The organism is Streptomyces sp. NPDC056222 (assembly GCF_042264065.1).
Taxonomy (GTDB): Bacteria; Actinomycetota; Actinomycetes; order Streptomycetales; family Streptomycetaceae; genus Streptomyces.
In genome coordinates, this window is the sequence record NZ_JBHJTL010000040.1 from 11,699 (window position 1) to 68,548 (window position 56,850).

Below are 56,850 nucleotides of genomic sequence, written 5' to 3' on the forward strand. Positions count from 1 at the left end.
CGCCGCCGACCCCCGGCCGGCCCTGGTTTCGCCCCCGCGGGACCCACGCGGTGGGCCGGGTAACCCTTTCGTGACCCGGGCCCACGTGCGTGTTCCGCCGGCTCGCGACCGGCTCGCGACTAGCTCACGACGCGCGGCAGGCGCAGGCTCAGCAGGATCGTCAGGACCACCGCCGCCAGCTGGACCAGCAGGGTCACGGTCAGCGCCGTGCCCATCGACCCGGAGGCCGCGAGCGACAGGAACAGCGAGCCGAGCGTGGCCACGCCCAGGGCCAGGGCCGACTGCTGGGCGGTCACCATGACGCCGCTGCCCACGCCCGCCCGGTCCGCCGGGACCTCGGAGAGGACGACCCGGAACAGGACCGGCAGCTGCAGGCCCTGCCCGAAGCCCGCCACCGCCATGCCCGGCAGGAGGCTCCAGGCCGACAGGTCCGGCCAGGAGTGCCAGGCCGTCAGGGCGAGCAGACCGATCCCGAGGGCCTGCAGAAGGCCGCCCGCCGTGATGATCCGGGTGCCCCAGCGGCGTACCAGACGCGGTCCCGCGAGCGAGGCCCCGAAGAAGGCCACCGCCATCGGCACCAGCGCCAGACCCGAGACCACCGCTCCCATGCCGAGGCCCTGCTGGAGCGCCACCGCGATCACGAACATGAAGCCGCCGAAGCCGATCGAGAACGGCAGGACCAGCGCCAGGCCCCGGCGCAGCGAGACGAGCCCCAGCAGGCTCGGCGGCACCAGCGGCGTACGGCCCTGCCGATCCGCCCGTAGCTCCACCCGCCAGAACGCCCATGCCGCGAACGGGAAGATCCCGAGGGCGACCCAGGTCCACAGCGGCCAGCCCGAGGCCCTTCCCTCCGTCAGAGGGGCCAGGAGCGTGAGCAGAGCGAGGCCGAGGAGCAGCGTGCCCAGGACGTCCACCGGCGCAGGGCGCTCCGAGCGGGTCTCCGGGACGGTACGGACGGCGAGGAGCAGTCCGGCCACCGCCACCGGCACGTTGACCAGGAAGATCGCCCGCCAGCCGCTGCCCGCGAGGTCGGCCGCGACGAGGATCCCGCCCAGGATCTGGCCGGCGACCATGGCGAGGCCTGCGGTCGCTCCGTACAGGCTCAGAGCCTTCGCACGCCGGGCACCCGTCGTCGAGGAGTGAATGGTCGCGAGGACCTGCGGGAGCATGAGCGCGGCCGAGGCACCCTGTGCCACCCGCGCCCCGACCAGGGTCCAGGCGTCCGGTGCGAGCCCGCACGCCAGCGAGGTCAGCCCGAAGGCCGCCATGCCCACGAGGAAGAGCCTGCGGCGGCCGAACAGGTCCCCGAGCCGCCCGCCCAGGACGAGCAGCACGGCGTAACTGAGCCCGTACCCCGCCACGACCAGCTCCAGCATGGCCGGGCCGGCCGCCAGGTCGTGGTCGATGGTCGGCAGGGCGACGTTGACGATGAAGAAGTCGATCAGCGGCAGCGCGGCGCCGAGGAGCAGGGTGAACAGGCCGAGGGGGCCGAGGGCGGGCGGCGCGTGGTCGACGACAACGCCGGCCCCGCGGGCGGGGGCGGTGGTGGAGGCTGTAGTACTCACGCCATCGAAGGTCCTCCCCTGCTCAGCCTGGTACCAGAGTGTCTTTATCCTGGTACAAGCAGTACCTGGCAATGGGCTGAGCGCCCCGGCACCCTGGGAGCATGACGACCATGGCGATGGAGACGGCGACGACCGGAACGACCGTCGACGTCCGGCGGCACGAGCTCGCGGCGTTCCTGCGCAGCCGCCGGGAGCGCATCACCCCCGAGCAGGTCGGTCTGGTGCGCGGCCGTCGGCGCCGTACCCCCGGGCTGCGCCGCGAGGAGGTCGCGCACCTCTCCGCGGTCGGCGTCACCTGGTACACGTGGCTGGAGCAGGCGCGGGACATCCATGTCTCGCCGCAGGTCCTCGACGCCCTCGCCCGGGCCCTGCTGCTCGACCCGACCGAGCGCACCCACCTCTTCGCCCTCGGCGGCGAGACCGACCCGAACCCCGAGTCGCCCTGCCCGACCGTGACGCCCGCCCTGCGGGCGATGCTGGACCAGCTGGAGCCGCTGCCCGCCTGCGTCCAGAACAGCCGGTACGACATCCTCGCGTACAACCGCACGTACGGCAGGCTGCTCTGCGACCTCGACGCGCTGCCGCGCGAGGACCGCAACTGCATCTGGCTGGCCTTCACCAACGACGAGTGGCGGGCCGCCGTCGCCGAGCTGCCGGACGTCACGCGCTCGATGGCGGGCAAGTTCCGGGCCTCGATGGCCGAGCACCTCGCCGAGCCCGCCTGGAAGGCGATGCTGCAGCGCCTGGAGGCGGCATCGCCGGAGTTCCGGGAGATCTGGGCGCGCCACGAGGTGGTGGCCCAGGGCGGCCGCACCAAGATCATCCGTAACGCCCATGTCGGCGTCCTGCATCTGGAGCACACCAACCTGTGGCTCGGCCCGACCTCCGGGCCGCGGCTTGTGACGTACGTCCCGGTGGACGAGGAGTCCCGGGCGGGCCTCGAACGCCTGCGTGACCTGGGCGGACGATCCGGTGGCCGTACCGCGGAAAGTACGGCTGTCTAACAAACCCGCGAGGTGCGCGACAATGGCTGAATGACCGTGTTCTCCCCCCTCGCCATCGGGCCGCACATCGTGCAGCCGCCGGTGGTGCTCGCGCCGATGGCCGGCATCACCAACGCCCCGTTCCGCACCCTCTGCCGTGAGTACAGCGGCGGCAAGGGCCTGTTCGTGAGCGAGATGATCACGACGCGGGCGCTGGTCGAGCGCAACGAGAAGACCATGCAGCTCATCCGCTTCGACGAGAGCGAGAAGCCGCGGTCGATCCAGCTCTACGGCGTCGACCCCGTCACCGTCGGCAAGGCCGTGCGGATGATCGCGGACGAGGACCTGGCCGACCACATCGACCTGAACTTCGGCTGCCCGGTCCCCAAGGTCACCCGCAAGGGCGGCGGCTCGGCCCTGCCGTACAAGCGGCCGCTGCTGCGCGCGATCCTGAACGAGGCCGTGTCCAACGCGGGCGACCTGCCGGTCACGATGAAGATGCGCAAGGGCATCGACGACGACCACATCACCTTCCTGGACGCGGGCCGTATCGCGGTCGAGGAGGGTGTCACGGCGATCGCGCTGCACGGCAGGACGGCGGCGCAGCACTACGGCGGCACGGCGGACTGGGACGCCATCGCGCGGCTCAAGGAGCATGTGCCGGAGATCCCGGTGCTCGGCAACGGCGACATCTGGTCCGCCGACGACGCGCTGCGGATGATGCGCGAGACCGGCTGCGACGGAGTGGTCGTGGGACGGGGCTGCCTGGGGCGGCCGTGGCTCTTCGGCGACCTGGTGGCGGGCTTCGAGGGCACGGGCGCGTACGCCCAGCCGGGGCTGCGCGAGGTCGCGGACGCGATGGTGCGGCACGCGCGGCTGCTCGGCGAGTGGCTCGGGGACGAGTCCCGCGGTGTCATCGACTTCCGCAAGCACGTGGCCTGGTACCTGAAGGGCTTCTCGGTCGGTTCCGAGATGCGCAAGAAGCTGGCGATCACCTCGTCCCTGGACGAACTGAGCGCTCAGTTGAGCGAGCTGGATCTGGACCAGCCGTGGCCGGTGGGCGCGGACGGCCCGCGGGGCCGCACGTCGGGCAACAACCGGGTGGTGCTGCCGGACGGCTGGCTGAAGGACCCGTACGACTGTGCGGGCATCAGCGAGGAGGCCGAGCTGGACACGTCCGGAGGGTGAAGTTCCGGGGATCCGGCCCTGTCCGGAGGGTGACCGAGGACGTCCGGATCGTGGGAAAAACGACGCTCGTACGGAGTGATTCGCGCCACCCTTGATAGGGGTGGTGCTCAGATGAGCGAATTACGAGGCGTTGCACTTCTGGAGGGGTGGCACTGGGTGCCACCCCATCTGCGTTCAAGAGTTGAACGCAGATGCTCGGTAAGGAGCTCATGTGAGCGCATTGGCTCTGCTTTGAGTCAAGTGGGCTTCGACGTTTGAAAGCGGAAGCTACTAGTCGGTTACTTTCGATGTGCTGGCGGACGGGTGGTTAAGACCACGTGACCGGTAGGCGTACCTCCCCAGGAGCCTTCGATCTGGGTATGTTCCTCGCCGTCAGGGCAGCCACCGAGTCCTCGAGGAGTCGAGACACGTGTCGGAAAACAAAGATCAGAAGTTCGTGTACGACTTCACCGAGGGCAACAGGGACCTGAAGGACCTGCTCGGTGGCAAGGGTGCGAACCTCGCCGAGATGACCAACCTCGGCCTCCCGGTTCCCCCCGGCTTCACGATCACCACCGAGGCGTGCAAGGTCTACCTCGACAGCGGCTCCGAGCCGGTCGAGCTCCGTGACGAGGTCAGCGCGCACCTCGACACCCTCGAGCAGCAGATGGGCAAGAAGCTCGGCCAGGCCGACGACCCGCTGCTCGTCTCCGTCCGCTCCGGTGCCAAGTTCTCCATGCCGGGCATGATGGACACGGTCCTGAACATCGGTCTCTCCGACAAGTCCGTCGAGGGCCTCACCGCCCAGGCCGGTGACGAGCGCTTCGCCTGGGACTCGTACCGCCGCCTGATCCAGATGTTCGGCAAGACCGTCCTCGGCGTCGACGGCGAGCTCTTCGAGGAGGCTCTCGACGAGGCCAAGGCCGCCAAGAAGGTCACCGTCGACACCGACCTCGACGCCGCCGACCTGAAGAAGCTGGTCAAGCAGTTCAAGAAGATCGTGAAGGCCGAGGCCGGCCGCGACTTCCCGCAGGACCCGCGCGAGCAGATGGACCTCGCCATCGAGGCGGTCTTCAACTCCTGGAACACCGACCGCGCGAAGCTGTACCGCCGCCAGGAGCGCATCCCCGGCGACCTCGGCACCGCGGTCAACGTCTGCTCCATGGTGTTCGGCAACCTCGGCCCGGACTCCGGCACCGGTGTCGCCTTCACCCGCGACCCCGCCTCCGGCCACCAGGGCGTCTACGGCGACTACCTGCAGAACGCGCAGGGCGAGGACGTCGTCGCCGGTATCCGCAACACCGTGCCGCTCGCCGAGCTCGAGTCGATCGACAAGAAGTCGTACGACCAGCTGATGCAGATCATGGAGACGCTGGAGACCCACTACAAGGATCTCTGCGACATCGAGTTCACCATCGAGCGCGGCCAGCTGTGGATGCTGCAGACCCGCGTCGGCAAGCGCACCGCCGGTGCCGCCTTCCGGATCGCCACGCAGCTCGTGGACCAGGGCCTGATCGACGAGGCCGAGGCGCTCCAGCGCGTCAACGGCGCGCAGCTCGCGCAGCTGATGTTCCCCAAGTTCGACGAGGACGCCAAGGTCGAGCAGGTCGGCCGCGGAATCGCCGCCTCCCCGGGTGCGGCCGTCGGCAAGGCCGTCTTCGACTCGTACACGGCCGTCAAGTGGTCGCGCTCCGGCGAGAAGGTCATCCTGATCCGCCGTGAGACCAACCCGGACGACCTGGACGGCATGATCGCCGCCGAGGGCATCCTGACCTCGCGCGGCGGCAAGACCTCGCACGCCGCCGTCGTCGCCCGCGGCATGGGCAAGACCTGTGTCTGTGGCGCCGAGGAGCTCGAGGTCGACACCAAGCGCCGCCGGATGACCACCGCCTCCGGTGTGGTCGTCGAGGAGGGCGACGTCGTCTCCATCGACGGCTCCACCGGCAAGGTGTACCTCGGTGAGGTACCCGTCGTACCGTCCCCGGTCGTCGAGTACTTCGAGGGCCGGATGCACGCCGGTGCCGACGACGCCGACGAGCTGGTCCAGGCCGTCCACCGGATCATGGCCTACGCGGACCGCGTCCGCCGGCTGCGCGTCCGCGCCAACGCCGACAACGCCGAGGACGCGCTCCGCGCCCGCCGCTTCGGCGCCCAGGGCATCGGCCTGTGCCGCACCGAGCACATGTTCCTCGGCGAGCGTCGCGAGATGGTCGAGAAGCTGATCCTCGCGGACACCGACGAGGAGCGCACGGAGGCCCTGGAGGTCCTGCTCCCGCAGCAGAAGCAGGACTTCGTCGAGCTCTTCGAGGCCATGGACGGTCTGCCCGTCACGGTCCGTCTGCTCGACCCGCCGCTCCACGAGTTCCTGCCCGACATCACCGAGCTGTCGGTGCGCGTCGCCCTCGCCGAGGCCCGCAAGGACCCGAACGAGAACGACCTGCGTCTGCTCCAGGCCGTGCACCGGCTGCACGAGCAGAACCCGATGCTGGGTCTGCGCGGTGTCCGGCTCGGCCTGGTCATCCCCGGCCTGTTCACCATGCAGGTCCGCGCGATCGCCGAGGCCGCTGCCCAGCGCATCGACGCCAAGGGTGACCCGCGCGCCGAGATCATGATCCCGCTCGTCGGCACCGTCCAGGAGCTGGAGATCGTCCGCGACGAGGCCGAGCAGGTCATCGCCGAGGTCCAGGCCAAGACCGGCGTGGAGCTGAAGCTCGCGCTCGGCACCATGATCGAGCTGCCGCGCGCCGCCGTGACCGCCGGTCAGATCGCCGAGGCCGCCGAATTCTTCTCCTTCGGCACCAACGACCTCACCCAGACGGTGTGGGGCTTCTCCCGGGACGACGTGGAGGCCAGCTTCTTCACCGCGTACCTGGAGAAGGGCATCTTCGGAGTCTCGCCGTTCGAGACCATCGACAAGGACGGTGTCGGCGCGCTGGTCCGCAGCGCTGTCGAGTCCGGCCGCGCCACCCGCCCCGACATCAAGCTCGGTGTCTGCGGCGAGCACGGCGGCGACCCGGAGTCGGTGCACTTCTTCCACGAGGTCGGTCTCGACTACGTCTCCTGCTCGCCGTTCCGGATCCCGGTGGCGCGTCTGGAGGCCGGTCGCGCGGCCGCCGAGTCGAAGGGCTCGGACAGCCGCTGACCCCACCGAGGGGCGCCCACTGACCGGGCGTTCAGTAGCAAAGACCACCGGAACCGCCGCTCGTCCCCGACCCTCAAACCGATGGGCGGCGGTTCCGGTCAGCAGGAGAGACGGGCGGACACCTTGTGCGGAGGTGTCCGCCCCGTCGTATTTCGTCCGCCCCGGGGCCGCGCCGCGATGTTCGGCAAATGTGAGTTCATGTTCAATCGAGGCCGGTTGAATTATTGGGCGTTGAACTTTCCGCTTTGAACTTTCCTCGATTGGTCCCGCAAAGAACGGGACGGGCGCGGCCTCCGGATCCCCACCCGGTGACCGCGCCCATTACCCATGTCGGGCAGGTGAGCCGCAACCCTCGCCGACCGCCGCCGGACGCGTGAAGCCCCCCACGGTCTTCGCCACGCCACCTCGGTCCTGAAGGTTTCCTGCCCGACCCGCACAGCTTTTCGGTTCACCCCCGTTCGCCGCGATGCTTTTCAAGTGTGGCTGAAACACCCTGGTAACGTCCTGTGATGGCGTGCATACTCATCGACGGGGGTGGTTGCGAGTGCACAGGTGGGGGTTCAATGCTGCGGATTCATTTCACCGCAAACGACTTGGCCGGCGTCCGGATGGCCGCCCGGCCCGATGTTCTGTGGGAATCGATTCTCAGTTTTCACCGTTTAAGAGACCGGCGCGGGTCGGTCGTCTACGGAGAATGGCGCTCTGACACCCGCACACGCCTCAACGGGGAGACGCGGCTCCTCGCCGCCCTCGTTCCCAGTCGCGGATACTTCCCCGACTTCCTGACCCCGTCCCAGGGCGTTCACGGCCTCGACGAGGGCCTCCAGGCGATCCGTGCGACCTCCCAGACCCGGCTCAGGCGCGAGCTGTCCATGTTGGGCGTCGACCGGGTCGGCGGGCGGACCGTGCCCCACTCGCTGCGCGCCCTCGCCGAGGGCGGCGACGAACCGTTCAGCCGGCTCATCGGGGCGCTGCGCGGCTACCACCGGGCCGCGATCGAGCCTTACTGGCCCCACATCCGCGCCCGGGTCGAGGCCGACCGGGCGGTGCGCGGCCGCGCCCTGCTCGACGGCGGCGCGGACGAACTCCTCGCCTCGCTGCCGCCGATGCTCCGCTGGCGCGCGCCCGTCCTGGAGGCGGACTATCCCGTCGAGCGGGATCTGTATCTCGACGGCAGGGGCCTGCTGCTCCAGCCCTCGTACTTCTGCCGCGGCACTCCGGTCGTCCTCCGAGACCCCTCGCTGCCGCCGGTGCTCGTCTACCCGACGACCCACTGCGAGGCGCCGACCGTACGGGAGCCGGGCGGGTCCTCCCTGGCCAAGCTGGTCGGCAACACCCGCTCCGCGGTCCTGCACGCCATCGGGGACGGGGGGACCACCAGCGAACTGGCCCGCAGGGCGGGGGTGTCGCTCGCCTCCGCCAGCCAGCACGCGGGCGTCCTGCGGGAGGCCGGTCTCGTGGCCACCCTGCGGCACGGCAACGCGGTCCTGCACACGCTCACGCCGTTGGGCGCCGCCCTGCTCGGCGGCGCCCAAGGAGTCGCGGGTCCCTCACGGGCCCCCGCCGAACGTGTCTATGCGCGGAACGGACCCGTCACCTCGTAGGTGATGCCGCCCGAGGAGCTGCCGCTCGTGCCGCGCTGGCTGGAGAAGTAGAGCCGGCTGCCGTCGGGGGAGAAGGCCGGTCCGCAGATCTCGGAGCTGGACTGGCCGGTGATCCGCAGGAACGGGGCGACGACGTCGTCCGGGGTGATGATGCAGATCTCCATGTTGCCGCCGTCCTCGGCGATGAACAGGTCGCCGGAGGAGGAACCGGTGACGTTGTCCACGCCGGTCAGCGGGGCGCCGCCGCCGACCACGAGCGAGTCGTCGTAGGCAAGCTCGTAGGTGCTGTTCGCCAGGTTGAGCTGCCAGAGGCGGTTGTCGCCCTTGGTGGTGAACCAGACGGTGTCGTTGGCGTAGTGGCAGCCCTCGCCGCCGTTGAACTTCTTCGAGCCGGACACCTGGCTGCGGGTGGCCGTCGGGGAGCCGTCCGGGTCCGGGACGTTCTGCCAGGTGAAGGAGCCGGAGGTGCCGGTTCCGGCCACCATCACCTGGAGCGTGCCGGAGGAGAGGTTGCCCCAGGTCGTCGGGATGAAGCGGTAGAAGCAGCCGCTGGTCTCGTCCTCGGTCAGGTAGATCACCTGGCGGACGGGGTCCGCGGCGGCGGCCTCGTGCTTGAAGCGGCCCATCGCGTCGCGGCGTACCGCCGCGTTCACGCCGTACGGGTCGGCCTCGTAGACGTAGCCGAGGCTGACCTCCTCACAGGAGAGCCAGGTGTTCCACGGAGTCTTGCCACCCGCGCAGTTCTGCCGGGTGTTGGACAGGATGCGGTACGCGCCGGTGATGGCACCGGTCGAGCCGAACCTGACCGCGCTCGCGCCGCCGCTCGGGTTGATCTCCGAGTTGGAGACGTAGATCCAGCCCGATCCGTTGGCGTAGCAGGCGCCGCCGTCGGGGGCGTTGTGCCAGGTGTACGAGGTCCCGGAGACCGTCTGTCCCGACCGGGCGATGACCCGGCTGCTGAATCCGCTCGGCAGCAGGATGCCGTTGGCGTCGGCCGCGCCGAGGGCTCCGTAGGGGCCGGCGCCGGGCTGGGCGGGCGCCGCGTAGGCGGCCCCGCGCATCAAGGTGCCGCCGAAGGCGGCGGCCGACGTGCCGATGACCGCTCCGCGCAGGAAACTGCGTCGCTCCACGTCTCACTCCAGAGTGGGTGGTGGTGACCGCCCCGCCGCACCGGTCGGCGGCGGGGTCGCGCGCTTTGGGAACCTAGGAGTACGGAGTTGGTTCGGAGTTGACGGTGCAGCAACAGCCGATGAAGGGGAAGCGTCGGTCCGAATCTGGGCGGGGTTCGCAAGGGTCGTCGTGGCGACCGTCAGCACGGCCGACCAGCCGACCGCCGCCACGGGCGTCACGCCGGCCGCCGCCACGGGCATCACGCCGCCACCGGCATCACGCCGGCCTTCGTCACCGTCGGGAGAGCCTCAGGTGACGGACCCCGGGTCTTCCAGCAGGGTCTTGAGCTCGGCGAGCCGTTCCCGCCAGAACTCCTTGTAGGCCGCCACCGCGTCCGCGTCCGGGAGCTTGGTGTGGCCGAGCCCGATCCGGGTCTTCGCGTCGCCCTTCGGCGTCAGATAGACCTCGATCCGGCTCGTCCCGCCGTCCCAGTCGGCGGTGAGGGACTTGCCCGGCCGGTGTGTGCGTACCTCCAGCTCGCCGTCCGGGAGCCAGCGGCGGCGCAGGGCCTCGTCGGCGAAGGCGGCCGTGCAGCGGTCGGCGGGCGCGTTCACCGTCCTGCTCGCGCTCACCTGCCAGTCGCCCGTGGAGGACTGGCCGACCTCGCGCAGCCCCCGCTCCTGCTCGTAGCCGACGGTGATCGACTGGGCGTGCCAGCCGCTCACCCCCTCGGCCTCCACCAGATGGCGGGCGATCTCGGTGTGCCCGCGCTCCGTCGCGCCCCGGGCGTCGAGCAGGGCGAACCAGTCGGCCCAGCCCCTGCCGGTCGCAGCGGCGAGGGCCTCGTCGGAGAGCTTCTCGGTGATCTTCCTGGCTGCGGGACTCACGGTTCGACGTTAGCGTGAGCCGGGAGGGGGCGCCCCCGAAGGCCTCCGAGGCTCCGGAGGCCTTCGAAAGATCTTCGAAAAAAGATCGCCGGACAGCGATGAGTTCCGCTCGGCCCCTCCGTCTTAACTCTCGAAAGCGACACCACGGAGCGCCGACGCAGCGAACGGCGCTGACGAACCCCAGGAGAGAGTGACCCACCATGACGCAGATGATCTTCGTGAACCTGCCCGTGAAGGACCTCGAGACCACGAAGGCCTTCTGGACCAAGCTCGGCTACTCCTTCAACCCGCAGTTCAGCGACGAGAACACCGGGTGTCTGGTCATCAGCGACACCATCTTCGCGATGCTGCTGACCGAGCCCAAGTTCAAGGAGTTCACCGCGCCCGGCAAGCAGGTCTCCGACGCGACGAAGACGACCGAGGTGCTGATCACGCTGAGCGCCGAGAGCCGCGAGGCGGTCGACGAGCTGGCGGACGGAGCCCTCGCCGCCGGCGGATCGGCGGCGAAGGACCCGCTGGACCACGGCTTCATGTACGGGCGCTCCTTCGCGGACCCGGACGGCCACCACTGGGAGGTCTTCTGGATGGACCCGGCGGCCGTCCAGGGCTGATGCCCCGCGGGTGTCAGGCCGAGACGCCGCCGTCGATCACCAGGTCGGTGCCGACCACCGAGCCGGCGTCCTCCGAGGCGAGGTACAGCACCGCTGCCGCCACCTCGGAGGCCGCCGAGATACGGCCGAGCGGCGACTCGTCCTTCATCCGCACCTCCCGCTCGGCCTCGGTCTCACCGGGGCGCAGCGACATGGTCGACTCCGCGGCACCCGGGCTGACGGCGTTGATCCGTACGCCCTCGGCGATGTGGTCGAGGGCGGCGGCACGGGTCAGCGCGGAGACCGCCGCCTTGGAGACCTGGTAGCCGAAGACGCCCGGGATACGGACGTGCGGGCCGAGGTTGGACGAGATGTTGACGATCGCGCCGCCGCCGTTGGCGCGCATATGGGCGACCTCGGCCTGGAGCGAGTGCAGGACGCCGGTGACATTGGTGTCGAGCAGCGCCTGCCAGTCCTCCAGCGGGAAGTCGGCGGCCGAGGCACCGCCCCGGAAGATGCCGGCGTTGTTCACCGCGACGTCGAGAGCGCCGAAGAGCTCGACCGTCCTGCGGACGAGGTGACGGACGTCCTCCGCCCGGGCCACATCGGCCGTGACGGCGGCCGCGGTGCCGCCGGCGGCCTCGATCAGGGACACCGTCTCGTCGAGGGTCGCCGTGCTGCGGCCCGAGACGACGACCTTCGCGCCCTCGGCGGCGAAGGCGAGCGCGATGGCCCGGCCGAGCCCGGTGCCGGCGCCGGTGACGAGGACGGTCTTGTTCGTGAAGCGTGCGGACATGACGATGACAACTCCTTGTGAGAGAAACGAACTTCGTTATGTGGTGCGAGTGGTCAGGGCGGCCACGGCGGCCAGTGCGGCGAAGCCGACGGCCGTCGCGGCGAGCGACGAGGCGTCGCTCCCGAGGGTGAGCAGGACGGCGAAGAGGACGGTCGGGCCGAGCTCCATCGCCGTGTTGAGGACGCCGCCCGCGAGCCCCGCGCGGTGCGGCGGTACGCCGTCGGTGGCCAGGACCGCGGCCCCCGCGAACGAGGCGGCGGCGCCGGCCGGGAGCAGGAGCAGACCGGGCAGCAGGCCGTAGACGTACGGGACGGTGGGGTCGAGCCCCGTCGCCGCGAGGAGCCCGAGCCCGCAGGCTCCCGTCGCGAGTCCGGCGGCGGTGACCCGGCCGGGGCCGTACCGCCCGATCAGCGGACCCGTGAGTCGTCCCGTGACGAGCAGGGCGGCGGCGAAGGGGACGAAGGCGGCCGAGGTGAGCAGCGCGGAGTGGCCGCGCTCCTGCTGGAGACCGAGCGAGAGCAGGACGAAGACGGTGGCCGTGCCCGCTGCGGTGAGCGCGATCGCGGCGAGGCCGATGCCGCGGCGGCGGTCGCGCAGGAAGTCCGGCGGCAGCAGCGGGTCCCGGGCCTGCCGCTCGACGGCCACGAAGGCGGCGAGGAGAGCGAGTCCGGTGAGCAGCGGGGCCAGGACGGCCGCCGAGCTCCAGGGGTGGGCGTCGGTGCGGACGAGCCCGTAACTGCCCAGCGTGATACCGGCGGTGGCGAGCAGCGCACCGGGCAGGTCGAGCGTACGGCCGGGGCCGGCCGGGGTGCGGGGGAGGAGCCTGGGCCCGAGGGCGAGGGCGAGGACGGTCACGAGGACCGGCACGGCGAAGGCCCAACGCCAGTCGGTCAGGGCGGAGACGACTCCGGAGAGCAGATTGCCCGCGGTCGCGCCGAGGACGGAGAGGCCGCCCCAGGTCGCCATCGCCCGGCCGTGAGCGGCGGGTTCGGGGAACAGCGCGCGCAGCACCGCCATCGCGGCGGGCGCGACGAGGGCCGCGCCGACGCCCTGCGCGAAGCGGGCCGCGAGGAGAGCCTCGTAGCCGGGGGCGAGCGGGGCGAGGGCGGAGGCGACGCCGAACACGGCCAGGCCGAGGGGAAGGGCGCGGCTGCCGCCGTACCGGTCGGCGAGCCGTCCCCCGAAGAGCAGCAGCCCGGCGAAGGTCAGCCCGTAGGCGGCGCTGAGCAGGATCAACTCGGCTCGTTCGAGAGCGAATTCGGTGCCGATACGGGGTAGGGGCACGGCGATCGACGCGAGCGTGAAGATGAGCGTCACCTGCACGGATCCGAGCAGGACGAAGCCCGTGGACGGAGCGGCCGGCCCGGCGCCCCCGCCGGGCCGGCCGGCCCGGACCTGCGGCCCCGCGTCGGTGTGTCCCGCCCGGGATCCGGTCGTTGGTCCGCCCTCCGCCTTCGCCTCCGTCGGTGGGCGGAGAGCTCCCCGGTTCGTCGCCTCCGACATGACCCCCCTCTTTCTTGACCGTACGTTCCATTATCAAGGCCCAAGAAAAGGGCGCCATCGGGCGCCCTTTTCGAAGGGTCTCTCAGTCCAGCAGCGACAACGCCTGCTCCGCCGCGTCGCGGACCCTGGCCGGGTCGCTCGACGCCTTGCCGACCAGTCGGATGCCCTGCATCAGGACGAGCAGCATCCGGGCCAGCGCCTGCGGATCGCGGTCCGCGGGCAACTCGCCCTGCGCGCCGGCCCGGACCAGCGAGGCGTGCAGCAGGGTCTCGATCTGTTCCCAGCTCAGCTCCACCCGTCGGGCCACGGCTCCGTCGTGCGGCCCCAGTTCGGCCGCCGAGTTGGTGATGAAGCAGCCGCTCAGGCGGACCTCGTCCGTCCCCGCCTCGTCGGCGAAGCGACGGACCAGGGCCCGGACGGGTGGCAGTGCGGGCCCCGGCGCGGACAGCTCCTCCGTCATGAGCGGGTCCTTCGTCCGGAGGTAGCGGTCCATCGCCTTCATGTACAGATCGTGCTTGTTGCCGAAGGTGGCATAGATGCTGGCGCGGCCGATCCCGAGGTGCTCGACGAGGTCCGACATCGTCGTCGCCTCGTAGCCGCGCTGCCAGAACAGCTCGAGCGCTGCCTGCAGCGCGGCCTCCGGATCGAACTCCTTGGTCCTGGCCACGCCCCCACCGTAGATCTATCTGGAACGTGCGGTCAAGTAAGGCCGACGGGCCTCACCGACGCGATCAGACCGCGTGGAGCGCGCCCTCGTGGACCCGGACCGGATACACCTCCACCGTGACCTCCTCGTCGTCCAGGCAGCGGCCCGTCTCCAGGTCGAAGCGCTGCTTCAGGAGCGGCGAGGCCACGAACGGCCGACCGTTCGCCGACCCGAGGAGCCCCCGAGACAGCACCTGCGCCCCGGTGAACGGATCGCGGTTGTCGATCGCGTACGCGCGCCCCGACCGGTCCTTGAACAGCGCCACCTGCCGGCCGTCGGGCAGCAGCGCGGCCACGCCCCGGCCCGGCGTCAGGCGGGACTCCTCGCAGACCGGCATCCAGGCGTCGGGGGACGGGGACAGTTCGAGCTTCATGGCTTCAGACCCTTTCCAGGCGGGTTCCGATGGTGAGGACGGTCAGGTCCGGCTTGATCTGGTCGCGCTCGGGCACGAACTTCACCGACGGGTCCGGCGCGTCCGGCGCGTTCACGAACGACACGAAGCGGCGCAGCCGGTCCGGGTCGTCCAGGGTCTGTGCCCACTCGTCCTGGTAGTCCTCGACATGGGCCGCCATCAGCGCCTCCAGCTCGTCGCAGAGCCCCAGCGAGTCGTGCACGACCACGTCCTTGAGGTGCTCCAGGCCGCCCTCCAGCCGCTCCAGCCAGGTCGAGGTGCGCTCCAGGCGGTCGGCGGTACGGATGTAGAACATCAGGAACCGGTCGATCAGCCGCACCAGTTCGGCGTCCGACAGATCCTGGGCGAGCAGGTCCGCGTGGCGCGGGGTCGCGCCGCCGTTGCCGCCCACGTACAGGTTCCAGCCGCTCGCCGTCGCGATGACGCCGAAGTCCTTCGACTGTGCCTCCGCGCACTCGCGGGCGCAGCCGGAGACCGCCGACTTGAGCTTGTGCGGGGAGCGCAGACCCCGGTAGCGCAGCTCCAGCTGGATCGCCATCTTCACCGAGTCCTGCACGCCGTAGCGGCACCAGGTCTGCCCCACGCAGGACTTCACGGTGCGCAGCGACTTGCCGTACGCGTGCCCCGACTCGAAGCCCGCGTCCACGAGACGGGTCCAGATCGCCGGCAGCTGCTCGACGCGGGCGCCGAACATGTCGATCCGCTGACCGCCCGTGATCTTGGTGTAGAGGCCGAAGTCCCGGGCCACCTCGCCGATCACGATCAGCTTGTCCGGGGTGATCTCACCGCCGGGGATGCGCGGCACGACCGAGTACGAGCCGTTGCGCTGCAGGTTCGCGAGGAAGTGGTCGTTGGTGTCCTGGAGGGAGGCCTGCTCGCCGTCCAGGATGTAGCCGCCCGCCCCGATCGTCGGCGCGAGGCTCGCGAGGATCGAACCGACCGTCGGCTTGCAGATCTCGCAGCCCTCGCCGCCGCGCGCCTCGGGACGCCCGTGCGAGTCGAGCAGCGCGGCGAAGGACGTCAGCCGAAGCGTGCGGGTGATCTCGTACAGCTCGCTGCGGGTGTACGAGAAGCAGGCGCAGAGCCCCTTGTCCTTCGGCTCCGGCAGCAGCTGTCCGATGAGCTTCACGCAACTGCCGCAGCCCGTACCGGCCTTGGTGCACTTCTTCACCTCGGGCAGCGTCTCGCACTGGCTGATCGCGTGCTTGGTGACGTTGTGGCACGAGCAGATGACGGCGTCGTCGGGGAGCGCGGACGGGCCCAGCGCCACCGGTGCGCCCGCGCCCGCCGGCAGGACCAGCTGCTCGGGGGAGACCGGCGGGACGGAGCCGGTGAGCGGCCGCAGCATCCCGTACGAGTCGGCGTCACCTACCAGGACACCGCCGAGCAGCCTGCCCTCGCCGTCGATGACGAGCTTCTTGTAGACCCCGGAGCGGGAGTCGGAGTAGACGACGTCGAGGCAGCCCTCGGCGGTGCCGTGCGCGTCACCGAAGGAGGCCACGTCGACGCCCAGCAGCTTCAGCTTGGTCGACATGTCGGCCCCGGTGAAGCCGTCCACGGACTCGTCGGCGATCGTCGCCGCGGCCGTCAGCGCCATCTCGTAGCCCGGGGCGACCAGGCCGTACACCCGGCCGTCGGAGGCCAGCGCGCACTCGCCGATCGCGTACACGGCGGGGTCGGACGTCTTGCACAGCTCGTCCACCGCGATACCGCCGCGCTCGCCGACCGTCAGACCGCAGTCGCGTGCCAGCTGGTCGCGGGGCCGTACGCCCGCCGAGAACACCACCATGTCCGTGGCCAGTTCGGAGCCGTCGGACAGACGCATCCCGGTGACCGCGCCGTTCTCGGTCACGACCTCCTGGGTTCCGGTGCCCGTGTGGACGCTCAGCCCCATCTGCTCGATCGTGCGCAGCAGCGCGGCGCCACCGCCCTCGTCGACCTGCACCGGCATCAGCCGGGGTGCGAACTCCACGATGTGCGTGTCGAGTCCGAGCCCCTTGAGCGCGCCCGCCGCCTCCAGGCCGAGCAGTCCGCCGCCGACGACCGCACCGGTCGTCGCCGTCCTGGCGTACTCCTCGATGGCCAGCAGGTCCTCGATGGTCCGGTAGACGAAACAGCCGCGGGCGTCCTTGCCGGGGACGGGCGGCACGAAGGGGTACGAGCCGGTGGCCAGGACGAGCGTGTCGTACGCGATGACCTGCCCCGAGCGGGCGGTGACCGTACGGGCCTCACGGTCGATCGACTCGGCCGGGTCGCCGACGTACAGCTCGATGCCGTGCTTCGCCATGAAGCCGTCCTCGACCATCGAGAGATCGTCGGGGGTCCGGCCCTTGAAGTACGAGGTCAGCTGGACCCGGTCGTAGGCGGGGCGCGGCTCCTCGCAGAGCACCACGACGCGGGCGCGCTCGGTGACGCCACGGTCCGCCAGCGCCTCCAGGAAACGCTGGCCGACCATGCCGTGGCCGACCAGGACGACAGTGGGGGTGTGCACGGGCGTGGTCGACATCTCAGGAGCCTCCGTCATGGGTGAGCAGGTGAAGCAGGGGAGCGGGCGGAAGGGCCTCGTCGCCCTCCCAGGCCCGGGCGAGCGCCCCGACCGCGGCGAGATCGCCGAGCAGCACGCCACCGACGAGGCGGTCGCCGCGGACGACGACCTTGCGGTAGGCGCGCCGGGTGGCGTCGGTCAGCTGCACGACGTCGTCGCCGGGCAGCGGGGTGGCCTCGCCGAACGCGGCCAGGTCGAGGGCGTCGGGTCCGCCGAGCGTGAGGCGGGTCAGGGCGCGGGTGCCGGTGTAGGCGGGCCGGGACGTCGCCTCCGGCGCGGCCGCATCCGGCGGGGTCGCGGCGGCCTCGAAGGCGGGCGTCTCCGACAGGAGAAGGTCCGCCAGCGCGTCCGCCTGTTCCAGGGCCGGGCCGGCCAGGCCGTAGACGCGGCCGTCGTGTTCGGCGCAGTCTCCGATGGCGTGGATGTACGGGTCGGAGGTCCGCAGCTCGTCGTCGACGACGATGCCCCTGCGGACGTCCAGACCGGCGTCCCGGGCGAGCCCGACACGCGGCCGGACCCCGCACGCGAGCACCACGACCTGGGCGTCGAGCACGAAGCCGTCGGCGAGCTCCACGGCCGTGACCGCGCCGTCCGCCTGGCGCAGGCCGCTGACCCGGCACTCGGTGTGCACCTCGACGCCGAGGGACTCCACGTGCTCCCGGAGCAGCTCCGAGGCCTGCGCGTCGAGCTGGCGCTCCATGAGCCGCTCGCCCTGCTGGGTGAGGACGACCTCGGCGCCGAGCGCCGCCAGCGCGCGGGCCGCGGAGACTCCGAGCAGTCCGCCGCCGATGACGACCGCGCGGACCCCGGGCCGGACGAGCCCCCGCAGCTCCAGGCAGTCGTCGAGCGTGCGGAACGGGTGGACGCCCGACGGCAGCCGCGAGCCGCGCAGTCCGCGCAGCGGCGGCAGCACGGGGTTGGAGCCGGTCGCCAGGACCAGCCGGTCGTAGCCGACCGTCGTCCCGTCCTCGCACTCCACGGTCCTGGCGACCCGGTCGATGCGCACCGCCCGCACCCCGCGCCGCACCGGCTCCTGCGGAGCGGGCAGCGCGATCACCTCCGGCGCGTACCGTCCGGCGAGGACGTCCGCGAGCAGCACCCTGTTGTACGGTGCGTGCGGCTCTTCGCCGAGGAGGGTGACCGGCAGGCGCTGGGCGAGCCGGACGCCCGCCGTTCCGCCTCCGACCACCACGATCCGTGTACTCATGTCTCGAAGAGTGCGGGGCGGGTGTTACCCGTCGGCATCCCGTTTGTTTCCCCTGCGGAACGCTGATCTCAGACCTGCGGGGTTCGCACTGTGAGGCGGACGGGTGTGAGGCTTAACCAGTGGTCAGAGTCTCCTCAAGGGGACCTTAAGGATCGCGGGGGAGTGGCTGACCTGGGGTTCTCGTATACGGGCGGACCCTAGTGTGCGGGTGTGACGACCGAGGTCAGTGAACCCCTCTTCGACGTGCGCGCGGCGGCGCGTCCGTTCCCGCGCACCCCCGTGGCCGCGCCCGCGCCCCGCCTCGCCCCGGATCGGCTGCGCAACGCCGTCGTCGGCGGAGCCGGGGCCGTCGCCCTGCTCTGGGGGCTCCAGGCCGAGGCGTCCGCGCGTCTGGACGCCGTCTTCGCGACCGGCGCGCATCTCACCGGGCTGCTCGCCGGCTACGGCGTCCTCGTCATGCTGTTCCTGATGGCCCGCGTCCCCGCCGTCGAGCACGGCGTCGGCGCCGACCGGCTCGCCCGCTGGCACGCCCTCGGCGGCCGGTACGTCCTCGGCCTCGTCGGTGCCCACGCGCTCCTCGCCCTCTGCGGGTACGCCGTGCACACCCGTACCGACCTGGTCACCGCCACCCTCGGGCTGCTCTCCTACCCGGCGCTCGCCGCGGCCACCGCCGGCACCGCGCTCCTCGTCGCCGTCGGTGTCACCTCCGCCCGGGCCGCCCGGCGGCGGCTGCGGCACGAGACCTGGCGGGCGGTCCATCTGCTCAGCCACCTCGCCGCCGCCCTCGGCTTCGTGCACCAGCTCGCGGGCCCCGACCTCGCCGGGAGCCTGCCGGCCGTCTGGGCCTGGTCGATGGCGCACGCCACTGTCGCCGTCCTCCTCGTCTGGTACCGGATCGTCGTCCCCGTCCGGCAGGCCCTGCGCCACACCCTGCGGGTGACCGAGGTACGCGACGAGGGCCCGGACGTCGTCTCGGTGACCATTCGCGGCACCGGGCTGGAGCGGCTGTGCGCCGAACCGGGCCAGTTCTTCCGCTGGCGGTTCCTGACCCGCAGGCTCTGGCGGACCGCGCTGCCCTTCTCCCTCTCCGCCCCTGTCCACGACGACACCCTGCGCATCACCGTCAAGGCGCTCGGCGACCACACCCGCCGGATCCGGCGGCTGCGCCCCGGCACCAGGGTCCTTGCCACCGGCCCGTTCGGCGCGCTCACCGCGCACCGCCGTACGCGCCGCAAGGTGCTGCTGCTCGCCGGGGGCGTGGGCATCACCCCGATGCGGGCGCTCTTCGAGACCCTGCCCGGCGGGCCCGGCGACGTGACGCTGCTGTACCGCGCCTCCGACGCGGAAGGGCTCGTCCTGCGCGAGGAACTGGAGCGGATCGCCCGCCGACGGCAGGCCGCCCTCCACTACCTCCTCGGCCCCTCCGACGCCTCCTTCGACCCCCTCGCCCCACAGGCGCTGCGCAACCTCGTGCCCGACCTCGCCGCCCATGACGTCTATCTGTGCGGCCCGCCCGCGATGTCCCGTGCCGCCACCGACGCACTCGTCCGGGCCGGGGTCCCCGTCCGCCGCATCCACTCCGAGGACTTCAGCCATGGCTAAGCACCGCGCCCCGCGTGCCCGGGCCACCGCCCGCGCCACCGTCCACCCGACCGACCGCGCCCGTCGGCGGCTCGCCGCCGGACTGCTCACCGTCGGCGCGCTCGCCGCGACGTTCCTGACGGCCGCCGTGGAACCGGCCGCCCCGCCCGCGCCGGACCGGGCTCCGACCGGCACAACCTCAGACGTAGCTCAAGACTCCAGGGATTGATGGACGGCACACGCATCTTCTCCCTAGGCTCGCGACCATGCCTGACATCTCCCTGACCACCGTCGTCCTGCTCTGTATCGCCGCACTCGTGGCCGGCTGGATCGACGCCGTGGTCGGCGGGGGAGGGCTCCTCCTGCTGCCCGCGCTGCTGCTCGGGCTCCCGCAGACCGGCGCCGCGCAGATCCTCGGCACCAACAAGGCCGTCGCGATCGTGGGCACGACCGGGGCCGCCGTCACCTACGTACGCAAGGCCCCGGTGCAGGTGAAGACGGCGGTACGGATCGGGCTCGCGGCCCTCGCCGGCTCCATGGGCGGCGCGTTCTTCGCGGCCGGGATCAGCAGCGATGTCCTGCGCCCGGTGATCATGGTGGTGCTGGTCGGCGTGGCCGCGTTCGTGATGCTGCGGCCGTCCTTCGGGACCCAGGGGGAGGACAGGGCGCCCGTGACGCGGGCCCGGATCGTCACCGCGATCGTGCTCGTCGGCGGCGGCATCGGTTTCTACGACGGGCTGTTCGGGCCGGGCACCGGCACCTTCCTGGTCCTCGCGCTCACCGCCGTGCTCCATCTCGACCTGGTGACCGCCTCCGCCACCGCCAAGATCGTCAATGTCTGCACCAACGCGGGCGCGCTCGCGATGTTCGCCTACCAGGGCAGCGTGTTGTGGCAGCTGGCCGCCGTCATGGCCGTCTTCAACCTGGCCGGCGGCATGATCGGGGCGCGGATGGCGCTGAGCAAGGGCTCGGAGTTCGTCCGCGGGGTGCTGCTGTTCGTCGTGTTCTCGCTGGTCGCGAAGCTCGCCTTCGACCAGTGGAGCTGACGGCGGCCGATCAGCGCACACCGATGAGGTGGGCGAAGGCCACCACGTTCCCCTGGTAGCCGGACTTCTTGGTGAACCCGCCGCCGCAGGTGATCACCCGCAGTTCGGCCCGGTCCTTCTCCCCGTAGACCCGCTCGTCCGGGAAGTCCTTGTTCTCGTACACCTCGACGGCGTCGATCGTGAACACGGCGGTACGGCCGTCCTGCCGGTCGACCTCGATCCTGTTGCCCTTCTTGAGCGCGCCGAGCGCGTAGAAGACGGCCGGGCCCCGCGCGTTGTCGACATGGCCGGCGACGATCGACGTGCCCTCGGCGCCTGGCGTGGTGCCGTCCTCGTACCATCCGGCCAGATTGCGGTCGCTCGCCGGCGGCACATCGAGCGCGCCGTCCGGGCTCAGCCCCAGCCCGGTCATGGGCGCGTCGACGTCGATCTCGGGGATGCGCAGCCGGACGGGGGTGGAGGGCGGCAGCGGGTCGGCGGCGGCGTCGGTGTGCGCGTTCGGCCCGGCGGCGAACGCCTCGGCGGCCGACGGGACCGGCGGGGTGACGTTCTCCGAGCCGTTGTGGACGAGCCAGATGCCGACGCAAGCGGCGATTGCCACGCCCCAGCCCTTGGTCCTGCTGCTCACGGTCTGCCCTCTCGGGGTGGTGCTGGGGTGGTGCGGGAGGGGGATGTGGCCCTGCCCCCGCCGGCCCTCGTAGGGGCGCGCGGCGGGGGCAGGGCACGGGCGGTACGTCCAGGGAGCCCGGGCAGGAGGCCCGGGAGCAATCCCTAGTCGTCCTGCGCGCCGCTCGCCCGGCGGCGCAGGAGCCAGGTACCGCCGACGGCAGCCGCGGCCAGCACCGCCGCGCCCGCCGTGATCTGGGCGGTGTCGGGGCCGATACTGCCGCCGACACCGGTCTGGACATGGCCGCTCGGGCTCTTGTGCTTGACGACGAGCTCGCCGCGAGCGGTCTTGCCGTTGTCGCACGCGACGCTGATGCCGAACGTGCCGGCCTTGGCGTGGTGCGGAACCGTGAACTGACCGACCACGACCTCCTTGTGCGTGCTCGGATTCAGCTGGAACTCGCCCGCGCCGAGCGAGTTCGCGTCCCCGACGCCGTGCCCGTGCGAACCGCAGGCGAGGGTGTTGACGGTGATGGTGGTGCCGGGGGTCGCGGAGGACGGATAGACCTCCAGGGCCTCGTGGTCCCCTGCGTACGCCGCCGGTGCGGCGAAGGCACCGATCGCGGCGACCGTCAGCGCGGTACCGGTGAGCAGACGGGCAGTGGTGCGCATGGGTCCTCCGGGGCGCGCGAGCGGACGTGCCGGGGAGGTCTCCCGAGAGGGACTTCCCGGGACCTACCTCCTAGGACCGAGATAAGGGCCGCGACGCGCCGCGCGCCTGTTGATGGAGGGTCAGAATTACGCCGTCCGGTACGGTGTGTCACCTTGCCCGGCCAGTGTTTACGCAGGTCAGGAGGGGTTACGAGGAGTGAGGTGGCGGCCCGTGTCGAACGGGTGACGCCGTGGGGACCGCGCCCGGAGATCGAGCCCCCGGGGAGAGGCTCCCCGCACGGAGACCGCGCCCGGAGATCGAGCCCCTCGGGGAGAGGCTCCCCGCACGGAGGCCTCCGTCGCCGCGACGGTCAGACGATCAGCCCCTCGATCGCCGCGCGGGCCCACTCCTGCGCCCCCACCGTCGCACCGGCGGCGACCCCGCTCGCGACGGGGACCAGCGCCCCTCTGAGCGTGGCGAGCGCGCGGCGCACCCTGCCCGCCTCGGGTTCCGGCTGGGTGATCACCTCCAGGACCTCTCCGGCCGCGGCCTCGGCGTCCTCGCGGTCCTGCTCGGCGAGGCCGGCTTCGGGCAGCTGCCGGAGCAGCTCGGCGACCCGCGCGGCGAGCGCCTCGTAGCCCGCGGCGACCTCGCCGTTGACCTGCTGGTTCTGGGTGACCGTCCCGTTGTTCCAGGCGAACTGGTTGTGGGAGGCAGGGCCGTTGAACACCGGCCCGTCGTAGTGGTGATCGTTCCGTGGCTGGTTCATGGTGTGGGACCGTCCTCCGGCGTCTGGTTCTGGGTGACGTTGTCGTTGCTCCACGCGAACTGGGAGTTGATGACCGGTCCGGTGATGACAGGGCCGTGGTTGTTGACGACCGCCGGGGTCTGCTCCTCGGTGCGGATGGTCCCGCGGACGACCGGTAGCGACGTGCGCAGTCCGACCAGTTCGACGCGGCCGTTGTGCATGACGGCGGGCCCCTCCGTCCCGTTCACGGCGCAGTCCACCAGTCGGCCGGCGCTCCTGTCGGCGAAGGCGGCGCCGGCGCTCGCGCAGTCGGTGAACTCGGAGGCCGTGACGTCCAGGTAGCCGGACTCGCTCCCGGTGAGCCCGGTCCCCTCTGATCCGGTCACGGTGAGGTTCCGCGCGAGGAGTTTCGCCTTGCCGAACACCACCGCCCCGCCGACGCTCACTGCCCTGACGTCGCAGTCGTACAGGAGCAGTTGGGCCTCGTCGGCGGCGGCGAAGCCGACCGCGCCGCGCTCCGCCACCGTCTTCCTGAGTGTGACCCTGGACTGGCCGAGCGCGGTCACCGCGGTCTCGATGTCGCGGAACACCGTGTCGGTGAGGTCGGCCGTCGTGCCACCGTCCCCCTTGGTGTCCAGGCCCAGTGTGCAGCGGTCCACCCGGACGTCCGTGAACACGCCACCGGATCCGTTCCAGACGCGCAGCGCGGAGTTCGGCAGATCCTCGACCCGAATGCCGGTGAAACGGCCCCGGCCGCCCTCCGTCACGGCGATGCCGACGTTGCCTCCCGAGATATGGCAGTCGCGGACCTCCGGCGTGCCGCCGTTTGCCGAGAAGACCGCGACGTTGCCCGCGCGGACGATGTGACAGCCCTCGAACGTGCCACGGGCCGATGTCTGGACGTTGATGCCGCTGTCGTGGCAGTCGGCGAGCGTACAGCCGCGCACCACCGGGTTCGCGCCGCTCGCCGCCGCGATGCCGTGCCGCGCGTCGGTGACGCGCGTCCGGTCCACGGAGCCCCGGGACTGCTCGACGAACATGATCCCCTCGGCGTGCACGGCGGTGATCGCGCAGTCGGCCACGGTGAGTTCCGCCCGGGTGTCGGCGGTGAGGGCCGCGTTCCCGGTGCCGGTCAGTTCGCAGCCGGTGACCTCGGCCCGGGCGTCGCAGACGCGCACTCCGTGGATCCGGCTGCCCTCGATCCGGCTGCCCCGGACGGCGACCCGGGCGCCCTCGATCACGGCGATCGCGTTGTCGGCGGCGTCGGTGAACCGGCACCGCTCGATCAGTCCGGCCGACGCGGTGAAGAGCGTGCGGCCGTGCAGGAGGACGCTGTCCCGCAGGGTGACGTGGGTGTTCGGCCGCGCGTGCGTGCCGACGCCGCCCGGCGTGCGGACCTCCGCGCGGTCGAGGGTGAGGGTGCCGGCCAGGCAGGTGACGGTGTCGGCCTCGGTGTCGCGGCCGGTCAGTACGAGACCGTCGACCTGCACCGAGCCGGAGGTCTCCAGCACGGTCCCGCGCAGCAGGCTCACCACTACGGACCCCGGGCCGTCGATCGCGACCAGCCGGACCTCGCCCCGGACGACGAGGCTCTCCTCGTAGGTCCCGGGGGCGATCTCGATCAGCGCTGCCCGGCCCCGGGCGGCGGCGGCCCGCAGAGCGGACGTGATGTCGGGGTGGGCGCGGCGACCGCCGTGTGGCGAGACGACATACCTCGCGACCATCTCCGGACCCCCATGTCGCCCACCTGCACCGTCGATCTTACCCGGAGGGGGCACCGAACACCCTCTGGAAAAGCTCGTGTTGCCTGTTCCGGGGCGTCCGGGCCCGCTACAGCCGGTCCCAGGGCACCGATGCGTACGCCTCGTACACCCGCCCCATCAACTCCTCGTCCACCGCGAAGTCCACGGCGTCGATTCGCTCGACCGGCGAGATGCCCCGGGAGTTCGTCACGAAGGCCGCGCGGAAGCCCGCGAGGTCGTCCCGGGTCACCCGGCGCCGTACCGATTCCAGGCGGGACTCCAGCAGGGTCATCGTGACGCCGTGCAGGCAGGGGGCCGACGGCCAGACCAGTGACGTGCCGTCCCAGAAGGCGATGTTGGTGACCGCGCCCTCGGCGATCTCGCCGTCCGGGGAGGTCAGCAGCGCCTCGTGGAAGCCCTCGCGCCGCACCGCCTCCCCGTAGTACGTCTGGCCGAAGCCGCCGACATGCTTGATGTGGGGCGCCGGACGCCCGTACACGACGGACTTCAGGCGCTGCGGGGTCGGAACGTGGTGGTACGGATCCGCCAGGGTCACCGTGGTCCGGGTGCCTCCGGCGAGGTCCGGGTGGACGTACACCCGCGCCGCCGCGTCCCGCCGGCCCGCCGATTCCAGCGCGCCGCGCAGCAGCGTCCGTACGCGCTCCCCGTCCACGCCCTCGTCGAACAGCTCCCGGCCGGCACGGTCGAGGCGGGCCAGATGCAGGTCGAGGCCCTGCACCCGCCCGTCGCGCACCTGGGCGGCGGTGAAGTGGCCGTAGCCGGTCAGCAGGCTCGCGAGGACCTTCGGGTCGGTGGCGGGGGAGCCGTCGATCTCGATGTGCGGGGCAGGCGTCGTCATGCCCTCACCGTATGCGGAGAGACATACGGAAAATCGACGCTTGACCTCAACCAAGCTTGAGGTACCAAGATCCTCGACATGGACATCACGAACTCCGCGAACTCCGCGAACTCCGTCGTTTCCGTCAACTCCGCCCAGGTCGCGCCGCTCAAGCTCGCCGTCATCATCGCCAGCGACCGCGAGGGCCGCTTCGCCCCCGTGGTCGCCAACTGGTTCCTCGGCCGGACCGTCGAGCGCGACGACTTCACCGTCGACGTCGTCGACCTCGCCGAGGTCGGCCTGCCGACCTCCCTCTCGTACAACCCCGACCCCGCCGTCCGCGCCGAACTGGCCAAGGTCTCCCCGGTCCTCGCCGCCGCCGACGCCTTCGTCGTCCTCACCCCCGAGTACAACCACTCCTTCCCCGCCGCCCTGAAGTCCCTCATCGACTGGCACGGCTCCGAATGGCACGCCAAGCCCGTCGGCTTCGTCTCGTACGGAGGGATGTCCGGCGGACTGCGCGCCGTCGAGCAATTGCGGCAGGTCTACGCCGAGATGCACGCCGTGACCGTCCGCGACACGGTCTCCTTCCACAACGCCCACGGCCACTTCGACGAGGACGGGCGCCACAAGGACCCCACCCGCCCCGATGCCGCCGCCAAGTCGATGCTCGACCAGATCGCCTGGTGGGCGCACGCACTCCGCAACGCCAAGTCCACCCGTCCGTACGCGGCTTGAGGAGCGAAGGGAACCATGCTGTTCCGACTCGTCGCCGGCCGGCTGCGGCCCTACCGGCGCACCCTGGCCCTGGTCGTCATCCTCCAACTCGTCCAGTCCCTCGCCTCCCTCACCCTGCCCACCCTCAACGCCGACGTCATCGACAACGGAGTCCTGCGCGGCGACACCGCCCACGTCCTGTCCGGCGGCGGACTGATGGCCGCCGTCACCCTCCTCCAGGCCGCCGCGGCGGCCGCCGCCGTCTACTTCGGCGCGAAGATCGCCATGGGGGTGGCGCGTGACCTGCGCGCCGTCGCCTTCCGGCGCGTCCAGGACTTCTCCGCCCGCGAGATGAGCCGCTTCGGCACCGCCTCCCTCATCACCCGCACCACCAACGACGTCCAGCAGGTCCAGACGTTCGCCGTGCTCGTCCTGACGATGCTGGTCGCCGCGCCCCTGATGTGCGTCGGAGGCATCGTCATGGCCCTCGACCAGGACGTCCCCCTCGCCCTCCTCCTGCTGCTCTTCGTGCCGCTCATGGCCGGGGCCGTCGGTGCCGTCGTGCTGCGGATGCGGCCGCTGTTCCGCGGGATGCAGGAGCGCGTCGACCGGGTCAACCGCGTGATGCGGGAACAGATCACCGGCATCCGGGTCGTCCGGGCCTTCGTCCGCGACCGGCACGAGCAGCGGAGGTTCGGCGCCGCCAACGACGAACTGCGCGAGGTCGGCCTGCGGGTGGGCGGGCTCCAGTCCGTGATGTTCCCGATCGTGCTGATCGTCTGGGAGCTCGCGACCGTCGCCATCATCTGGGCCGGCGCCCACCGGATCGAGTCCGGCGCCCTGCAGGCCGGTTCGCTGATCGCGTTCCTCGGCTATCTGCTCCAGATCATGATGTCGGTGATGATGGTCCTCTTCCTGATGATGCACATGCCGCGCGCCGAGGTCAGCGCCGAACGCATCCAGGAGATCCTCGCCACCGAACCGTCCGTCACCCCGCCCGCCGCGCCCGTCCGAGAACTGCGCGAGGCGGGACGGCTGGAGATCCGCGACGCCGACTTCAGCTACCCCGGCGCCGAGGAACCCGTCCTCCGCTCGGTGAGCCTCACCGCCCGCCCCGGCCGCACCACCGCCGTCATCGGCTCCACCGGCAGCGGCAAGACCACCCTCCTCGGGCTCGTCCCACGCCTCTTCGACGCGACCGGCGGCGAGGTCGAGGTCGGCGGAGTAGACGTCCGCGACATGGACCGCACCCTGCTCGCCCGTACCGTCGGACTCGTCCCGCAGAAGCCGTACCTCTTCTCCGGCACGGTCGCGACCAATCTGCGGTACGGAAAGCCCGAGGCGACCGACGACGAGCTGTGGCACGCCCTGGAGATCGCCCAGGCCGCCGACTTCGTACGGAACCTCCCCGAGGGACTGGACGCGCCGGTCGCCCAGGGCGGCGCCAACCTCTCCGGCGGCCAGCGCCAACGCCTCGCCATCGCCCGGGTCCTCGTCGCCCGCCCCCGGGTCTACCTCTTCGACGACTCGTTCTCCGCGCTCGACTACAGGACCGATGCCCTGCTGAGAGAAGCCCTCGCCCGAGAGACCTCCGACGCGACCGTCGTCATCGTCGCCCAGCGCGTCTCCACCATCCGCGGCGCCGACCGGATCGTCGTCCTCGACCAGGGCCGGGTCGTCGGCAGCGGCACCCACGAGGAACTCATGCGGGACAACGCCACCTACCGGGAGATCGTCCTCTCCCAGATCACCGAGGAGGAAGCAGCGTGAGCGCCCCTCAGCGCCGTGGCCCCGCCGTTCAGCAGCGCGGTCCCGGCATCGCCACCCCGTCCCTCGAGCGGTCCCTGGACTTCCGCTCCTCCGGCCTGCGCCTGCTGCGCACCATGGCCCCCGAACGTCCGCGGCTGCTCGCCGTGTTCGCCGCAGCGGCGATCGGCGTCACGCTCGCCGTCCTCAGCCCGATGATCCTCGGCCGCGCCACCGACCTCGTCATCTCCGGCGCCGCGAGCCCGGCCGGTGTCGACTTCCGGGCCGTCGCCGGCGTCCTCGCCGTCGCCCTCGCCCTGGTCGTCGTCTCCGCCGGACTCAACTGGCTCCAGCAGCGGCTCGCCACGACCGTCGTCCAGCGGGCCGGCCACCGGCTGCGCGAGGAGGCGCAGCACAAGCTCGCCCGGCTGCCGCTCCCGTACTTCGACCGGCAGCCGCGCGGCGAGGTCCTCAGCCGCACCACGAACGACATCGACAACATCACCCAGACCCTCCAGCAGGCCTTCAGCCAGATGGTCCGGGCGCTGCTCACGCTCGTGGGCGTGCTGGTGATGATGTTCTGGATCTCCCCGCTGCTCGCCCTGGTCGCGCTGGCGACCGTCCCCGTCGCTCTGCTCGTGGCCGCCCGCATCGGCAAGCGCGCCCAGCCGCAGTTCGTCAAGCAGTGGGCCGTCACCGGGCGCCTCAACAGCCATGTGGAGGAGATGTTCACCGGCCACGCCGAGGTCGTCGCCTTCGGGCGGCGCGACGAGGCGGTGGCACGCTTCGACGAGCTCGGCGAGGAGCTGTACGCGGCGAGCTTCCGCGCCCAGTTCATGTCCGGCTTCATCCAGCCGGCCCTCACCTTCGTCGGCAACGTCAACTACGTCCTGATCGCCGTGGTCGGCGGCCTGCGGGTGGCGAGCGGGACGCTGACCGTCGGCGACGTCCAGGCGTTCATCCAGTACTCGTACGAGTTCAACGGCCCGATCACCCAGGTCGCGGCCATGGCCAATCTGCTCCAGTCCGGAGTCGCCTCCGCCGAGCGGGTCTTCGACCTCCTCGACGCGGAGGAGGAGTCCCCGACGGCCGCCGGAGCGCGACGCCCCGAGAGGGTGACCGGCCGGGTCTCCTTCGAGGAGGTGGCGTTCCGCTACGAGCCGGAGAAGCCGCTCGTCGAGAACCTGTCGCTGACGGTGGAGCCCGGCCAGACGGTCGCGATCGTCGGCCCGACCGGCGCGGGCAAGACGACGCTGGTGAACCTGCTGATGCGGTTCTACGAGGTGACGGGCGGCCGGATCACCCTCGACGGCGTGGACATCTCGGCGATGTCCCGGGAGGACCTGCGGTCCGGGATCGGCATGGTCCTCCAGGACACCTGGCTCTTCGGAGGCACGATCGCCGACAACATCGCCTACGGAGCAGGCGGCAAGGTCAGCCGCGAGCGGATCGTCGAGGCCGCCATGGCCGCGCACGCCGACCGGTTCATCCGCACCCTGCCCGACGGCTACGACACCGTCATCGACGACGAGGGCTCGGGCGTCAGCGCCGGCGAGAAGCAGCTGATCACCATCGCGCGGGCGTTCCTGTCCGACCCGGTGATCCTGGTTCTCGACGAGGCGACCAGCTCGGTCGACACCCGCACCGAGGTCCTCATCCAGCGGGCCATGTCCTCCCTCCGGGAAGGCCGCACCTCCTTCGTCATCGCGCACCGGCTCTCCACCGTCAGGGACGCGGACGTGATCCTCGTGATGGAGGACGGCGGGATCGCCGAGCAGGGCACGCACGAGGAGCTGCTGGCGGCGGGCGGTGCCTACGCCCGGTTGTACGCGGCCCAGTTCGCCGCGGCGGCCTGAGTACGGTGAGGGGGTGACCCTCGCACTGACCGTACTCACCACCACCGACAGCGCCGCCAAGGCACAGGAGCTCGCGCGCGGGGCGGTCGAGGCCCGCCTCGCCGCCTGCGCGCAGATCTCCGGGCCCGTCACCTCCGTCTACCACTGGCGGCAGGCGATCGAGACCGAGGAGGAGTGGCAGGTCCTCTTCAAGACGACCGAGGCCCGCTACGAGGCCCTGGAGGCCCACCTGCTGGCCGTGCACGACTACGACACCCCGGAGATCGTCGCCACGGCGGTGATCCGCGCGTCGGCCGCGTACCTGGAGTGGATCGAGGCCGAGACGACGGCGGTGCCCGCGGAATGACCGAGCTGCCGTTCTTCGTCTACGGCACGCTGCGGCCGGGCGAGTACAACCACGACCGCTTCCTCCTCGGCCGCACGGCGGCGGAGGAACCGGCCCGGCTCTCCGGGGCGTTGCTGTACGACGGGCCCGGCTATCCGTACGCCGTACCGGGAGAGGGCCTGATCGCGGGCGACCTGGTGACCGCCGCACCCGGGGAGTACGGCGCACTGCTCGCCGCTCTCGACCAGGTGGAGGGCGGGGCCGGGTACGAGCGGGCGGAGCGCCCGGTCGTACGGCTCCGGGACGGGGAGGCCGTCCGCGCCTGGGTCTACTTCGCGACGCCCGGCACCCCGTACGGCCCGCTCATCGGGGGCGGGGACTGGCGGGCTCGAGGCGGACCGCGCACACCTTGAACTCCGGCATCCGGGAGACGGGGTCGAGGGCGGGGTTGGTGAGGGTGTTCGCCCGGCCCTCGCCGGGCCAGTGGAAGGGCATGAAGACGGTGTCCGGCCGGATGGCGGTGGTGACCCGCGCGGGGGCCACCGACCGGCCGCGCCGTGAGACCACGGCGACCCGCTCGCCGTCGGCCACCCCGAGCCGCTCCGCGAGCCGCGGATGCAACTCGACGAAGGCGCCGGGCGCGGCCGCGTTCAGCTCGTCGACCCGCCGGGTCTGCGCCCCGGACTGGTACTGCGCGACGACCCGTCCGGTGGTGAGCACGATCGGGTACTCGGCGTCCGTCTCCTCCGCGGCGGCCCGATGCACGACCGGCACGAACCGCGCCCGCCCGTCGCCGGTCGCGAACCGGTCGAGGAAGAGCCGCGGGGTACCGGGGTGGGGCCGGGCCTCGGTCGTCGGGACGGCGGCTTCCGGCGCGCCGTCGGTCGCGGCTTCCGTCGTGGGGCCGCCTGCCGGGCCGGCATCCGCCGTCGGCTCCGGCTCCTCCGGGCAGGGCCAGAAGACGCCGTTCTCCTCGCGGATGCGGCGGTAGCTGATGCCGGAGTAGTCCGCCGGGCCGCCGGCCGAGGCGCGGCGGAGTTCGTCGAAGACCTCCTCCGGGTCCGTGGGGAAGCCCTTCTCCCAGCCGAGCAGACCGGCCAGCGCGTGCAGCACCTCCAGGTCGGTGCGGACCCCCTCCGGCGGGGTCAGGGCCCGCTCCCGGAGCAGCACACGGCCCTCCAGGTTCGTCGTGGTCCCGGTCTCCTCCGCCCACTGGGTCACCGGCAGCACCACGTCCGCCAGTTCCGCCGTCTCCGACAGGACGACGTCCGCGACGGCCAGGAAGTCCAGCGAGCGGATCCGCTCCTCGATGTGCGCGGCGCGCGGCGCCGAGACGACGGGGTTGGAGCCCATGAGGAGCAGGGACTTCACCTCGCCGCCCAGCGCGTCGAGAAGTTCGTACGCGCTGCGGCCCGGGCCCGGCAGCGACTCCGGGGCCACCCCCCACACCTTGGCCACATGCGCCCGCGCCGCCGGGTCGTCGAGCTTGCGGTAGCCGGGGAGCTGGTCGGCCTTCTGGCCGTGCTCCCGGCCGCCCTGGCCGTTGCCCTGGCCGGTGAGGCAGCCGTAGCCGGAGAGCGGCCGCCCGGCCTTCCCGGTCGCGAGGCAGAGGTTGATCCACGCGCCGACCGTGTCCGTCCCCTTCGACTGCTGCTCCGGGCCCCGCGCGGTGAGCACCATCCCGGTCTCCGCGTCGCAGAACATCCGCATCGCGTCCCGCAGCAGCGGCACGGGCACACCGGTGATCCGCTCGACCAGCTCGGGCCAGTGCGCCATCGCCCCGGCCCGGGCCGCCTCCCATCCCTCCGTACGCTCCCGGACGAACTCCTCGTCGACCCGCCCCTCGGCGACGACCAGGTGCAGCAGCCCGAGGGCGAGCGCGAGGTCGGTGCCCGGGCGGGGCGCGATGTGGAGGTCGGCCTGCTCGGCGGTACGGGTGCGGCGGGGGTCGACGACGATGAGCTTGCCGCCGTTCTCCTTGAGCTCGGTGAGGTAGCGCAGCGCCGGCGGCATCGTCTCGGCGAGGTTGGAGCCGACGAGGATCACACACCCGGTGCGGGGGATGTCCTCCAGCGGGAACGGAAGCCCCCGGTCGAGCCCGAAAGCCCGCTGGTGCGCGGCCGCGGCCGACGACATGCAGAAGCGGCCGTTGTAGTCGATCTGCGAGGTGGCCAGGACGAGCCGGGCGAACTTGCCGAGCGTGTACGCCTTCTCGTTGGTGAGGCCGCCGCCGCCGAAGACCCCCACGGCATCGGGTCCGTGGTCGGCGCGGGTCCGGCGCAGCCCATCGGCGACGGCGGCGAGAGCCTCCTCCCAGGTGGCCGGCACCAGGGCACCCGTGTCAGGGCATCGGACCAGGGGCCCGGTCAGCCTGACCTGGGAGGAGAGTACGGCCGGGGCTGTGCGGCCCTTGCCGCACAGCGCGCCCCGGTTGACGGGGAAGTCGGTCCGCTCCACCACCTCGACGGAGGCGCCCTTCGGGCTCAGTGACATGCCGCACTGGAGCGCGCAGTAGGGGCAGTGCGTGGGGGTGGTGACAGCCTCGTACATGCGGAAATCATGAGACGGGCGTGTTACGGGAGGCAGCGCGCCGGATTACGAGTCGTGCGCGTTCTGCTCCCTCGGGTACCGCGACCTAGGTGAGGGCTCGGGGGCGCCTGGTGGATCAGCCCCTGGTCCACCAGGCGCCGTCTAGCGCGCCGACGCGAGCGCCTCCGTCACGCCTTCCTCGCGCTCTCCGAGGAAGTGCGGGTCCGGTCGCAGGGCCGCGTCCACGGCCGCCTTGCCGGCGGCGACCAGCTCCCGGACGCCGCCGTAGTAGAAGACGGAGTCGTGCGGTTCGACGACCTTCACGCCGTACGACTCGATCCCGGCCGCCCGGCAGAGTGCCACGGCCCGCTTGATGTGGAAGTCCTGGGTGACGAGGACGGCCCGGTCGACGCCGAAGATCTTCTTCGCGCGGACGCAGGAGTCCCAGGTGTCGAAGCCCGCGTAGTCGCTGACGATCCGGCCGTCCGGCACCCCGCGCTCGGTGAGGTACGCGCGCATCGCGTCCGGCTCGTCGTACTCCACGCGGCTGTTGTCGCCGGTGACGAGGACGACCTTGACCTTGCCGGCGCGGTACAGCTCGGCGGCGGTGTCGAGGCGGTGGGCGAGGTACGGGGTGGGGCGGCCCTTCCAGAGGCCGGCGCCGAAGACGACGGCGACGTCCTGGGCGGGCACCTCGGCCGTGGTCCGCAGCCGGCTGTCGGCGACGGCGTGCGTCCAGGTGGCGGGCGCGAGGGCGAGGACCGCGCCCAGCATGACGGCCTGGACGGTACGGCGGCGGGCGCGGGTGGTGCGCGGCAGCGGTATCAGCCGCCTCAGCCGGGCGGCCGCCGCCCGGGCCGGTACACGTACGCCTCGCATGGAACCTCCGTCGATCTTGCCTGCCTCGTCACCCCTTTCGACGCGAATCGGCGCCGTTCGGTTCGTTCCCGCCGTGTTCGTTCCTGCCGTACAGCACGGCGGCGAGGGCGATGCCGAGCAGGGCGCCGAGGAGCTGCGCCCCGATGAATCCGGGCAGCGAGGCGGGGGCGATGCCGGTGAAGGAGTCGGAGAAGGCGCGGCCGACCGTGCCCGCCGGGTTGGCGAACGAGCCCGAGGAGGTGAACCAGATCGCCGCCAGGAGGTATCCGCCGACGACGACCGGGGCGAGCGCGGAACGGCCGATGCGGCGCAGCCCCTGGACGAGCAGGACGAGCCCGGCGGTGGCGACGGTCTCGCCGAGCAGCAGATGGGTGTCGGAGCGGACCTGGGTGGACCAGGTGCCGGGCGTCCGCCCGAACATGGCCTCGGCGAGCAGCGCGCCCGCGACGGCGCCGGCGAGTTGGGCGGCGAGGTAGACGGCGACCTCGCGGACGTCGGGGGCGTCCTCCTCGCCCCGCCGGGCCCACCACTCGGAGAGAGTGACGACCGGGTTGAGATGGCCGCCGGAGAGCGGGCCGAGGAGGGCGATGAGCAGGCCGAGCCCGAGGGCGGAGGCGAGCGAGTTGGCCAGCAGGCGCACCCCGACGTCCTGGCTGAGCGCGGCCGCCTGGATGCCCGACCCGACGACGACGGCCATCAGCGCGGCGGTGCCGACGAGTTCGGCGACGGCTCTTCGGGGGAGCCCGGGGAGAGGAGAGGGAATCATTCGCATGGTGGAAAAGATATTCCGCTAGATAAAAGAATGAGGGAGTGAGGGGGAGAACCGTACGATCCGCGCATGATCATGAAAGCCGTCCGCAACAACGCCGAGTGGTGCGAGGCCATGTGCCGCGCCCACGACCGGCCCGGGGCCTTCGGCCCGCGCGCCTGGACGAACACCCGCCGGACCCCGCTCTACTACCCGGACGCGGTGACGCTGACCGCCGACTCGTCCGTACGGGACGTCCTCGACGGCATCGACCGGAACGCCCCCGGAGCCTCCGTCAAGGACAGCTTCGCGCGCCTGGATCTGGCCGGTGAGGGCTTCCGGCTCCTCTTCGACGCGCAGTGGATCCACCGGCCCGGCCGGCTGCCCGCCCCCACCGTCGACGCCTCGGCGGACACGGACTGGCGGCAGGTCCGCACTCCGGAGGAGCTGGCAGCCTGGGCGACGGCCTGGAGCGGCGGGGACGCGGACGAGTCCGCGCTGTTCCGCCCCGAGCTCCTCGCCGACCCGGCGACGAAGGTCGTCGCGGGGTACGGCGCCGACGGCGGGATCGTCGGCGGCGCGGTGCTCAGCGACAGCGGCCCGGTGACCGGAGTCTCCAACCTGTTCACCGCCGACGGTCTCGATCCGACCGTGACCTGGGCGGGCTGTCTGACGCTGGTGGACGACGGCACCCCCGTCGTCGGCTACGAGTCCGGTGACGACCTGGCACCCGCCCTCGCTCTCGGCTTCGAGGAGATCGGGACGCTGCAGGTCTGGCTCGACACCGGCGCCTGACAACGCGGGTGGGCGGACGGTGAGCCCATGGAAAACGATCGTGACCCCCACGCAACGGGGAGGCAACGCGCCGGGGTCAGGATCGGTTCATGACGGAGCCGGACACCACGTTCGACAGCACCGCCGAGCTGCTCGGCCGCATCACCGCGCAGCTCGGCGACCAGCTGAGCCACCTCCCCCCGACGAGAACGGGCAGGCCCATGAACAGGCCGCCGAGCAGGCCCACGAGCAGGTCCGGGGGTACGCCCGGGGGCGCGCCCACCCTCATCGCCGTCGGCCACGGCAGCCGCGACCCCCGGGCGCGCGCCACCCTCGCCCTGCTGCTCGACCGGGTCCGCGAGCTCCGCCCCGGCCTCGACATCCGCCTCGCCCACATCGAGCTGAACGCCCCGCTCCTCACCGACACCCTCGCGCGCCACCCCGGCGGGGACGCCGTCCTCGTCCCCCTGCTCTTCGGCCGCGGCTACCACGTCAAGCACGACCTGCCCGCCGCGGCCGCCGCCGCACCCGCCGTGCGCACCCGGATCGCCGCCCCGCTCGGCGCACACCCCCTGCTCGTCGAGGCGCTGGCCGACCGGCTCGCCGAGGCCGGCTGGACCTCCGCGGACAGCGCGTCGCGCTCCACCGGAGTCGTCCTGGCCGCCGCCGGCTCCCGCGACCCCGAATCCCTCGCCGACATCCGCCGCACCGCGGCCCTCCTCGGCGAACGACTCGGGGGAGTGCCCGTCGTCCCCGCGTACGCCTCCGCCTCCGCACCCACCGTGCCCGAGGCCCTGCGCACCCTCGCCTCCCGAGGCCGGCACCGGATCGCCGTCGCCTCCTGCTTCACCGCCCCCGGCCTCTTCGCCACCCGCGCCACTGCCCACGCCCCCTGGATCGCCTCCGCCCCCCTCGGCGCCCACCCCGCACTCGCCCGCCTGGTCCTCCACCGCTACGACCAGGCCGTCGCACTCCTCGGCTCCCGGCAGGAACTGATGTCCGCCTAGCCCCGTGTGTCGGTTCCGCCGGATACCTTCGGTGCATGGAAGGCATCACGGACACCCCCGGCTACGACGACACCGCGACCGACCGCTGGGCCGCAGAGCCCGACAAGAGGCCAGGGCGGACCGCCTTCCAGCGCGATCGCGCGCGCGTGCTGCACTCCAGCGCGCTGCGCAGACTCGCCGGCAAGACCCAGGTCGTCACCCCCGGATCCCGGAGCCACGCCTGGGACGCCAGCCCCCGCACCCGGCTCACCCACTCCCTGGAGTGCGCCCAGGTCGGCCGTGAGCTCGGCGCCGCGCTCGGCTGCGACCCCGATCTCGTGGAGGCCTCCTGCCTCGCCCACGACATGGGCCACCCGCCCTTCGGGCACAACGGCGAGCAGGCCCTCAACGACTTCGCCAAGGACTGCGGCGGCTTCGAGGGCAACGCCCAGTCCCTGCGCCTGCTCACCCGTATCGAGCCCAAGCGGTTCATCGCCGACCCCGCCACCGGCGAGCCCGTCAGCGTCGGCCTCAACCTCACCCGCGCCGCCCTCGACGCCGCCACCAAGTACCCCTGGCCCCGCGGCGGCCATCCCGAGGACCCGGACTCCCCGAAGTTCGGCGTGTACGAGGACGACATCCCCGTCTTCCTCTGGGCCCGCCAGGGCGCCCCCGAGCACCGCAAGTGCTTCGAGGCCCAGGTCATGGACTGGTCCGACGACGTGGCGTACTCCGTCCACGACTTCGAGGACGGCCTGCACGCCGGACACATCGACCCGAACATGCTCTTCTCCGAGGCCGAGCGCGCCGACATCTGGAGCGTCGCCGTCGGCCGCTACGTACCGTCGGACACCGACCCGCAGGAGCTCGCCGAGGCGCTCGACCGGCTCGTCGACCAGGAGTGGTGGCCGCACGGCTACGACGGATCCGCCGTCGCCCAGGCCCGCCTCAAGGACGCCACCAGCCAGCTCATCGGCCGCTTCTGCCTCGCCGCCGAGGGCGCCACGCGCCAGGCGTACGGCTCCGGACGCCTCACCCGGTACGCCGCCGAGCTCGTCGTCCCCCGCGAGACCCGTAACGAATGCGCCGTTCTCAAGGCCGTCGCCGACCGGTACGTCATGCAGCGCGCCGAGCAGGAGGCGCTCCGCGCCGACCAGCGCATCGTCCTCGCCGAACTCGCCGAGGCGCTCACCGCCCGCGCCCCCGAAGGCCTCGACCCGCAGTTCCGCGCCCTGTTCGACGCGGCCGGCGACGACCGCTCACGCAAGCGGGTGATCATCGACCAGATCGCCTCACTCACCGACGCCTCCGCCCGCACCCTTCACGCCCGTCTCCGCCCCCGCCGTCCGTAGGGGACCCCGCCCCCTTCCCCGATCACGCTCCGTGCGGGACGCTCGGCGGAGGGCCCGAGGCGGTACGGCTCGCCGAACGCCCGGAGGCGTAGCGTAGAAGCGGTCGCAACGAGGAGGCATCAAGTGGTCGACGCAGATCAGACCTTCGTCATCGTCGGCGGGGGCCTGGCCGGGGCCAAGGCGGCGGAGACGCTCCGTTCCGAGGGGTTCACCGGCCGAGTGATCCTCATCGGCGACGAGCGCGACCACCCCTACGAACGCCCACCCCTCTCCAAGGGCTATCTCACCGGCAAGGAGGAGCGCGACAGCGTCTTCGTCCACGAGCCCGCCTGGTACGCCCGCGCCGAGGTCGAGCTCCACCTCGGGCAGCCCGTCACCGTCATCGACCGGGAGGCCCGCACCGTACGCCTCGGCGACGGCACCACCATCCGCTACGACCGGCTCCTCCTCGCCACCGGCTCCGAGCCGCGCCGCCTCGACATCCCCGGCACCGGCCTCGCGGGCGTCCACCATCTGCGCTGGCTCGCCCACGCCGACCGGCTGCGCCACGTCCTCGCCTCCCTCGGCCGCGACAACGGCCACCTGGTGATCGCGGGCGGTGGCTGGATCGGTCTGGAGGTCGCCGCCGCGGCCCGTGGCTACGGCGCCGAGGTCACCGTCGTCGAGTCCGAGCCCACCCCGCTCCACCAGGTCCTCGGCCCCGAGCTCGGCCAGCTCTTCGCCGATCTCCACACCGAGCACGGCGTCCGCTTCGTCTTCGGCGCCAGGCTCACCGAGATCGTCGGCCAGGACGGCATGGTCCTCGCCGTCCGCACCGACGCCGGCGAGGAGCACCCCGCCCACGCCGTCCTCGCCGCGATCGGCGCGGCCCCGCGCACCGCCCTCGCCGAGGCCGCCGGCCTCAACCTGGTCGACCGCGCCCACGGCGGCGGCATCGCCGTCGACGCGTCGCTGCGCACCTCCGACCCCGAGATCTTCGCGGCCGGCGACGTCGCCGCCGCCCACCACCCGCTCCTGCACACCCGGCTGCGCGTCGAGCACTGGGCCAACGCCCTCAACGGCGGCCCGGCCGCGGCCCGCGCCATGCTCGGCCAGTCCGTCTCCTACGACCGTGTCCCGTACTTCTTCTCCGACCAGTACGACCTGGGCATGGAGTACTCGGGCTGGGCGCCGCCCGGCTCCTACGACCAGGTCGTGCTGCGCGGCGACGTCGGCAAGCGGCAGTTCATCGCCTTCTGGCTCAAGGACCGCAAGGTCCTGGCCGGGATGAACGTGAATGTGTGGGACGTCACAGAGCCGATCCAGCAGCTCATCCGCGCCCAGTCCCCGGTGGACACCGAGGCCCTCGGCAATCCCTCCGTCCCGCTGGAGAGCCTCGTCCCCTAGTCCGGACGCCGACGACAGCGTCTTCCGCGGGGGACGACCGCCCGGACCGCCGTAGACTTCCTGCGTGGCAGGCAGGATCAACGATGACGACGTGAAGGCGGTACGGGACGCGGTCCCGATCGACGCCGTCGTGTCCGAGTACCTCCAGCTCCGCAACGCGGGCGGCGGCAACCTCAAGGGTCTGTGCCCCTTCCACGACGAGAAGTCGCCCTCCTTCCAGGTCAGCCCGAGCAAGGGCCTGTTCCACTGCTTCGGCTGCCAGGAGGGCGGCGACACCATCGCCTTCGTGATGAAGATCGACCACCTCTCCTTCTCGGAGACGGTCGAGCGCCTCGCCGCCAAGGCGGGCATCACGCTGCGGTACGAAGAAGGCGGCTACAACCCCGGCCACCAGCGCGGCGAGCGCATCCGGCTGGTCGAGGCCCACCAGGTCGCCACGCAGTTCTACATCGACCAACTCGGCTCGCCCGAGGCCGAGATCGGCCGCAAGTTCCTCGCCGAGCGTGGCTTCGACCAGGCCGCCGCCGAGCACTTCGGCGTGGGCTACTCCCCCGCCGGCTGGGACCACCTCACCCGCTTCCTGCGCGGCAAGGGCTTCTCCGACAAGGAGCTGATCCTCTCCGGGCTCTCCCAGGACGGCCGCCGCGGCCCCATCGACCGTTTCCGCGGCCGGCTCATGTGGCCGATCCGGGACGTCGGCGGCGATGTCGTCGGCTTCGGCGCCCGCAAGCTCCGCGACGACGACAACGGGCCCAAGTACCTGAACACGCCCGAGACCCCGATCTACAAGAAGTCCCAGGTGCTCTACGGCATCGACCTGGCCAAGAAGGACATCGCCAAGGTCAGCCGGGCCGTCGTCGTCGAGGGCTACACCGACGTCATGGCCTGCCACCTCGCCGGCGTCACGACCGCCATCGCCACCTGCGGCACCGCCTTCGGCGGCGACCACATCAAGATCCTCCGCCGGCTCCTGATGGACAACGGCTCGGCCCGCGTCATCTTCACCTTCGACGGCGACGCGGCCGGGCAGAAGGCCGCGCTCCGCGCCTTCGAGGACGACCAGAAGTTCGCCGCCGAGACCTACATCGCCATCGCCCCGGACGGCATGGACCCCTGCGAGCTGCGGCTCGCCAAGGGCGACCAGGCCGTCGCCGAGCTGGTCGAGCCGCGCACCCCCCTCTTCGAGTTCGCGCTGCGCCAGATCGTGAAGCGGTACGACCTGGAGACCCCGGCGGGCCGGGCCGCCGCCCTCGACGAGGCCGCGCCGATCGTCGCCCGGATCAAGAACATCGCCTCACAGCACGAGGTCGCCGTCCAGCTCGCGGGGATGCTCGGCATTCTCGACACCCCGTTCGTGGTCAAGCGCGTCGCCCAGATCGCCCGCTGGCAGCGCGACCGTGGCGGCCGCGGCGCCCAGGCGCCGGCGGCCCCGCAGCACGGGGGTGCCCGAAGGGCCACGGGGGAGTACGAGACCCAGGCCCCCGCCGTTGCCGGCGGCCCGGCCCTCAATCTGCGCAGCCCCGCCCACCGCACCGAGCGCGAACTGCTCAAGCTCGCCCTCCAGCGCCCCGAACTGGTCTCCCCGGCCTTCGACGCCTACGGCGCGGACGAGTTCACCGCCCCGCCCTACGCGGCCGTCCGCCAGTGCGTCCAGGACGCGGGAGGTGCCACCGGAGCCCCCGCCGACTACCTGTCCGCCGTCCGCGAGGCCGCCCCGAACGACACGGTCCGCGCGCTCGTCACCGAGCTCGCCGTCGAGGCGATCTTCGCCAAGGTCGTCGACGAGGTCTACGCCGGCGCCCAGCTCGTCTCGGTCCGGCTGCGCGCCGTCGACCGCCGCGTCCGCGACATCCAGGGCACTCTGGCCCGCCTCGGCGTCAACGGAGACCCGGCCCAACTGGCCGCCGTGCAGAACGAGTTGTGGGTGCTCACCCAGTACGGGCAGTCGCTGCGCACCAACGGGGCCGCGGCGCTCTGACGTTCGGTGACCCACCGGACTCAAAAAGTCACCGCACGCCCCTCGTGGCAGTGATGTGTCGTACCCCACACTGGGGAGCGGTGCCTGAGCCCCCGGAGCACCGGCAGCGATCACCCTGGAGGTCGCCCCCGTGCAGACCCAGACCCTGTCCCCGACGGACGTCGTGCCCGGGCAACGCCCGGCCGTCCACCACCCGGAGGCGCCGGCCTCCGCAGAGCCGGCCGAGGCCTCCGATCCGCCCGAGCCCGTCGAGTTCGTGGACGACACACCCGAACCGGAGCCGGTTCCCCGCCGCCCCGAACCTGGCGGAAGCGGACCCTCCTCCGATCTGTTCCGCCAGTACCTGCGCGAGATAGGCCGCATCCCGCTGCTCACCGCCGCCGAGGAGGTCGAGCTGGCCCGCCGCGTCGAGGCAGGTCTCTTCGCCGAGGCGAAGCTGGCCAACACCCCTGATCTGGACTCCCAGTTGGCACTCGACCTGGACCGGCTCGTCGTGCTGGGCCGGATGGCCAAGCGCCGCCTGATCGAGGCCAATCTGCGGCTCGTCGTCTCCGTCGCCAAACGGTACGTCGGGCGCGGGCTGACCATGCTCGACCTGGTCCAGGAGGGAAACCTGGGCCTGATCCGGGCTGTGGAGAAATTCGACTACGCGCGCGGCTACAAGTTCTCGACGTACGCGACCTGGTGGATCCGCCAGGCCATGTCCCGGGCCCTCGCCGACCAGGCCCGGACCATCCGGGTCCCGGTCCATGTCGTCGAGCTCATCAACCGGGTCGTCCGCGTCCAGCGCCGGATGCTCCAGGAACGCGGCTACGAACCCACCCCCGAAGAGGTCGCGGCCCAGCTCGACCTGATGCCCGAGCGGGTCAGCGAGGTGCTGCGCCTCGCCCAGGAACCGGTCTCCCTGCACGCCCCCGTGGGCGAGGAGGACGATGTCGCCCTCGGCGACCTCATCGAGGACGGCGACGCCGCGAGCCCCGTGGAGTCGGCGGCGTTCCTGCTGCTCCGCGAGCACCTGGAGGCCGTCCTCTCCACCCTCGGCGAGCGCGAACGCAAGGTCGTCCAGCTCCGTTACGGCCTGGACGACGGCAGGCCCCGCACCCTGGAGGAGATCGGACGGCTCTTCGGCGTGACGCGCGAACGCATCCGCCAGATCGAGTCGAAGACCCTCAACAAGCTGCGGGACCACGCCTTCGCGGACCAGCTCAGGGGCTACCTGGACTGACTGCGGTCAGTCCACCTCGACGACCGCCTGCGCGAACTGCGCCGCGTAGAGCCGCGCGTACGCGCCGCTCGCCGCCAACAGCTCCTCGTGCGTGCCCTGTTCGACGATCGAGCCGTTCTCCATCACCAGGATCACGTCCGCGTCCCTGATGGTGGAGAGGCGGTGGGCGATCACGAACGACGTACGCCCGTGGGACAGGCGTGCCATCGCCTTCTGGATGAGGACCTCGGTGCGGGTGTCGACCGAGCTGGTCGCCTCGTCGAGAACCAGGATCACCGGGTCGGACAGGAACGCCCGCGCGATGGTGATCAGCTGCTTCTCGCCGGCGCTGACGCCCGAGCCCTCGTCGTCGATGACGGTGTCGTAGCCGTCGGGCAGGGTGCGGATGAACCGGTCGGCGTGCGCGGCCCGCGCGGCCTCCTCGATCTCCTCCCGGGACACGGCGCGGGACGCGCCGTAGGCGATGTTGTCGGCGATCGTGCCTCCGAAGAGCCAGGTGTCCTGGAGGACCATGCCGATCCCGGACCGCAGGTCCTCCCGGGACATCGCCGAGATGTCCACGCCGTCGAGGGTGATCCGGCCGCCGGTCACCTCGTAGAACCGCATCAGCAGGTTCACCAGCGTCGTCTTGCCCGCGCCGGTCGGTCCGACGATCGCGACCGTCTGGCCGGGCTCCACCGTCAGCGACAGGTTCTCGATGAGCGGCTTCTCCGGCTCGTAGCGGAACGCCACCTCCTCCAGCGCGACCTTGCCGAGCGACTCCGAGGGCTTCCCCCAGCCTCCGGCCGGGGGTGCCCCGATCTCGCCTCGCTTGCTCTTCGGCGCGTCCGGCTCCTGCTCGTCGGCGTCGAGGAGCTCGAAGATCCGCTCGGCCGATGCGACCCCGGACTGCACCAGGTTCGCCATGGACGCGACCTGCGTCAGCGGCATCGAGAACTGCCGGGAGTACTGGATGAACGCCTGCACGTCACCGATCGACAGCGTGCCGCTCGCGACCCGGAGGCCGCCGACCACGGCCACCAGGACGTAGTTGATGTTCGAGACGAAGAACATCACCGGCTGCATCACACCGCTGTTGAACTGCGCCTTGAACCCGGCCTCGTACAGCGCCTCGTTCTGCTCGCGGAAGTCGGCCGCCGACTCGCCCTGCCGCCCGAAGACCTTCACCAGCGCGTGGCCGGTGTACATCTCCTCCACATGGGCGTTGAGCGTGCCCGTGGACTTCCACTGCTGCACGAAGTGCGGCTGCGAACGCTTGCCGATCTTCGTGGCCACGACCACCGACACCGGCACGGTCACCAGAGCGACCAGCGCGAGCAGCGGTGAGATCCAGAACATCATGGCCAGCACGCCGACGATGGTGAGCAGCGAGTTGATCAGCTGCCCCATCGACTGCTGGAGCGTCTGCGAGATGTTGTCGATGTCGTTGGTCGCCCGGCTGAGGACTTCGCCGCGCTTGGCCTTGTCGAAGTACGACAGCGGCAGCCGCGCCAGCTTCGCCTGGACGTCCTCGCGCATCCGGTAGACCGTCCGGTTGATCACCTTGATCGACATCCGGGTCGAGACCAGCATGAGGAGTCCGGCCGCCACGTAGATGACGAGCACCCAGAGCAGCACCTCTCCGACCGCCGTGAAGTCGATGCCCTGCCCGGGGGTGAAGTCGACCCCGGACAGCATGTCGGCCATCCCGCCTTCGCCCGCCGCCCGAAGCCTCTCGATCTCCTGGGCCTTCGTCGTGCCCTCGGTCATGCCGCGCCCGACCACGCCCGCGAAGACCAGGTCGGTCGCCTTGCCGAGGATCTTCGGGCCGACCACCGACGCGGCGACGCTGAGCACACCCGCGATCAGCATCAGCCAGAGCGCGCCCCGCTCGGGCGCCAGCTGCTTCAGCAGCCGCTTGCCCGAGCCCTTGAAGTCCATCGACCGCTGGTCGGGGCCGCCCCCGGCCATCATCCGTCCGCCAGGACCGGCCATCAGGCTGCCTCCGCCTCGGTCAGCTGGGAGAGCACGATCTCCCGGTACGTCTCATTGCCCGCCATCAGCTCGTGATGGCGCCCGGTGCCCACGACCCGGCCCTCGTCGAGGACGACGATGCGGTCGGCGTCCCGGATGGTCGACACCCGCTGGGCGACGATCACCACGGTCGAGTCCGCCGTCTCCGCCTTGAGCGCTTCCCGCAGCAGGGCGTCGGTCCGGTAGTCGAGCGCGGAGAAAGAGTCGTCGAAGAGATAGATCTCCGGCCGCTGCACCAGCGTCCGCGCGATCGCGAGCCGCTGCCGCTGTCCGCCGGACACGTTCGTGCCGCCCTGCGCGATCGGCGCGTTCAGCCCGTTCTCCAGCTTCTTCACGAAGTCGGCGGCCTGGGCGACCTCGAGCGCGTGCCACAGCTCGTCGTCGGTCGCGTCGGGCTTTCCGTACCGCAGGTTCGTCGCCACCGTCCCGGAGAACAGATACGGCTTCTGCGGGACGAGCCCGACGGTCCGTGCCATCAGGCCCGCGTCCAGCTTCCGTACGTCCACACCGTCGACGAGCACCTCGCCGCCGGTGACGTCGAACAGCCGTGGCACCAGACCCAGCAGGGTCGACTTGCCGCTGCCCGTCGAACCGATGATCGCCGTCGTCTCACCGGGCCGCGCCACCAGCTCCACATCCCGCAGAACCGATTCCTCGGCACCCGGGTAGCAGAAGTCCGCGCCCCGGACCTCCAGATGGCCACGCCGCTTCAGCTCGGCCACCGGCTCGGCCGGCGGCACGACACTGCTCTCGGTGGCCAGGACCTCCTCGATGCGCTCGGCACACACCTCGGCCCGCGGCACCATCATGAACATGAAGGTGGCCATCATCACGGCCATCACGATCTGCATCAGATAGGCGAGGAACGCGGTCAGTGCCCCGATCTCCATGCCCCCGCTGTCGATGCGGTGCGCACCGAACCAGACCACCGCGACGCTGGAGATGTTCACGACCGTCATGACCGTCGGGAACATCAGCGCCATCAGCCGGCCGGTCTCCATCGAGACGTCGGTCAGCTCGGTGTTCGAGCCCTTGAACCGCTCACGCTCGTAGTCGTCCTTCACGAACGCGCGGATCACGCGGTTGCCGGTGATCTGCTCGCGCAGCACCCGGTTCACGGTGTCGAGCCGCTCCTGCATGGTCCGGAACAGCGGCCGCATCTTCTTCACGATCAGCGAGACCGCGATGCCGAGGACCGGCACGACCGCGATCAGCACCGCGGACAGCGGGACGTCGAGACTCAGCGCCATCACGATGCCGCCGACGCACATGATGGGCGCCGAGACCATCAGCGTGAACGCCATCAGGACCAGCATCTGGACCTGCTGGACGTCGTTGGTGGTCCGGGTGATCAGCGACGGCGCGCCGAACTGCCCGACCTCACGGGCGGAGAAGGACTGCACCCGCTCGAAGACGGCGGCACGGACGTCCCGGCCGAGGGCCGACGCGGTCCGCGCCCCGTAGTACACGGCCCCGACGTTGCAGACGACCTGGACCACGGAGACCGCGATCATCAGGGCGCCGAACCGCAGGATGTAGCCGGTGTCCCCGTTCACGACACCGTTGTCGATGATGTCCGCGTTCAGGGTCGGCAGATAGAGAGAGGCGCAGGTCTGCAGGAACTGGAGCAGGACCAGCAGGCCTATGGGCTTTTTGTACGGTCGGAGGTGGGTTCGGAGAAGTCGTAGGAGCACGGGTTCTACTATCGCCCGCACCCCCCGGACGTTACGACCGTGTTTTGTCGAGTCTTGAACGGACTCCGCTGTGAGCCGAACGGGCTCCGGTCACGCCCCGAAGGCGCCAGGGTGCAGCTGCTCCCGCGTGGCCATGTACTGCTGCCGTACCGCCTGACCGACGGCCAGCTCCTCGCCGGGCTCGAAGATCTGCGCGGCGGCGCCCTGCCAGGCCGGCGGAGCGGCCGGGGAGAGCGTGCCCCGCGCGACGCCGAGCGCCCACGCGGCCTGCCGGGCCGCGCCGAGCGCCGCGTAGTCCGCGGGCTGGGGGACGACGGCCTGCGCGCCGAAGATCGCCGGAGCGAGCGCCTGGACGGCGGGCAGCTCGGCCGCCGCGCCGAGCAGGAACACCCGGCGCACCTCGACGCCCCGCCCCCGCAGCACGTCCATCGCGTCGGTGAGCGCGCAGAGCATCCCCTCGAACGCGGCCCGCGCGAGGTGCTCGGGCTTCATCGACTCGCGGCGCAGTCCGCTGAGCGTGCCGGCGGTGTGCGGCAGCTGCGGGGTGCGCTCGCCCTCCAGGTACGGCAGCAGGACGAGTCCGGAGGAGCCCGGCGTCGACTTCAGCGCGAGCGCCGACAGCTCCTCCAGGCTCTCCACGCCGAGCATCTCGGCGGTGCCGCGCAGCGCGCGCACGGCGTTCGAGGTGTGCACGACGGGCAGGTGCATCCCGGTCGCGTCGGCGAAGGAGGTGATCAGGCCCTGCGGGTCGGCGAGTGCCTCGTGGTGGACGGCCATCACGGAGCCGGAGGCGCCGAGCGAGACGACGGCGTCGCCGTGCCCGAGGCCGAGACCGAGCGCGGCGGCCATGGTCTCGCCCGTACCGGCGGAGATCAGCAGCCCCTCGGGGGTGGTCCCGGCGGCGTCGGACGGGCCGAGCACCTCGGGAAGCATGGCCTGGTGACCGAGCGCCAGCTCGACGAGGTCGGGGCGGTAGGCCCCGGCGCCGGCCGACCAGTACCCGGTGGCGGAGGCGGCGCCGCGGTCGGTCGTGCGGCGCAGGGGCCGGCCGAGGAGCTGCCAGACCAGCCAGTCGTGCGGCTGGAGGAGCATGGCGACGCGCTGGGCGTTCTCCGGCTCGGAGCGGGCCAGCCAGCGGAGCTTGGCGACGGGCTGTCCGGCCTGCGGCACGGAGCCGACGGCCTCGGCCCAGGCCCGCCGCCCGCCGAACGCCTCGATCAGATCGGCGGCGGCCACCTGCGCCCGCTTGTCGTTGCCGACCAGCGCGGGCCGCACGAGGCCGCCCTGCGGGTCGAGCGGTACGAGCCCGTGCTGCTGGGCGGAGACGCCGATGGCCTGCACACCTTCGAGCAGCCCGCCGCCCGCGGCCTCGCCGAGCGAGAGCAGCCACGCCTGCGGGTCGACGTCGGTGGCCTTCGGCTCACCGGGGTGCGGGGCATAGCCCTGCCGCAGTACGGCACCCGTGTCCGCGTCGCAGACGACGATGCGTGTGAACTCAGCAGAACTGTCCAAGCCGGCGACTATCCCCATGACAGGAGATTCTGCCGCACGCGGGGGAGTAGGTGGAGCGCGTGCGGGGTAGGAGACGCGCTTTCGAGCGGGAAAGTCGCGGCCGAGGCGTCACCCGGGCGTCGCTCAGGTGTTGCTCACGCCCCAGTCGTCCTCGGTGACCTGGCCGTTGTGGTGGCGCAGCGCGTGGATCCGCTCGGTGAACGACGCGGGCAGCTTGTCGCCGACCTTGTCGCTCACCGCGTGGTACGCCTTGCCGGCGACCTGGCGCCCGGTCTGTGCCGCGGACTCGGCGGCGTTGCGCACCGCCGGGTTCTGCGAGAACTCCCGGGCGGACTTCTTCATCTGTTCGTAGCGCTCGCGCCCGGCGCGCGTCCCGATGACGTAACCGAGGGCCAGCCCCACGACGAACGTCAGCTTGTACCGCACGGCGGCACCACCTTCCCTTGAGCTTCCCTGATGTCTCACTGGTGCCCACGAGCGCCCACGACATACCGATTGGCGGAGCACCCCCCTGCTTGCGCTAATGTATGTGTCGCAGCGAGCGCGCGCCGCCCGGGAACACCCGAGGTGGATCCGTTCGGTGCAACGCAGCAATCCCCTGTAGCTCAATTGGCAGAGCAGCCGGCTGTTAACCGGCAGGTTACTGGTTCGAGTCCAGTCGGGGGAGCGCGATCCCCTGTAGCTCAATTGGCAGAGCATTCGGCTGTTAACCGGAGGGTTGCTGGTTCGAGTCCAGCCGGGGGAGCGATCGAAAGAGGACCCTAAGGGGTCCTTTTTCTTATGTCCGGGAACCATCCGCCGCGCTGCGGAGTCCTCCTGGTCGAGCAGCGCGCAGCAGTGCCGAGCATCCGGAGCAGGAGATCGTATGAGCGGCTATGCTGCGGCAGACGGCGCGCACACATGTACGCGCCACACCGTTAGGGGCGGTAGCTCAGCCGGTTAGAGCAGCGGACTCATAATCCGTCGGCCGTGGGTTCGAGTCCCACCCGCCCCACTGCGGCATGGTGTAGCAGAATCGTTCTGACCAGCACTTTTGCTGGTCGGGCGATTCGCCACCGGGATCGTGACAGCCTTCGCTGTGTGTCTCCCCCCAGTGTGTGGACACTGTGTGGACGCGGGCGGTCCGACACGCCCAAGTCACTCGGATGCCACAGCCCCCGGCCTCGCCCGGCCCCTCTGTGAGCCACCCCACATCACCATCGAGTCGAAGCCGGTCACCGGCAAGGCGCAGCCGGCCGTGGCTTGCGGCCGGGACGTGGACGACGGTCAGGCGCCATTCCCTCGGGGCCGGGTTCCCGGGCACCAGAAGCTCGCATCGACGCGGACCACCGGGGCGATTCTCGCGCACTGGCCGCTCTGCCTCCGCCTGCTGAGAGCGCGACGACATCCCGCGTGGCCCATCCCTTGGCCAGGGGGCGATCGTCGCGGCGTCGTGCGGCAGGTCGATGATGTCCAGCTCGGCAGGCCCGATGAGGATGCCGGCGCTCCGACGAGCACCGTCACCGACGAGTTCGGGTCGTGGGCAGCCGGCGCGAGCCCGGCGTGAACGCGGCGGTGACAGTGGCCACCGCAGCGCCTGTCCAAGCACCACCGCTCATGACCAGCCGGGTGATCGCCCGCGCCCCTTCTGCAGCCCGGCGAACCCGCTGCATGCCGACGTCGACGGGGACACGCCGGACAGCGTCGTGCGGAACGGCAGGTCGAGGATTGGTCCCGCAGAGACGTGCGGGCAGGGTTCGAAGACGCGGTTGATGCCACGGTCGAGAAGGTGGCGATGTGCTTCGTGGACAGCGACCGCTTCGAGAGGATCTGGACGACTGCCGGAAGGGAGGCCCACGACGCCGTCGTCAAGGCGCTCACCGGCGGAGGCCGCGGCGCCTTGGAGGCGAGCGGCGGGACGGTCACCCTCGACGTCGGCGAAGCCGTCGACCGGGTCAAGGAGGACCGCAAGGCCCCCGATCCGGAAGCGGTGGGCGGTCGAGCGGAGCTACAGCCGGCCCGCCGCCTCGCCCGTGACCACGAGACCCTTCCCGGACGCTCCGAAGCCATGATCCACCTCACCATGACCGACCTCCTGGCCCGCCTCGCCGACGAAGCCGCCATCTCCTGGCGCGACCCGATAACCGTCACCAAACGACCCGTGCCGGGATGAAACGGCGGGAGCAAACAACCTCCAAGTGGCCGCCCACCGGCTGGTCGATCCGTCAAAGGGGCTTGGTGGATCGACAGAAGACCGGCGGGTAGCGTGCAAGATCGTTCTTGGTGCCGCTGAAGATCGGTTAGCCTTCCACCTCCACACCTGATGTGCACACAACATGCACATCGGCGGGGGGTGTGATGTGGCGCCGCATCGTGGGCACCCCTCGCCGTTCATTGGGTGTTTATTCCGCTTAGATCGCAGACGAGGAATTCTCATGATTCGACGCATTTCGGCGATGCTGCTTGCCGTGGCATCCCTGTTCGGCGCGACAGTCGCCATGGCCGCGCCCGCGCAGGCATTCGGCTGCACCTACAACAACGTCTGTCTCTGGTCGGACGCCGACGGCAACGGATACGTGCGGAACGACTTCAACTCCCGTAGCAGCTGGTCCAACATCTACTACGGGGGCAGCAGCAAGCCGCTCTACCAGGGTGACGGTGTCGCCGACAATGTCAGCTCCATCGACAACTGGGACCCGGACACCGGCGTGTCGGTGTACTACAACTCCGGGTATGTCGGTCCCTGCTTCATGGTCATGGCCAACGGAGAAGTGTCCAACATGGGGTGGGTCACCCTCAGCTACGGCGGCAAGAAGGCCAACGACAACATGAACTCGCACAAGTTCAGTTACGACTGTGTCGGGAACTCGTTCGACTTCTGATTTCCGGCTCATGACCGCGGTGGGGCGGAGTCAATTCCGCCCCACCGTGCACATCCACTCTATCCAGGGGTTTCCTTGCGTTACGTACGTCTCGTCATCGCCGCCGGGGTCGGCACGCTGCTGCTCACCGGGTGTGCGGACGGCGCCCGGGAAGACGTCGGCTCCGGCAGCGGAGGTGGCGGTTCGGCGGTCCGGGAGGTCGTCACGGAGGCCGACATCGTCCTCCCGGTGTCCGCCTACATCTTCACCCCCGAGCAGCAGGCGTTGGTCGACACCGCGAGGTTCACCCTGGCTTCCGACTGTATGAAGCGGTTCGGATTCGACTGGCCCGTCAAGAAGCGCGAGCCGGTCAAGGTCGTGAACCGTCGGTACGGCGTGGTCGGCGAGAAGGTTGCCGCCGAGTACGGCTATCACGTGATCCCGTCGGCAGGCGACGCCGAGCACGCCGAAGGCGCGGTCTCCAGCGGGGCCGAGTTCCCGCCCGAGGCGTACATGATCTACGGCGGCAAGGGGGGCACGGCCCGCAGTTACCAGGGCAAGGACATTCCCGAGCGTGGCTGCTTGGGGGAGGCCGGCCGAAAGCTGGGACTCGACAAAGTGCAGGATCCCACGAAGGGTAAGGTCGGGCTGCTCAGCATCGATTTCTCCTCCTTCGGGAAGGCCCAGGAGACGTCGGAATTCAAAAAGGCGCAGGACGGTTGGGTGGCCTGTATGAAGAAATCTGGGTATCAGTACACCGCTTTCCTGCAGCCCGCCGCGAAGTATGCGTCTCAGGGGAACTCCGCATCACCGCAGGAGAAGGTCGCGGCCAAGGTCGATGTGAAGTGCAAGCAGGAAACGAAACTTTCCACCGTGCTACTCCGGATGGAAACGCAGATCCAGAACGACTACATCGAGCAGAATGCCATCGGTTTCGCCGAGATCAAGAAGGATCGGAGCGCGGTCATCAAGGCGGCCAACGAGGCATTGGCGAACTGAATGCAGAACGACGAACAGCCCTCCGTGGACGCGGCCGAGACAGCCCGCGACAACGGCGGTGACGGTATACGGATCAGGCGCCGCTGGATTGCCCTGATCGCCGTGGGTGCGGTCGCGCTCACCGGGGCGGGCTTCGGGGCCTCCCTGCTGATCAAGTCGCCTGCCCAGGCAGCGGCGGACTCCCGACCTCCCGCACCGTCCGTGATCACCGCGCCGGTCGAGTACCGGCCGCTGGCCTCCTCGGTGATCCTTCGCGGCACCGTGGTCGCCGGCCAGAGCGTGGAGATCGCCCCCGGCGGCGCGGCCGATGGAGGCAGTCCCACGGTCTCCAAGCTGCCGCTGAAGGCAGGAGATGAGGTACGCGCGGGCCGGGTGCTGGTCGAGATCTCCGGCCGTCCGGTGATCGCGCTCCAGGGCACCGTTCCGCTCTACCGCGACCTCAAGCCCGGCGCCCAGGGCAGCGACGTGGGCCAGCTGCAGGACGCGCTCCAGCGGCTCGGTCATTCCACTTCCCCCGACAGCCGGGGGCGTTTCGGTGAGGGCACCAAGTCGGCGGTCACCGCGCTCTACGACGCGCTCGGGTACGAACCGGTCATGGTCGGCGGTGCCGAGGGCTCGGCCGCCCTCACCGCGGCCGAAGCACAGGTGACCTCGACCGAACGAGCTCTGGACGACGCCAAGGACACGCTGAAGTCCGCCGAGGCCGGCTCCGGATCCGGTTCGGGCTCGACCAGGACGACGGGATCGACCACGGGAACGGCCGGGGAAGCGGATGGTGGCGGTCGCGATCTGGAGCGCCTGCGCAAGGCAGTCGGCCGTGCCCGGGAGGACCTGGCCACCGCACGCGAGGGCCTCGTCGTCGCGCGGGCGGCCGCGGGCCCCATGGTCCCGTCCGGCGAGGTCGCGCTCCTGGAGAGCTTCCCGGCGCGGGTGCAGGACCTTCCCGTACGGCTCGGCGCGAAGGTGCAGGGAGCCGTGATGACCGTCGCCGCGGGCGCCCTGGTGGTGCACGGATATGTGCCCGACCACCAGAAGGGCCTGATCAGGGCGGGCCAGCAGGCGGAGATCCTCTCCGAGATCAACGGCACCACCGCCCAGGCCTCCGTACGATCCATTGCCACCACCCGCACGACGCCGCGTCCCGATGGCGACGCGCAGGACGGACAGCCGGCCGGCGGGCAGGCCGACGCGGACGGCTATCTGATGACTCTGACGCCGGGCCGGCCGCTGGAGGCCGAATGGACCGGGCAGAACGTCCGCCTGACCGTCCTGGCCGCCACAACCGGCGGCAAGGTCCTGGTCGTACCCGTCACGGCGGTGTCGGCCGGCGCCGACGGCTCCACCGCGGTCACCGTGCTCGAGGACGACGGCAGCCAGCGCCGGGTCCGGGTGAAGCCCGGCACCACCGGCGACGGCCATGTCGAGGTCATCCCCCTGGACGGCGGGGCCCTCGCCGAGGGCGACCGGGTGGTGACCGGGGTCCGGGCCGACGGCGCCGCGCAGGGGGGCGCCGGATGACCGCGTCCCCGACCCCGTCCGAGCCGCCCGTCATCGAATTCCGGCAGGCCGGCCTCACCTATCCGGGACCGCCGGCCGTTGAGGCGTTCCGCCCCAGCGACCTCACGGTCCGCAGGGGCGAGTTCATCACCGTCGTCGGCCCCTCCGGATCGGGCAAGTCCACGTTCCTGAACATCGCGGGACTCCTCGACACCCCCACGACGGGCAGCTTTCTCCTCGACGGCATCGACACCGGCCGGCTCAGGGACACCGAGCGCACCACGTTGCGCGGCCGCCGTATCGGGTTCGTCTTCCAGGCCTTCCACCTGCTGCCGCACCGCAGCGCCCGCGAGAACGTCGAACTCGCCATGGTCTACAGCGGCGCCCCGCACCGCGAGCGCCCCCAGCGGGCCCGCGAGGCGCTGGACCGGGTAGGCCTCGGCCACCGGACCGACGCACTTCCCTCGCGGATGTCCGGCGGCGAACGCCAGCGGGTGGCCATCGCGCGGGCCCTGGTCGCCCGGCCCTCACTGCTCCTGTGCGACGAGCCGACGGGAAACCTCGACACCGGCAACGCCGAGGCTGTGCTCCAGCTGCTGGAGGCTCTCAACGCCGAGGGCATCACGGTCGTCCTCATCACGCACGACCTGGCCGTGGCCGCCCGCGGCCGACGGACGGTCACCATCCGGGACGGCATACTGAGCGAGAGCGAGCAGGTACGCGCATGCTGAGCCGGATCGGAAGGAAACGGCACGCCGCGCACCTGCCCGGAATTGGGCGCTCCACATTTGCGCCACGGGACCTGTTGGCCGAGGCGTTGGCCGGGATGCTGCAGCGCCCCGCCCGTTCCGCGCTCACCATGCTCGGCACCGTCCTGGGCGTCGGTGCCTTCGTCGCGGTACTCGGCCTCACCGCCACCGCCTCCTCGCAGATCGACGCCCGCTTCAACGTGCTCTCCGCGACCGAGGTGACGGTCGAGGACATCGCCCACGAACAGGACGAGTTCGCCGACGCGGCGTTCCCGGACGATGCCTCGGACCGCGTCGAGCGGCTCAACGGGGTGCGGCACGCCGGCGTGCTGTGGACGGTGCGGCCCCGACGCAGCGCCACCGAACTCGCCGTCACCGCCGCCCCGGTGGGCGACGCCGGAGGGGAGACCCTCAACGTGGTGGCCGCCGCCCCTGGTGCCCTGCGCGCGGCCGAGCCCCGGCTCTCCCAGGGCAGGCTGTACGACGACTTCCACACCGACACCCGCCAGCGCGTCACCGTGATCAGCTCGGGCATCGCCGCGCGGCTGGGGATCACCACGCTGGAGACGAAGCCGGCAATCTTCATCGGGGGGCAGCCGTTCACCGTCATGGGCATTGTCGAGGACGTTCAGCGCCAGCCGGACGTGCTGCTCTCGGTTCTCGTGCCTCAGACCACCGCGGTTGAACTGTGGGGGCGGCCCACCGAAGGCTCCAGGATGCTCATCGCCACCGATCTGGGTGCTGCCCGTCAGGTGGCCGGGGAGGCCCCCACGGCGCTGCGCCCCGACCACCCGGAGTACTTCAAGGCGGTTCCGCCGCCCGACCCGAAGAGCCTGCGGACCTCGGTGACCTCCGACCTCGAACAGCTGTTTCTGCTGCTCGCCGGGGTGTGCCTGGTCATCGGAGCGGTCGGCATTGCCAACACCACCCTGGTGGCGGTCCTGGAGCGCACCGGGGAGATCGGCCTGCGCCGTGCCCTCGGTGCGCAGGGGCGGCATGTCACCGCCCAGTTCCTCGCCGAGTCGGGCACGCTGGGTGCGTTCGGTGGACTCATCGGTACGGCCATCGGCACGCTGGCCGTCCTGGTGGTGGCGCTGATCAGGGACTGGACGCCGGTCATGCACCCGGTGACCCTGGCCACCGCCCCGCTCATCGGTCTGGCGACCGGCGTCGTGGCCGGGATCTATCCCGCCCGGCGCGCGTCCTCCGTGCAACCGGCCGAAGCCCTTCGCGGCTGACCCGCCCCGCCCATGAGAGCCTCGCGGTATCCGTGACCGACACCGCAACCGAGACTTCCCGGGTGGGACTCTCGGTGGTCATACCGGCGTTCAAGGAACCGGCCCGCATCGAGGCGACCCTGGAAGCCGTCCGCGACCACCTGGAGAGCGCGGACGGCGTGCCGCCCGGAAGCGGGACCTGAGTGGTCATCGGCGTCGACGACGGCTCCACGGCCGACCTCGTGCGGGCGGTCGCCGCGGCCGACCGCCGCATACGGTTACTGACATCCGAGCGTGATCGCGGCAAGGGTCGCGCCCTGTGTATCGGTGTGCTCGCCTCGCCCAGCAGCCGCGTGTTGCTGTTCGACGCCGATCAGACGACCGATGCGTCGCTGGGCGAGCAGCACGCCTGGCGCGAGCTGCGCCGCCGCCAGTCCTTCCGGCGGATCTGCGCGGAGCACACCGTCGCCGAGTACGAGCAGTGGCAAGCCCTGCAGCGGTTCACTACGGTGGAAGTCCATCTGACGTGCATCTACCGGAAGTTGCACCTGCGTTCGCAGGCGGACCTGATGCGGCTGCCGACGGCGACGGATCCGAGGGATTGAGGGTCGCTGGTGAGCTGATGCTCTGGTGGATTGAGTACGGGTGCTCATGTGGGCGGTGATCAGCAGCCTGCATGGTACGGACATGCGATCGATATTCCTCCCGAAGTCCTTGCCGGCTGCCGCGCTCGTCGTCGTCCTGTCCGGCTTCGGCGCGCAGAACGTCACCGCCGATCAAATCTCCACGGTCAGCGTCGCCGTGGCGAGCGACGACGATGCGGAGATGCGTTTCCTCGAGTTCGCAGACCTCATCTCGCAGAGCTGCGCTCCGGACGTCTCCAGCAGCACCGATGATGTGGCATCGGCTTCCACGGACGACACCACGGCAGCGGAGCCGACCCCCGACTCCACCATGCCCGTCCTGGTCGATGAGGTGCCGCTGACCACTGAGGAGGAGTGCGCCGCCGAGAGGCACGCATGGCGTCTTAGCAGGGCGTTCTCGGGCACGGACACGGCCACGTACGAGGAGATGCAGAAGAAGCTGACGAGCCTGAACTACCCGGCGGCGCGGATCTACCGCGTGCCGGACTTCTCGGGCGAGCCCGTGGCAAGGCTCGACCTGCGCGTGGGAGCCGACCACGTGGCTCTGGAAGTCACCGGTACCCACCTGGGCGTGATGGTCAGGGCGTTCGGCGCTCCGGAGGGCGTGAGCGTGACCGAGGTGCGGCTGGAGCCGCAGCTGGACGCGCCCACATCCTGAGGTCCCTGCCGACGCCCCTCCGGGGCCGTGCCACCGGGTCACTCCGAGAGCGTCGGCTTCGGCGGGGTGGTGCCCACTGCCGGCGCCACCAGTAAGCGCAGCGGTCACCCTCACCTGACGACGATGGTGTATGGCTGGGACCCGGTCGCGAGAGCTGCATCCTCCTGACCGGCACCGGCACCGGCACCGGCACCGGCACCGGCACCGAGAGGACCCGGTTCGCTGCGCGCCGCCCGGGAGCTTGTCGGGGGCGCCGCGCGCGAGGGGACGAGCCGGCTGTGGGACGGAACCATCGGAATGACGCCCGGGCGCCGGTCGTGGCGTGCCCCGCACGCCTCCGGCTCCCCGGCGGGAATCGGCCTTACCGTGCAAACAGCCCGTCCGGATACCGGACGGCACCACGCCACTCCGGCGTTCCCCTGGAGGTCATGATGCCCAGTCCACCCCAGCCGTTCGGCACCGTCGTCAGCACCATCGGCGTCAACCTGCGGAAGTATCCGAGCACGGACTCCTCGGTCATCGGCAACCTGAGCCACGGCGTCGAGGTCGGCCTGCGCAGCAAAGTGCATGCCCAGACCATCGACGGCAACAGCATCTGGTACCTGCTGCGCGACAAGTCCGCGTGGGTCGCCGCCCGGCACGTCGACAACACCGGACAGGTGCCGCTGTCCAAGGACGTCGAACCGGCCGCCCCACAGGGCTGACAACGGACAGCCCCTTCAGGGCGGCGCAAAGCCGTCCCGGGGGCAGCCCTGTGGCTGTCCCCGGGGCCGGGGCTGTGCTCAGCGAGCGCGGCGGTGACCGCCGGTGACCTGAGTCGGAGATTCTCAGGTAGTTCCAGCCCGGCGAGTGATGAGACCGCTGCGGCGTCGACCGACATGCGAGCCCATGCGGGAGGTCGGACCAGTCGCCCTGACCCGCCAGGGGCTCTTCGACTCAGGACACCGGCTACGGGTGGACCGTGATCCGGTCGACGCCGATCGTCGAGCACGGCCCCACGGAGGTCATGTTCACCGGCCCCCGCGACCAGCGCACCGCGGACTACGTGGAGGGCCGCTTCGGCTGACGGACGTGCCACCGCCGGCACCGAGGGCCC

The 56,850-nt window shown here is 71.3% G+C and carries 49 protein-coding genes, 3 tRNA genes and 1 pseudogene; 32 read left to right on the forward strand and 21 right to left on the reverse strand.

The annotated features are described in order from the left end of the window. Positions 1–119: 119 nt before the first annotated feature. Positions 120–1,565 (reverse strand): MFS transporter, encoded by a 1,446-nt coding sequence (locus ACFC0D_RS19975; RefSeq protein ID WP_376437449.1) that lies wholly within the window; start codon positions 1,563–1,565, stop codon positions 120–122. 101 nt (positions 1,566–1,666) lie between these two features. Here ACFC0D_RS19975 and ACFC0D_RS19980 point away from each other — a divergent pair, with 101 nt between their 5' ends. The 4 genes from ACFC0D_RS19980 to ACFC0D_RS19995 all read left to right on the forward strand — a co-directional run bounded on the left by ACFC0D_RS19980 (position 1,667) and on the right by ACFC0D_RS19995 (position 8,461). Further along, positions 1,667–2,569 carry a helix-turn-helix domain-containing protein gene (locus ACFC0D_RS19980; protein ID WP_376437452.1) on the forward strand — a complete coding sequence of 301 codons (903 nt, stop codon included), beginning with the start codon at positions 1,667–1,669 and terminating at the stop codon, positions 2,567–2,569. 30 nt (positions 2,570–2,599) lie between these two features. Continuing rightward, positions 2,600–3,736: a tRNA dihydrouridine synthase DusB gene (dusB, locus tag ACFC0D_RS19985; protein ID WP_376437454.1), complete on the forward strand. Its 1,137-nt coding sequence runs from the start codon at positions 2,600–2,602 to the stop codon at positions 3,734–3,736. 409 nt (positions 3,737–4,145) lie between these two features. Further along, a complete protein-coding gene (ppdK, locus tag ACFC0D_RS19990; protein ID WP_376437457.1) occupies positions 4,146–6,857 on the forward strand; it encodes a pyruvate, phosphate dikinase in 2,712 nt (903 codons plus the stop codon). A gap of 563 nt (positions 6,858–7,420) precedes the next feature. Beyond that, on the forward strand, positions 7,421–8,461 hold the full coding sequence (locus tag ACFC0D_RS19995; protein ID WP_376437460.1) for an ArsR/SmtB family transcription factor: 1,041 nt from the start codon (positions 7,421–7,423) through the stop codon (positions 8,459–8,461). On the opposite strand, the gene ACFC0D_RS20000 is transcribed toward ACFC0D_RS19995, so the two are convergent. After that, a complete protein-coding gene (locus tag ACFC0D_RS20000; RefSeq protein ID WP_376437463.1) occupies positions 8,431–9,591 on the reverse strand; it encodes an alkaline phosphatase PhoX in 1,161 nt (386 codons plus the stop codon). The two genes, ACFC0D_RS19995 and ACFC0D_RS20000, sit on opposite strands and share 31 nt — an antisense overlap. A 288-nt stretch (positions 9,592–9,879) precedes the next feature. Beyond that, a complete protein-coding gene (locus ACFC0D_RS20005; protein ID WP_376437465.1) occupies positions 9,880–10,458 on the reverse strand; it encodes a hypothetical protein in 579 nt (192 codons plus the stop codon). 200 nt (positions 10,459–10,658) lie between these two features. Between ACFC0D_RS20005 and ACFC0D_RS20010 the strand changes: the two genes are divergently transcribed. Next, positions 10,659–11,069: a VOC family protein gene (locus ACFC0D_RS20010; RefSeq protein WP_376437468.1), complete on the forward strand. Its 411-nt coding sequence runs from the start codon at positions 10,659–10,661 to the stop codon at positions 11,067–11,069. A 13-nt stretch (positions 11,070–11,082) separates the two neighbouring features. Here ACFC0D_RS20010 and ACFC0D_RS20015 read toward each other — a convergent pair whose 3' ends face one another. The 6 genes from ACFC0D_RS20015 to ACFC0D_RS20040 form a co-directional block, all read right to left on the reverse strand. Next, complete coding sequence (locus ACFC0D_RS20015) at positions 11,083–11,844, reverse strand: SDR family NAD(P)-dependent oxidoreductase (RefSeq protein WP_376437471.1); 762 nt, start codon at positions 11,842–11,844, stop codon at positions 11,083–11,085. Between the two features lie 36 nt (positions 11,845–11,880). Then, a complete protein-coding gene (locus ACFC0D_RS20020; RefSeq protein WP_376437474.1) occupies positions 11,881–13,347 on the reverse strand; it encodes an MFS transporter in 1,467 nt (488 codons plus the stop codon). Positions 13,348–13,429: 82 nt separating this feature from the next. Further along, on the reverse strand, positions 13,430–14,014 hold the full coding sequence (locus tag ACFC0D_RS20025) for a TetR/AcrR family transcriptional regulator (protein ID WP_376437477.1): 585 nt from the start codon (positions 14,012–14,014) through the stop codon (positions 13,430–13,432). 64 nt (positions 14,015–14,078) lie between these two features. Beyond that, the gene (nirD, locus tag ACFC0D_RS20030) at positions 14,079–14,426 is read right to left on the reverse strand and encodes a nitrite reductase small subunit NirD (protein ID WP_329120816.1); all 348 of its coding nucleotides are present in this window, start codon (positions 14,424–14,426) and stop codon (positions 14,079–14,081) included. 4 nt (positions 14,427–14,430) lie between these two features. Continuing rightward, positions 14,431–16,971, reverse strand: coding sequence for a nitrite reductase large subunit NirB (gene nirB / locus ACFC0D_RS20035; protein ID WP_376437480.1), 2,541 nt, complete (start codon positions 16,969–16,971; stop codon positions 14,431–14,433). Between the two features lies 1 nt (position 16,972). Beyond that, positions 16,973–18,217: an NAD(P)/FAD-dependent oxidoreductase gene (locus ACFC0D_RS20040; protein WP_376437483.1), complete on the reverse strand. Its 1,245-nt coding sequence runs from the start codon at positions 18,215–18,217 to the stop codon at positions 16,973–16,975. A 210-nt stretch (positions 18,218–18,427) separates the two neighbouring features. Here ACFC0D_RS20040 and ACFC0D_RS20045 point away from each other — a divergent pair, with 210 nt between their 5' ends. From ACFC0D_RS20045 to ACFC0D_RS20055, 3 genes are read left to right on the forward strand one after another with little or no spacing between them, the layout of a single operon-like run. After that, positions 18,428–19,819: a ferric reductase-like transmembrane domain-containing protein gene (locus ACFC0D_RS20045; RefSeq protein ID WP_376437486.1), complete on the forward strand. Its 1,392-nt coding sequence runs from the start codon at positions 18,428–18,430 to the stop codon at positions 19,817–19,819. Next, positions 19,812–20,027: a hypothetical protein gene (locus ACFC0D_RS20050; protein ID WP_376437489.1), complete on the forward strand. Its 216-nt coding sequence runs from the start codon at positions 19,812–19,814 to the stop codon at positions 20,025–20,027. The genes ACFC0D_RS20045 and ACFC0D_RS20050 overlap by 8 nt, the downstream gene beginning before the upstream one ends. Before the next feature lie 37 nt (positions 20,028–20,064). After that, positions 20,065–20,844: a TSUP family transporter gene (locus tag ACFC0D_RS20055; protein WP_376437492.1), complete on the forward strand. Its 780-nt coding sequence runs from the start codon at positions 20,065–20,067 to the stop codon at positions 20,842–20,844. Positions 20,845–20,854: 10 nt separating this feature from the next. Here ACFC0D_RS20055 and ACFC0D_RS20060 read toward each other — a convergent pair whose 3' ends face one another. The 5 genes from ACFC0D_RS20060 to ACFC0D_RS20080 form a co-directional block, all read right to left on the reverse strand. Next, positions 20,855–21,472, reverse strand: a complete 618-nt coding sequence (locus ACFC0D_RS20060; RefSeq protein ID WP_376437495.1) for a class F sortase — start codon at positions 21,470–21,472, stop codon at positions 20,855–20,857. 143 nt (positions 21,473–21,615) lie between these two features. Beyond that, positions 21,616–22,122: a hypothetical protein gene (locus tag ACFC0D_RS20065; RefSeq protein ID WP_376437497.1), complete on the reverse strand. Its 507-nt coding sequence runs from the start codon at positions 22,120–22,122 to the stop codon at positions 21,616–21,618. 350 nt (positions 22,123–22,472) lie between these two features. Beyond that, positions 22,473–22,871 (reverse strand): hypothetical protein, encoded by a 399-nt coding sequence (locus ACFC0D_RS20070; protein WP_376437500.1) that lies wholly within the window; start codon positions 22,869–22,871, stop codon positions 22,473–22,475. After that, positions 22,868–24,574, reverse strand: a complete 1,707-nt coding sequence (locus tag ACFC0D_RS20075) for a right-handed parallel beta-helix repeat-containing protein (RefSeq protein ID WP_376437503.1) — start codon at positions 24,572–24,574, stop codon at positions 22,868–22,870. The genes ACFC0D_RS20070 and ACFC0D_RS20075 overlap by 4 nt, the downstream gene beginning before the upstream one ends. 106 nt (positions 24,575–24,680) lie before the next feature. Then, positions 24,681–25,451 carry an aminotransferase class IV gene (locus ACFC0D_RS20080; RefSeq protein WP_376437506.1) on the reverse strand — a complete coding sequence of 257 codons (771 nt, stop codon included), beginning with the start codon at positions 25,449–25,451 and terminating at the stop codon, positions 24,681–24,683. Positions 25,452–25,529: 78 nt separating this feature from the next. Between ACFC0D_RS20080 and ACFC0D_RS20085 the strand changes: the two genes are divergently transcribed. The 5 genes from ACFC0D_RS20085 to ACFC0D_RS20105 are packed head-to-tail and all read left to right on the forward strand — an operon-like array spanning position 25,530 to position 30,487. Then, positions 25,530–26,168 carry an NADPH-dependent FMN reductase gene (locus tag ACFC0D_RS20085; RefSeq protein WP_376437509.1) on the forward strand — a complete coding sequence of 213 codons (639 nt, stop codon included), beginning with the start codon at positions 25,530–25,532 and terminating at the stop codon, positions 26,166–26,168. A 15-nt stretch (positions 26,169–26,183) separates the two neighbouring features. Next, entirely contained in the window at positions 26,184–27,917 is a 1,734-nt protein-coding gene (locus ACFC0D_RS20090) for an ABC transporter ATP-binding protein (RefSeq protein WP_376437512.1), read from the forward strand. Beyond that, complete coding sequence (locus tag ACFC0D_RS20095; RefSeq protein WP_376437515.1) at positions 27,914–29,749, forward strand: ABC transporter ATP-binding protein; 1,836 nt, start codon at positions 27,914–27,916, stop codon at positions 29,747–29,749. Before ACFC0D_RS20090 ends, ACFC0D_RS20095 begins: the two co-directional genes overlap by 4 nt. 13 nt (positions 29,750–29,762) lie before the next feature. After that, entirely contained in the window at positions 29,763–30,095 is a 333-nt protein-coding gene (gene cutA, locus ACFC0D_RS20100; protein ID WP_376437518.1) for a divalent-cation tolerance protein CutA, read from the forward strand. Beyond that, a complete protein-coding gene (locus ACFC0D_RS20105) occupies positions 30,092–30,487 on the forward strand; it encodes a gamma-glutamylcyclotransferase family protein (protein WP_376437521.1) in 396 nt (131 codons plus the stop codon). Before cutA ends, ACFC0D_RS20105 begins: the two co-directional genes overlap by 4 nt. Here ACFC0D_RS20105 and ACFC0D_RS20110 read toward each other — a convergent pair. The 3 genes from ACFC0D_RS20110 to ACFC0D_RS20120 form a co-directional block, all read right to left on the reverse strand. Beyond that, positions 30,438–32,624: a molybdopterin oxidoreductase family protein gene (locus tag ACFC0D_RS20110; RefSeq protein ID WP_376437524.1), complete on the reverse strand. Its 2,187-nt coding sequence runs from the start codon at positions 32,622–32,624 to the stop codon at positions 30,438–30,440. The genes ACFC0D_RS20105 and ACFC0D_RS20110 overlap by 50 nt on opposite strands. A gap of 141 nt (positions 32,625–32,765) precedes the next feature. After that, on the reverse strand, positions 32,766–33,482 hold the full coding sequence (locus ACFC0D_RS20115) for a vancomycin high temperature exclusion protein (protein ID WP_376437526.1): 717 nt from the start codon (positions 33,480–33,482) through the stop codon (positions 32,766–32,768). 28 nt (positions 33,483–33,510) lie between these two features. Then, positions 33,511–34,254 carry an aquaporin gene (locus ACFC0D_RS20120; protein ID WP_376437529.1) on the reverse strand — a complete coding sequence of 248 codons (744 nt, stop codon included), beginning with the start codon at positions 34,252–34,254 and terminating at the stop codon, positions 33,511–33,513. Positions 34,255–34,320: 66 nt separating this feature from the next. Here ACFC0D_RS20120 and ACFC0D_RS20125 point away from each other — a divergent pair, with 66 nt between their 5' ends. The 6 genes and pseudogenes from ACFC0D_RS20125 to ACFC0D_RS20150 all read left to right on the forward strand — a co-directional run. Continuing rightward, complete coding sequence (locus ACFC0D_RS20125) at positions 34,321–35,025, forward strand: hypothetical protein (RefSeq protein ID WP_376437532.1); 705 nt, start codon at positions 34,321–34,323, stop codon at positions 35,023–35,025. Positions 35,026–35,114: 89 nt separating this feature from the next. Further along, positions 35,115–36,011, forward strand: a complete 897-nt coding sequence (locus ACFC0D_RS20130; RefSeq protein WP_376437535.1) for a sirohydrochlorin chelatase — start codon at positions 35,115–35,117, stop codon at positions 36,009–36,011. A 35-nt stretch (positions 36,012–36,046) separates the two neighbouring features. Beyond that, entirely contained in the window at positions 36,047–37,342 is a 1,296-nt protein-coding gene (locus ACFC0D_RS20135; RefSeq protein ID WP_376437538.1) for a deoxyguanosinetriphosphate triphosphohydrolase, read from the forward strand. 123 nt (positions 37,343–37,465) lie between these two features. Next, a complete protein-coding gene (locus ACFC0D_RS20140; protein ID WP_376437540.1) occupies positions 37,466–38,728 on the forward strand; it encodes an NAD(P)/FAD-dependent oxidoreductase in 1,263 nt (420 codons plus the stop codon). Positions 38,729–38,792: 64 nt separating this feature from the next. Next, a complete protein-coding gene (dnaG, locus tag ACFC0D_RS20145; RefSeq protein WP_376437543.1) occupies positions 38,793–40,706 on the forward strand; it encodes a DNA primase in 1,914 nt (637 codons plus the stop codon). A gap of 91 nt (positions 40,707–40,797) precedes the next feature. After that, a pseudogene (locus tag ACFC0D_RS20150) lies at positions 40,798–41,931 on the forward strand (RNA polymerase sigma factor); the annotation flags it as partial. A 6-nt stretch (positions 41,932–41,937) separates the two neighbouring features. On the opposite strand, the gene ACFC0D_RS20155 reads toward ACFC0D_RS20150, so the two are convergent. The 4 genes from ACFC0D_RS20155 to ACFC0D_RS20170 form a co-directional block, all read right to left on the reverse strand. After that, complete coding sequence (locus ACFC0D_RS20155; protein WP_376437546.1) at positions 41,938–43,905, reverse strand: ABC transporter ATP-binding protein; 1,968 nt, start codon at positions 43,903–43,905, stop codon at positions 41,938–41,940. Beyond that, complete coding sequence (locus ACFC0D_RS20160; RefSeq protein WP_376437549.1) at positions 43,905–45,638, reverse strand: ABC transporter ATP-binding protein; 1,734 nt, start codon at positions 45,636–45,638, stop codon at positions 43,905–43,907. The genes ACFC0D_RS20155 and ACFC0D_RS20160 overlap by 1 nt, the downstream gene beginning before the upstream one ends. Positions 45,639–45,728: 90 nt before the next feature. After that, entirely contained in the window at positions 45,729–47,168 is a 1,440-nt protein-coding gene (locus ACFC0D_RS20165) for an FGGY family carbohydrate kinase (RefSeq protein ID WP_376437552.1), read from the reverse strand. Between the two features lie 105 nt (positions 47,169–47,273). Beyond that, positions 47,274–47,576 (reverse strand): YtxH domain-containing protein, encoded by a 303-nt coding sequence (locus tag ACFC0D_RS20170; protein ID WP_376437555.1) that lies wholly within the window; start codon positions 47,574–47,576, stop codon positions 47,274–47,276. A gap of 168 nt (positions 47,577–47,744) precedes the next feature. Between ACFC0D_RS20170 and ACFC0D_RS20175 the strand changes: the two genes are divergently transcribed. The 13 genes from ACFC0D_RS20175 to ACFC0D_RS20235 all read left to right on the forward strand — a co-directional run bounded on the left by ACFC0D_RS20175 (position 47,745) and on the right by ACFC0D_RS20235 (position 56,458). After that, positions 47,745–47,817, forward strand: a tRNA-Asn gene (locus ACFC0D_RS20175). Between the two features lie 5 nt (positions 47,818–47,822). Then, positions 47,823–47,895 (forward strand) — tRNA-Asn (locus tag ACFC0D_RS20180). A 175-nt stretch (positions 47,896–48,070) separates the two neighbouring features. Continuing rightward, positions 48,071–48,144: transfer RNA gene (locus ACFC0D_RS20185), tRNA-Ile, on the forward strand. A 789-nt stretch (positions 48,145–48,933) separates the two neighbouring features. Next, the gene (locus ACFC0D_RS20190; protein WP_376437557.1) at positions 48,934–49,302 is read left to right on the forward strand and encodes a hypothetical protein; all 369 of its coding nucleotides are present in this window, start codon (positions 48,934–48,936) and stop codon (positions 49,300–49,302) included. Positions 49,303–49,564: 262 nt separating this feature from the next. After that, complete coding sequence (locus tag ACFC0D_RS20195; protein WP_376437560.1) at positions 49,565–50,011, forward strand: peptidase inhibitor family I36 protein; 447 nt, start codon at positions 49,565–49,567, stop codon at positions 50,009–50,011. A 75-nt stretch (positions 50,012–50,086) separates the two neighbouring features. Continuing rightward, positions 50,087–50,989 carry a hypothetical protein gene (locus ACFC0D_RS20200; RefSeq protein ID WP_376437562.1) on the forward strand — a complete coding sequence of 301 codons (903 nt, stop codon included), beginning with the start codon at positions 50,087–50,089 and terminating at the stop codon, positions 50,987–50,989. Then, the gene (locus ACFC0D_RS20205) at positions 50,990–52,507 is read left to right on the forward strand and encodes a peptidoglycan-binding protein (protein ID WP_376437564.1); all 1,518 of its coding nucleotides are present in this window, start codon (positions 50,990–50,992) and stop codon (positions 52,505–52,507) included. Then, positions 52,504–53,217: an ABC transporter ATP-binding protein gene (locus ACFC0D_RS20210; protein ID WP_376437567.1), complete on the forward strand. Its 714-nt coding sequence runs from the start codon at positions 52,504–52,506 to the stop codon at positions 53,215–53,217. The genes ACFC0D_RS20205 and ACFC0D_RS20210 overlap by 4 nt, the downstream gene beginning before the upstream one ends. Further along, positions 53,211–54,473, forward strand: coding sequence for an ABC transporter permease (locus tag ACFC0D_RS20215; RefSeq protein ID WP_376437570.1), 1,263 nt, complete (start codon positions 53,211–53,213; stop codon positions 54,471–54,473). Before ACFC0D_RS20210 ends, ACFC0D_RS20215 begins: the two co-directional genes overlap by 7 nt. Before the next feature lie 32 nt (positions 54,474–54,505). Further along, a complete protein-coding gene (locus ACFC0D_RS20220) occupies positions 54,506–54,655 on the forward strand; it encodes a hypothetical protein (protein WP_376437572.1) in 150 nt (49 codons plus the stop codon). Further along, positions 54,656–55,057, forward strand: coding sequence for a glycosyltransferase (locus ACFC0D_RS20225; RefSeq protein ID WP_376437575.1), 402 nt, complete (start codon positions 54,656–54,658; stop codon positions 55,055–55,057). 82 nt (positions 55,058–55,139) lie between these two features. Continuing rightward, a complete protein-coding gene (locus ACFC0D_RS20230) occupies positions 55,140–55,754 on the forward strand; it encodes a hypothetical protein (RefSeq protein WP_376437578.1) in 615 nt (204 codons plus the stop codon). 428 nt (positions 55,755–56,182) lie between these two features. Continuing rightward, positions 56,183–56,458 carry an SH3 domain-containing protein gene (locus ACFC0D_RS20235; protein WP_376437582.1) on the forward strand — a complete coding sequence of 92 codons (276 nt, stop codon included), beginning with the start codon at positions 56,183–56,185 and terminating at the stop codon, positions 56,456–56,458. Positions 56,459–56,850: the final 392 nt, after the last annotated feature.

Bases quoted from the DNA above. Each gene is read 5' to 3' on its own strand.
- ACFC0D_RS20040 (WP_376437483.1), bottom strand. From the start codon at position 18,217: ATGAGTACACGGATCGTGGTGGTCGGAGGCGGAACGGCGGGCGTCCGG.
- ACFC0D_RS20165 (WP_376437552.1), bottom strand. From the start codon at position 47,168: ATGGGGATAGTCGCCGGCTTGGACAGTTCTGCTGAGTTCACACGCATC.
- ACFC0D_RS20020 (WP_376437474.1), bottom strand. From the start codon at position 13,347: ATGTCGGAGGCGACGAACCGGGGAGCTCTCCGCCCACCGACGGAGGCG.
- ACFC0D_RS20105 (WP_376437521.1), top strand. From the start codon at position 30,092: ATGACCGAGCTGCCGTTCTTCGTCTACGGCACGCTGCGGCCGGGCGAG.
- ACFC0D_RS20085 (WP_376437509.1), top strand. From the start codon at position 25,530: ATGGACATCACGAACTCCGCGAACTCCGCGAACTCCGTCGTTTCCGTC.
- ACFC0D_RS20080 (WP_376437506.1), bottom strand. From the start codon at position 25,451: ATGACGACGCCTGCCCCGCACATCGAGATCGACGGCTCCCCCGCCACC.
- ACFC0D_RS19995 (WP_376437460.1), top strand. From the start codon at position 7,421: ATGCTGCGGATTCATTTCACCGCAAACGACTTGGCCGGCGTCCGGATG.
- ACFC0D_RS20015 (WP_376437471.1), bottom strand. From the start codon at position 11,844: ATGTCCGCACGCTTCACGAACAAGACCGTCCTCGTCACCGGCGCCGGC.
- ACFC0D_RS19980 (WP_376437452.1), top strand. From the start codon at position 1,667: ATGACGACCATGGCGATGGAGACGGCGACGACCGGAACGACCGTCGAC.
- ACFC0D_RS20110 (WP_376437524.1), bottom strand. From the start codon at position 32,624: ATGTACGAGGCTGTCACCACCCCCACGCACTGCCCCTACTGCGCGCTC.
- ACFC0D_RS20155 (WP_376437546.1), bottom strand. From the start codon at position 43,905: ATGGCCGGTCCTGGCGGACGGATGATGGCCGGGGGCGGCCCCGACCAG.
- ACFC0D_RS20065 (WP_376437497.1), bottom strand. From the start codon at position 22,122: ATGCGCACCACTGCCCGTCTGCTCACCGGTACCGCGCTGACGGTCGCC.
- ACFC0D_RS20195 (WP_376437560.1), top strand. From the start codon at position 49,565: ATGATTCGACGCATTTCGGCGATGCTGCTTGCCGTGGCATCCCTGTTC.
- ACFC0D_RS20050 (WP_376437489.1), top strand. From the start codon at position 19,812: ATGGCTAAGCACCGCGCCCCGCGTGCCCGGGCCACCGCCCGCGCCACC.
- ACFC0D_RS20210 (WP_376437567.1), top strand. From the start codon at position 52,504: ATGACCGCGTCCCCGACCCCGTCCGAGCCGCCCGTCATCGAATTCCGG.
- ACFC0D_RS20205 (WP_376437564.1), top strand. From the start codon at position 50,990: ATGCAGAACGACGAACAGCCCTCCGTGGACGCGGCCGAGACAGCCCGC.
- nirD (WP_329120816.1), bottom strand. From the start codon at position 14,426: ATGAAGCTCGAACTGTCCCCGTCCCCCGACGCCTGGATGCCGGTCTGC.
- ACFC0D_RS20075 (WP_376437503.1), bottom strand. From the start codon at position 24,574: ATGGTCGCGAGGTATGTCGTCTCGCCACACGGCGGTCGCCGCGCCCAC.
- dusB (WP_376437454.1), top strand. From the start codon at position 2,600: ATGACCGTGTTCTCCCCCCTCGCCATCGGGCCGCACATCGTGCAGCCG.
- ACFC0D_RS20010 (WP_376437468.1), top strand. From the start codon at position 10,659: ATGACGCAGATGATCTTCGTGAACCTGCCCGTGAAGGACCTCGAGACC.
- ACFC0D_RS20215 (WP_376437570.1), top strand. From the start codon at position 53,211: ATGCTGAGCCGGATCGGAAGGAAACGGCACGCCGCGCACCTGCCCGGA.
- ACFC0D_RS20125 (WP_376437532.1), top strand. From the start codon at position 34,321: ATGATCATGAAAGCCGTCCGCAACAACGCCGAGTGGTGCGAGGCCATG.
- ACFC0D_RS20090 (WP_376437512.1), top strand. From the start codon at position 26,184: ATGCTGTTCCGACTCGTCGCCGGCCGGCTGCGGCCCTACCGGCGCACC.
- ACFC0D_RS20235 (WP_376437582.1), top strand. From the start codon at position 56,183: ATGATGCCCAGTCCACCCCAGCCGTTCGGCACCGTCGTCAGCACCATC.
- ACFC0D_RS20130 (WP_376437535.1), top strand. From the start codon at position 35,115: ATGACGGAGCCGGACACCACGTTCGACAGCACCGCCGAGCTGCTCGGC.
- ACFC0D_RS20230 (WP_376437578.1), top strand. From the start codon at position 55,140: ATGCGATCGATATTCCTCCCGAAGTCCTTGCCGGCTGCCGCGCTCGTC.
- ACFC0D_RS20055 (WP_376437492.1), top strand. From the start codon at position 20,065: ATGCCTGACATCTCCCTGACCACCGTCGTCCTGCTCTGTATCGCCGCA.
- nirB (WP_376437480.1), bottom strand. From the start codon at position 16,971: ATGTCGACCACGCCCGTGCACACCCCCACTGTCGTCCTGGTCGGCCAC.
- ACFC0D_RS20070 (WP_376437500.1), bottom strand. From the start codon at position 22,871: ATGAACCAGCCACGGAACGATCACCACTACGACGGGCCGGTGTTCAAC.
- ACFC0D_RS20115 (WP_376437526.1), bottom strand. From the start codon at position 33,482: ATGCGAGGCGTACGTGTACCGGCCCGGGCGGCGGCCGCCCGGCTGAGG.
- ACFC0D_RS20120 (WP_376437529.1), bottom strand. From the start codon at position 34,254: ATGCGAATGATTCCCTCTCCTCTCCCCGGGCTCCCCCGAAGAGCCGTC.
- ACFC0D_RS20135 (WP_376437538.1), top strand. From the start codon at position 36,047: ATGGAAGGCATCACGGACACCCCCGGCTACGACGACACCGCGACCGAC.